Source organism: Pigmentiphaga sp. GD03639 (genome assembly GCF_029845405.1).
Taxonomy (GTDB): domain Bacteria; phylum Pseudomonadota; class Gammaproteobacteria; order Burkholderiales; family Burkholderiaceae_B; genus Pigmentiphaga; species Pigmentiphaga daeguensis.
The window spans coordinates 1-49,185 of the sequence record NZ_JAOCLR010000036.1 but is presented as its reverse complement, the minus strand read 5'-3'; the positions used below and the strand labels follow the sequence as shown (position 1 = coordinate 49,185).

Sequence of the window (49,185 nt, the reverse complement as noted above, 5' to 3'; positions counted from 1 at the left end):
GGGATATCTTAGAGGTGACCTTGTCTCCATCGTCTGAACAAGCCTTTTCGCGTTCGCGCCTCAAGCTGATGGCCCTCGGCTATCGAATGCTTGGTTCCGTCGAAGAGGCTGAAGACTTGGTGCAGGATGTATGGCTGCGTTGGCATGATGAAGCCGAGAATCAGCGTGAAGTGGTGCTCGTTCCAGAGGCTTGGCTTGTCACGGTTACCACACGCATGGCAATTGACCGCTTGCGTGCTGCCAAGCTTCGACGAGAAGCCTATCCTGGCCTCTGGCTTCCCGAGCCACTGATCAGCGACGGTCCAGCCTCCCCGGAGCAAATCCACGAAGTTGCCGATGACGTTTCCATCGCCTTCCTGGTGCTGCTCGATTGCCTGACGCCAGAGGCACGCGCGGCATTCTTGCTTCGGGAGGTCTTCGACGTCGACTACGAGCATATTGCCGCAGCCATAGACAAGAGTGAGGCGGCATCCCGTCAAATCGTGCACCGTGCAAAGCAACGGCTGATGGCAGCGCGCGGCTCAGAGCGACAGCGGTCGCGAACCCCGCCGAAGGAGCAGTACGCGCTTTTGCATCGTCTGATACAGGCCATCATGGACGGTGATTTCAGCGGGATTCGCGCATTGCTGGCCGAAGAGGCAGCTCTGGTAGGCGACTTTGGCAATAAGGGGCCAAGCTTGCGCCACCCCTTGAGCGGCGCCCAGCGTATTGCCCAACTGTATTACGCGCACTACCTGCGGCATGGCAGAAACATGCGACTGGAACTGGCCTTCTTGAACGGTGAATGGGCCCTCTTGCGCTATCTGCAAGACGAACTAGAGTCCGTCCAGGCCTTTGAGTTCGAAGGTGGTCGCATCGCGCATGTGCGGATACAGCGCAATCCGGAGAAGTTGGCCGGCCTCAAACGCTATAGCGACTTGCTGACAGCGCCAAATCCTCACTGATCTAACCCGTCCGGGGCGCAAAACAACGCTCGCAGCGCGCGGTTATTCGCCGCATTTTTCTTCACGGGTGTCACAGAGCCCTCATGTCAAACGTCTTGTGAGCAGGAGGTCGCGGTCGGCCTCCACCCATCAATGACATTGAAGGAATCTGATCTATGAATCGCGCTGTATGGTTTCAAGCCTCCCCTGAAGGTGCCAAGGCTGTTGGAACGCTGCACCACTTCGTCACCAAGAGCACTGGCCTACCGAGCTTGCTGACTCACCTGGTCTTCCTGCGTGTGTCGCAGATCAATGGTTGCGCGCACTGCATCGACATTCATACGCGTGACCTACTTGCTGAAGGCATGTCGGTTGAAAAGCTGGTACTCATCCCTGTCTGGCACGAGGCCCAATATCTTTTCTCAGAACAGGAGCGCGCTGCGTTGGCGTGGTGCGAGGAAGTAACGCTGGTGAACGAGACTCACGCTTCAGATGAGGCCTATTCGGCCGCATTGGCCGTGTTCGGGGAGAAGGATCTGGTGGACCTGACTCTCACGATTGCAGCCATGAATGCTATCAATCGCATGGGTATAAGCTTCCGCATGAAGCCGCGTGCCAAGTCTTAAGGCGGAGGACAGGCCGCGATTACGAGGCTGAACGGCTCGCCCCAGGCGCGCATTTTGGGTGCCAGCGAGCGACCGCTCCTGGCCCCATCGTAGCCGTCGGACGCCGGCCCGAGAAGCGCCCAGAGTGCCACTTACGGCGCTCCACTTGCCTCGCTACCTACGTGGCTCATGGTGTAACATGGCTTCGAACGCCGCTGGTAGCACTACTGGTAGCAAGATTTTGAACCTCGCCACCACCCAAGTGGTTGATTCATAAGACTTTTCGGGCTGAGGCAAGTTTGTCCCACCCTCTCCGCCAGTCATTGCAAGAACCCCTTGATTTCATCGATCAAGGGGTTTTTTGTTGCCGCGGTCAAAATAAATAGCCGTGGCCTCAGGCGGATCGCTACGAACCAAACCGATACCGCCCCTGGTCATCACGCATAATCGCGCGCCGGGCGGCAATATCTTCCAGCTCGCATACAAGCTCCCGCCCATCACGCGTCCCAACAGCCGCCATAAGTTCCGCAAAAAACTTGGGCCCGCTCTCCAGCGCAGCCTCCAGGGATGCATGGCTGGACGCCCCGAACCTCGGGGGATGCGGAACTTCATGCTCGATGGGACGCCTGGCTCCAGGTGCCAGCCATGGCAGCGTCAAGTCGAATCCGGTCTTGTCGGTCGTTCGCGAACCCTCCAACGAAGGATCTAGTGGAACGGTCCTCAAGCCGCTTTGGACAACCAGGTCCCTGCTCGCCTGAAAACGCGTCGCCAACGCCCACTCCATCTGGGCGTCGGAATAGATATCGATGTCCGGGTCGACGACGAACACATTCTTGACATTGCCCAGGCAGCCGAATGCGGCCGCGATGGCATTGCGCGCTTCGCCCGGCACGCGTTGCTGCAAGGCGATACGGACGTTGAACGATCCTCCCGCCGCGGGGGGCGCGTAGACCGCCCGCACTTCGCGCACGGCGGATTCGAGCGCTTTCCAGACCAGGACCTCCGTGCGCAGGGAGCAAAGCTGCGCCGTATCCGTGCAGTGCATGCTCGGCCCGCCGATGGAGGCCGTTTGGAAGATGGCGTCCCGGCGGTGGGTGATCGCGGTCAAGTGGAAGAGCGGATTGCGTTTTACCGCTCCGTAGTAGCCGAGGAACTCGCCGAAAGGACCTTCGGGTTCCACATGGCCGCGCTCGTCGAAATAGCCTTCGAGGATGAACTGGGCATCGGCGGGCACCATCAGATCGTTGGTCACGCACTTGACGACGCCCAAAGGCTGGGCCCGCAAGGCCGCGATAAGCGCCAGTTCGTCGCCGGGAAAGCGGAGCGTGGCGGCGAGTTGATCGATGGGGTGGCTGCCGATGGCGAACGCCACCGGCGTGCGCTCGCCGCGTTCCGCGCGCGCCATGTAGATGGCGCGCAAATCGGAAGGCGCGACCAGATCCACGCCCGCCGACCGGCGGCCGCGCAGCATGAGGCGGCGCATGCCCACGTTCGTATGCCCGGCGAAGGGATCGTGGACGAAGTCGACCGACGCCGATATGTAGGGCGCGCCGTCGAATTCGTGCTGCAGGTGCACCGGCAGGGCGGTCAAGTCGCATTCGTCGCCGGTCAGCACGACCTCCTGGACCGGCGCATGCGCGCGCGGCACTTCCACCAGTTCGCCCGGCTTGCGCAGCCGCGCGAGCACCTCGGACAGCACCTTGTCCGCCGTGGTCCCGAAGGCGGCGGCCAGGCGGGCCCGGCTGCCCGCGACGTTGCCGCACAAGGCGAAGCGGCTCCCTTCGATGTTTTCGAACCATGCCGCGCGCGGATTGCTCTCCAGGCGGGCGGCGATATCGGCAAGCGCGACGGGCGCGGCATGTCGTTCCAGGTCGTCGGCGGGCAGGGACGCAAGAAAGGTACGCAGGCCGAATCGTTGTAGATCGGGACGGCTTTCTGATCGGGGAAGGGGCGCGTTCATGTTTCTCCTCCTTGTTGCGACGAAGTATTTGTAAAGATTGTTTATATAAAATATTCTTATATTAGTCTCGGCAACAGAGAAACGCCACGACCATCCGCAGATGGCGGTGTAAACCACGACGCGCATGAAGCGCCCGCTTTGCCCCTAGGAGGAGACGACATGAAGACACGCTTAGGAACAAGAGCCGGGACCTGGCTGGCCCTGGCAGCAGCGGTGCTGGCACCGGTTGCCGCGCCCGCCCAGGACCAGGCCGGCCGGTACCCGGACCGCATGATCAAGCTCATCGTGCCCTATACGCCCGGCGGCCTGGTGGACACGTTCAGCCGTGCCCTGGCCGAAGACATGGCCAGCCGGCTGGGGCAACCCGTGGTCGTGGAGAACCGCCCCGGCGCCAACCAGGCCATCGGGGCCAATGCCGCCGCCCGTGCCGCGCCCGACGGCTACACCCTGTTCGTCAGCTCGCAAACCGGCATGATCCTGAACCCGCTGACGACCAAGGGGCTGCTCGTCGATCCGGCGAAGGATTTCACGCCTATTGCCACGATGTTCTCCACGCCGTTCTATCTCGTGGTCAACAGTTCCGTTCCGGTGAAATCCGTCCAGGAACTGGTCGCGCTGGCGAAATCCAAACCCGGCAAACTCACCTACGGCTCGTTGGGCCGCGGCGGCACCCACCATCTGGCGGGCGAAATGTTCACGCGCCGTACCGGTACGAATATCCTGCACGTGCCGTACAAGGGCAGCGCCCCGGCCATGAACGATTTGCTGGGCGGCCAGATCGACATGATGTTCGAGGGCGGAACCTCGACGCTTCCCTATGTCCAGTCCGGGCGGCTGCGGGCCCTGGCCTCCACCGGCCAGACGCGCAGCGAAGCCATGCCCGATCTGCCGGCGCTGAACGAAATCATTCCCGGGTTCTCGATGACGGTATGGATCGGCCTGGTCGCGCCGAGCGGCATTCCCCAGCCGATCGCGGACAAGCTGAACGCCGCCGTGCAGGCCATGCTGAAACTGCCTTCCACGCACGAGAAATTCGCGCCTGTCGGCATAGAAATGATGCCCGGCTCGCAAGCGGATTTCGCCAGGTTGATTCAATCCGATCTTCCGACCTGGGCCAAGATCGTCCAGGACGCGGGGATAGAACCGCAGTAGGTCTCTTCCTGACCCGCCATCCGGCCGCCGCATCGGGCCTGCTTCCGGTTCCGATGCGGTAAAGTCCATCGACACTTCGGATGGAGCGTTTGATGAACCCGAGAATGCCCCGCTACGCGTCCGCCTGCGCCGCCTTGCTTGCCTGCGCAAGCATGCTGGCTGTTTCGGCGGCGCAAGCCTGCACCCGCTTTGTCTATCTCGGCGCCGGCGGACAGGTCGTCACGGCGCGCTCGATGGACTGGAAGGTCGACGTCGGCACCAACCTGTGGGTGTTTCCGCGCGGCATGAGGCGATCCGGCGAAGCCGGCCCGAACTCCATCCAATGGACCTCGAAATACGGAAGCGTCATCGCCTCGGGCTATGACATCTCGACAACGGACGGCATGAACGAAGCGGGGCTGGTGGCCAACGTCCTGTGGCTGGTCGAGTCCTCCTATCCCGCCTACGACGGCAAGACGCCCGGCCTGACGCTCGCGGCCTGGGCGCAATACGCGCTCGACAACTTCGCCACCGTCCAGGAGGCGGTCGACACCTTGGCGAAAGAGCCTTTCACCGTCGTCACCGACAACGTTCCCGGCGAAGCCCGCCTGGCGACCCTGCATCTCTCGCTCTCGGATGCCAGCGGCGACAGCGCCATCATCGAATACATCGACGGCAGGCAAGTCATCCACCACAGCCGCGACTACCAGGTCATGACCAACTCGCCAACCTTCGACAAACAGCTGGCGATGGAGGAGTACTGGAAGCAGATCGGCGGGACGGTCATGCTGCCCGGCACGAACCGGGCATCCGACCGGTTTGCCCGGGCGGCTTTCTACGTCAACGCGATTCCCAAGACGGAAGATCCGCTGGAGACGATCGCCAGCGTCTTCAGCGTCATCCGCAACGTCTCGGTGCCCCTGGGCATCACCACGCCGGACCAGCCCAATATTTCGTCGACCCGCTGGCGCACCGTCGCCGACCACAAGCGCAAGCGCTATTTCTTCGAATCGGCGCTGACGCCCAACATCTTCTGGGTCGACCTGGCGAAGCTGGATTTCTCGCGCGAGACCGGACAGGTGATGAAACTCGACCTCGGCCCGAACCAGGCGAACATCTACTCGGGCATGGCCAACGGGGGGTTCAAGCCGGCGGCGCCGTTCAAATTCCTTGGGATCTGAATCGATCGGCCTCATTTCGACCGCCCATAACAAACAAGCCCTCTTGCGAGGGCTTGTCGTTTTTGAACCTACGCCGTTACCAACCGGCGTATGTCAAGCGTTACAGCGGCGTGATCTTGGTCGCCTGGGGACCCTTGGGGCCCTGGCCGGCGATGAAGCTGACGCGTTGGTTTTCCTGCAGCGACTTGTAGCCGTTGCCCTGGATTTCGGAGAAGTGCGCGAACAGGTCCTTGCCGCCGTTGTCCGGCATGATGAAGCCGAAGCCTTTTTCAGCGTTGAACCACTTGACGATACCGGTTTCCATAATTGTTTCCTTGATGAGAGATGGGCACACGCCCGGGAACAGACGATCAAGGAGGGACTAGAACAATTTATGGCGCACTATCGGATCGCACACAACCGCAGGAATCGCAACACTTGAAGATCTGCATACACTATCAGGCATGCGGCCTCCACCGTCAAGGCGTATTGTGTGACAGGACTCGGCGGCTCCGGTGGCGGATATGCAATGATTCTTCCGAAACCGCCACTCCCCACCGTCCCCATGCTCCAGCCACAGGCTCTTCGCTACTTCGCCGAAGTCGTCCGCACAGGCTCCCTGCGCCGGGCGTCCGAGCTCTTTTTCGTTGCCCCCAGCGCCATCAGCCGCCAGATCGTGAACCTGGAGCAGGAACTGGGCGCGTCGCTGTTCGAGCGCTCGCCGCGCGGCATGCTGCCTACCGAGGCGGGGCGGATGCTGTTCGAGTTCGTCCGCGACAGCGACCATCGCATCGAACGCATTCGCTCGGATCTGCACGACCTGACCGATTTGCGGCGCGGCACGGTCCGGCTGGCGGTGATCGAGGCCGTGACCGGGGATTTCCTGCCGGCGCTGATGACGCGCTTCAGCGCCGAGTACCCGGGCATCGATTTCCACGTGGAGGTGTGCGGCACGCATCAGATCGCCGACCGGGTGGTGGGGGAATCGGCCGAGATCGGGCTGGCGTTCGACGTGCTGAGCCGCGAGGACCTGGTGCTGCAAGGGCGGCTGGCGCAGCCGTTGCAGGTGATTTGCCGCCCTTCGCATCCGCTGGCGCGCCGCAAGTCGTTGCGCATGGCGGATCTTGCCGGCGAACGGATGGTGTTGCCGGATGAGACCTTCGGCACCCGCTATCTGATCGACCACGCCGCCATGCGCGCCGGCGTTACGTTGTCCGTCCATTGCGTGGCCAATTCGCTGCAATTGCTCAAGACGCTGGTGGCGGGCTCGGATGTGATCTCGTGCATGCCGCCCCTGACGTTCGCACACGAAGAGGCCGCTGGGCTGCTGGCCGGGGTGCCGGTTTCGGACAAGTCGTGCCGGCAGGCCAGCCTGGACATCATCACGGCTCGTCACCACAAGCTATCGGCCGCGGCCAGGGCTTTTCTCGAGCCGTTGCTGGCGAAGTGCAAGGGGCGGTGATTCCGCCCAGGTGTTCTATTTTTCAGAACGCTGCCATCACTTGTTCCCCGCTTCCGTGGCACAGGCCTGACGCGTTTAATGAAAGTACTTTCATGGAACGCCTGGAGCCCGCGGCATGACTTTAGAGAAAATCCTGTCTCCCTATGACGGCAGTGTGGTGGGCGAAATGCCGGTTGCCGGTCCCGCCGACGTGGAGCAGGCCATCGTCCGGGCGCAGCGCGCCTTCGAGGTCATGCGCAAGCTGCCGCGCTTCGCGCGCGCCGACATCCTGTCGCGAGCGGCGGAATTGCTGAAGGTGCGCCGCGACGAGTTCGTGCGCACCATCGCCGCGGAGGCGGGCAAGCCATTGTTCGATGCGCGCGGCGAGGTGTCGCGGGCGATCTTCAACCTGACCAACGCGGCGGCGGAGGCCCGGCTCCAGCATGGCGACGAGGTGCCGCTGGACGCGGATGCCGGGGTGTTCGAGTACCAGACCACGGACGCCGATGGCCGCCCAGCTTCGCTGGCGGACCTGGACCACGCGGCGCTGGCGTCGATGCGCCGCCGTGTGGGAATCGCGCGTCGCTTCCCGATCGGCACCATCCTGGCCATCGCGCCCTTCAATTTCCCGCTGAATCTGGTGATGCACAAGGTCGCCCCGGCGATCGCGGTCGGCAACAGCGTGGTGCTCAAGCCGGCGCCGCAGACGCCGCTGACCGCGCTGCTGCTGCAAGAGCTGTTGGCCGACGCGGGGCTGCCCGCGGGCGCGCTGGAGGTCGTCCATTGTCCGGTGGACCTGGCCGAGGCCATGGTGCGCGACGAGCGCTTCGCGATGGTGACCTTCACCGGGAGCGCCAAGGTGGGCTGGCACATCAAGGCCATCGCCGGCCGCAAGAAGGTGGCGCTGGAGCTGGGCGGCAACGGCGCGGTGATCGTGGCCGAGGATGCCGACCTGGATCTGGCCGCCGCGCGCTGCGTGCGGGGCGGGGTGGTGTACGGCGGCCAGTACTGCATCGGGGTGCAGCGCATCCTGGTGCAGGAGTCGGTGGCCGATGTCTTCATCGAGAAGCTGGTCGCGAAGGTCGGGGCCTGCCGGGTGGGCAATCCAATGGAAGAGGGCGTCGACGTCGGTCCGGTGATCGACGAGAACTCGGCCAGGCGCATCCAGTCGTGGGTGGACGAGGCCGTGGCGCAGGGCGCGCGCGTGCTGGCGGGAGGTTCGCGCGAGCGTGCGGTGGTGATGCCGACGGTGCTGACAGACACGCGGCCCGGCATGAAGGTAGAGGACGAGGAGATTTTCGGGCCCGTCGTCACCGTGAATCGCTACCAGGATTTCGACCAGGCGGTGCATCGTGCCGCCGATTCTAAGTACGGATTGCAGGGCGGCATCTTCACGCAGGACCTGCGCCGTGCCTTCCGGGCGATCGAGGATTGGGAGGTCGGTGGCCTGATGATCAACGACGTGCCGATCTACCGCATCGACAACATGCCCTTCGGCGGGTGGAAGGAGTCGGGCACCGGCCGTGAAGGCACGCGCTACGCCATGGACGAGATGTCCGAGATCCGCCTGATGGTCATCAACTACGCCTGACTTTTCCTCTGCCGCACTGACGCCAGGAGCCTGCCCATGAAACGCTTGACCGTATTCTGCTGGATCGCTGCCTTTTCCCTGCTGTCGGGCGCCGCCCGCGCCGATACCTATCCCTCCAAGCCCATCAAGATGCTGGTGCCGTTCCCGGCAGGCGGCACGGTGGATTTCTTCGCCCGAACGGTCGGCCCGCGGCTGGCCGAGGCGCTGGGCCAGCCGGTGCTGATCGAGAACCGCTCGGGCGCGGGCGGCAATATCGCCGCCGAGGCGGTGGCCAAGTCGCCAGCCGACGGCTACACGCTGCTGATGGGGTCCGAGATCGTCTCGATCAACATCACGCTGTACGAGAAGCTGGGCTACGACCCGGTGAAGGACCTGGCGCCGGTGATCCTGGTCGGCACCGTGCCCAACATCCTGCTGGTCAGCCCTTCGCTGCCGGTCAAAACCACGCAGGAGCTGATCGCGTATGCCAAGTCGGGCAAGAAGATGTCGTACGCGTCCACGGGCCTGGGCACTTCCAGCCAGTTGTCGTCCGAGTTGTTCAAGTCGGTGGCGGGCATCGACGTGCTGCACGTCCCGTACAAGGGAGGGGCGCCGGCTATCGTGGACCTGGCCGGCGGCCAGGTCGAGATGATGTTCGTCAACATGCCCACCGGGCTGCCCATGGTCAAGGGCGGCAAGGTGCGCATCCTGGCGGTGACCAGCGCACAGCGCGCGCCGCAGGTACCGGACGTGCCCACCATCGCCGAGACCCTGCCGGGCTTCGAGACCGCGGCATGGTCCGCCATCTACGCGCCCGCCGGCACGCCCAAGGCGGTGATCGACAAGCTCAACGCGGCCATGGTGAAGATCCTGCAGATGCCCGACGTGAAGGCGGCGCTGGCCGAGCAGGGCGCCGTGCCGGCGGGCGGCACGCCCCAGGCCCTGGGCGATTTCACGAAGTCCGAGATCGTCAAATGGGAAAAGATCATCAAGGCGTCCGGCGCCAAGATATAGTCCGTCGATCCATTCCCGCCACGAGGTCCCGCATGTCCCAACCCTCCATTCGCATCGCCGTCGGCGACTACGACCGCACTCGTGCCCTGGTCGACGGCAGCGTCGGTGTCGAGGGCTTCGAGACCCGGTTCGCGACCGGCGACCTCGAGGCCATCTTCTCGCAGGCTTTCCAGACCGCCGAGTACGAGGTCACCGAGCTGTCGTTCAGCAACTTCCTGATCGCCAGCGTGCGAGGCGGCTGCCCCTATGTGGCCTTACCCATTTTCCCGTCGCGCTCGTTCCGCCACTCGGCCATCTACGTGCGGGCCGGCAGCGGTATCGCCACGCCGGCCGGCCTGGCGGGCAAGAGGATCGGCCTGCGCGAGTATTCCAACACGGTGGCGCTGGTCGCCCGCGGCATGCTGTCGGACGAATACGGCTTCGATCCGGGCAGTTGCGCGTGGTTTGCCGGCGACGTGGACCACGTGGAGCGGGACACGATCGACCCGCGCAACTGGCCCAAGGGGGTGAATATCCAGGCCGTGCGGGGTCGCACGCTGTCGTCGATGATGGAGGCCGGCCAGCTCGATGCGCTGATCGCCTACACGCCGCCGGCGATTTTCGGCCGCGCCGGCGTGGGCCGGCTGTTTCCCGACTGGCGCGACGTCGAAAAGGACTACTACGCGCGCACGCGGCGCTTTCCGATCATGCATGTGATCGCGCTGCGGCGCGACGTGGCCGAGGCGAACCCCGGCCTGCCCAAGGCGCTGCTGGCCGCATTCAACCAGGCCAAGCAGGTGGCGCAGGACCGCCTGGCCATCCACCAGGCGCTGCCCGTCATGCTGCCATGGATGCAGGCCGAGGCCGAGAGCACGCAGGCGCTGATGGGGCAGGACTTCTGGCCCTACGGTTTCGAGGCCAACCGCGACATGATCGAGACGCAGATCCGCTGGTCGCACGAGCAAGGGCTGATTCCGCGCCGGCCGGCCGCCGAGGAGCTGTTCCCGGGCTGGTAAGCCTGCGCCGGCTCGCATCCCCGCCCACCACTATTCGTTCCCCGCATACAGGGAATGACCGCCTTCTATTGGACGCCGGCCAATAGGAGCGCCTATCTTTCGTCTCCAACAGGCGGCGCATGCCGCCCCCAAAAGAATCCACCGAAGTGGAACAGGAGACGACATGAGCCGGAACCGGCGGCCGATACGCAGCGGCATGGGCCGCAGCACCCCCGAACGCATCTTCGTCCAGGGCCTGGACCTGGCCCGGGACATCATCGGTACCCTCAATTTCGGCGATATGGCGTACCTGGAGCTGACCGGACGCCTGCCCGATGCGCGGCAATCCCGAGTATTCAACGCCATTCTCGTCACCCTGGTCGAGCACGGCATGACGCCCATGTCCATCGTCGCGCGGCTGACCTACCTGGGGGCGCCGGAGTCCCTGCAGTCCGCGGTGGCCGCGGGGCTGTGCGGGATGGGAACCACTTTCGCCGGTACAGCCGAAGGCGCGGCACGGATGCTGGAATCCGCCTGGGCCGCTACGCCGGAGGGCTCGCCAGAAGAGCTTGCGCGCGGCGTGGTCGCGGATTTCCGGAACCGCAGGCAGTCCGTCCCGGGTATCGGCCACAACCTGCACAAACCCGTTGATCCGCGCACGGGCCGCCTGTTTCAGGTCGCGGCAGAAGAAGGTTATTCCGGACGGTATGTCGACCTGATGCGCGCCATCGGCCAGGAAGCCGAGGCGGTTTACGGCAAGAGCCTGCCCGTCAATGCCACCGGCGCCATCGGCGCGCTGTGCTGCGAGCTTGGGATCTCCTGGCGCGCGGCGCGCGGGATCGCGGTCATGGGCCGGGCAGTGGGGCTGGTCGGCCATCTGGTCGAGGAGCAGGCGCATCCGGTGGCCGCCGAGATCTGGCTGCGTACCGAGGAAGAGGCTGGCGAACATGACACGCCGCCCGCGGGCGGACGACAAGGAGGGTGACATGCGGCGACTATCGATGCGATGGCTGGCGGTTGCGGTGGCGGGCCTGGCCTGGTGGGGGCCGTCCACCGCGCATGCGGAGTGGCCCGACAAGCCCATCCGCTTCATCGTGCCTTATCCGGCGGGAGGCGGTACCGACATCGTGGCGCGCGCCGTCGGCAAAAGGATGGCGGAAAACCTGGGCCAGCCCGTCATCATCGAGAACCGGCCCGGGGCCAGCACCATCATCGGGACCGAGGCGGTGGCCCGGGCCGAGGGGGACGGCTACACGATCGGCCTGGTGACGGATTCCCACGCGTTGAACCCGATCTTCTTCGGGCAGAAGCTGTCCTACGACTCGGTCAAGGATTTCGCGCCGGTCAGCCAACTGGTCTTCGTGCCGTTCATCCTGGTGGCCAATCCCAAGGCGCAGGTTTCCACCGTGCACGAACTGATCGCCGCCGCCAAGGCGCGGCCCGGGAAGATCACCTATGCCTCTATCGGGAACGGCACCCCGCACTATCTCGCCATGGAGTGGGTGAAGGCGCTGGCCGACATCGATCTGACCCATGTTCCCTACAAGGGGGTCGCCCCGGCCTTGGCCGATGTGGTGGGCGGGCAGGTGGACGTGATGTTCACCGGCATGTCCTCGGGCGTGCCGCACGTGCGTTCGGGCCGGCTCAAGGGGCTGGCCGTCTCGGGCAAGGAGCGGTCGGCGATCGCGCCGGACATTCCCACGGTGGCCGAGTCGGGCCTGAAGGCGTTCTCTTTCATGACCTGGTACGGGGTGGTCGCGCCGGCATCCACGCCGCCAGCGATCGTGGGGCGCCTGAGCAGGGAGATCCGCAAGGCGCTCGAGAGCCCGGAGGTCAAGGAACAGTTCGTGAAGCTGGGCGTGGAGGGGGCTCCGTCCACGCCGGAGGAGTTCGGCGCTTTCCTGCAACGGGAGTCGGCGCACTACCAGCACATCATCAAGTTGACCGGCGCAAAGGGCGAATAGTGGAATTGACTCAGGAACAACGGCTGATCCGGGACACGGTCCATGCATTGGCGAGCGAACGGTTCGCGCCGGGCGCGGCGGCGGCCGACCGGCAGTATCGGCCTCCGCTCGACAACCTGAAGGTGCTGGCCGGGCATGGCTATACCGGCATTTTCCTGCCCGAGAGCTACGGCGGGACAGGCCTGGGGCTGCTGGAGACGGTGCTGGTGGTGGAGCAACTGGCGCGGTCCTGCGCCAACACGGCCATGCTGTATTCCTGCACCGACGGCGCGACGCCGCGCGCCATCCTGCACATCGGTTCCGAACCGCTCAGGCAGCGCTACCTGCCTGCCTTCGCCAAGGCGGAGCGGTATGCGGCCTGGAGCATGTCGGAAGCGAATGCGGGCTCCGACGTGGGCAATGTGCAGACCCGCGCCGTCGGCGATGGCCAGCATTACGTGATCAATGGCAGCAAGCTCTGGTGCACCGCCGCCCAGGTGGCGGACGTGTTCCTGGTGCTGGTGCGGCTGACCGACGAGCCCGGCATGAAGGGCGTGGGGGCGGTGCTGGTCGAGCGCGGCACGCCCGGGTTTTCGGTGGGCAAGCATCTGGATCTGCTGGGGCTGCGCGGGACGGGCATGGCCGAACTGGTCTTCCAGGACTGCCGCGTGCCGGCCGAGAACCTGCTCCTGCCGGCGGGACGCATGAAGGATTTGCTGCAGGTGCTGGACGCCGATCGCATCACCGGCAACCCGCCCATCTGCCTGGGGCTGGCCCAGGCGGCGCTGGGCCATGCCGTCCAGCATCTGAAGGACCGTGCGCAGTTCGGCCGCCCGCTTGCGGAGAACCAGGGATTGCAGTGGAAGCTGGCCGACATGGCGATGGATATCGAGGCGGCGCGCGCGCTGGTGTACGGGGCCGCGCAGGCCATCGACCAGGGGCGGCAGTCGGTGGCGCAGGTTTCCATCGCCAAGACCTATGCCAACGAGATGGCGGTGCGCGTGACCAACCAGGCCATGCAGCTTGCCGGCGCATACGGGCTGTCGGAGGAATATCCCTTCGAGCGCTACTTCCGCGACGCGCGCGGCATGTCCATCGGCTACGGAACGACCGAGATCCATAGAAATTCCATCGCGCGGGAACTGCTCAAGGGCAGCTACCTCGTCTGACGCCTGATGCGCGGGAGGACCATGATGTCAGAAGCAAAGACCACCATCGACGCCGGCGACGGGCGGGGTTTCGCCGCTTATGTCAGTCGGCCGGGGAAACCGAACGGCCATGCCGTGATCGTGCTGCAGGAGATATTCGGCGTGACCGACGCGATACGCGGCGTCGCCGATCGCTATGCGGCCGAAGGCTATCTCGCGCTGGCGCCCGATCTCTATTGGCGCATCGAGCCGGGCGTCGAGCTGAGCCATTCGAAGGCCGACATCGAGCGCGCGTTCCAGTATCTGGAGCGGTTCGACGAAGAGGCGGGCCTGGCCGACATCGGCAGGGTTGCCGCGCACATCCGCGCCATGCCGGGATTCCGGGGCCGCGTGGCGGTGGTGGGCCTGTGCCTGGGAGGAAAGCTGGCATTCCGCTGCGCCGCCAGACTGGAGGTCGATGCGGCGGCCGTGTTCTATGGCGTGGGGGTGGAGGACCATCTGGACGAGGCGGCCGCCTTGCGCTGCCCGGTGGTGCTGCACTACGGCGACCAGGACCGCTACGCGTCCGCCGAGGCCCAGGCCAGGATAGAAGCTGCGCTGCCGCCCACGGCAGGCGGAGGCTTTCACCGATACCCCGGGGTCGGCCACGGTTTCTATACGCGCGGCGAGCTGGCGGCGGCCGAGCTGGCCCACGAGCGGACCACGGCGTTCCTGCGGACCGCGTTGGGGGCAGGCAATCGATGAAAGTCCTTCAAGGGATCCGGGTGCTCGACCTGGGGAATTTCATTACCGCGCCGCTGGCCGGCATGTCGCTGGCCGAACTGGGGGCGGATGTCGTGAAGATCGAGCGGCCGGGCAGCGGCGACCCGTTCCGCGCATTCAAGGGGGGGCTCTACAGCCCCCAGTTCCAGGCGCACAACAGGAACAAGCGCAGCCTGGCGCTGGACTACACCCGACCCGAGGGGCGGGCCGTGCTGGACAAGCTGGTGGACGACGCCGACGTGCTGCTCCTGAACATGCGTCCGGGCGTGGAGGAGCGGCTGGGCCTGGGCGCCGAGCGTCTGCGTCGGCTCAATCCCCGCCTTGTTTATTGCGCCATCACGGGCTTCGGCGCCAGCGGCCCCTATGCCGGCCGGCCGGCCTACGACAACGTGGGGCAGGCGGTCTCGGGATGGCTGTCCATGTTCCACCGCGGCGAGGACCCGCGGGTGGCCGGCCCCGCGGTATCCGATGCGGTGACGGGCATCTACGCCTGCCTCGGGATCCTGGGCGCCCTGGTGGAGCGGGCATCGACCGGCCTGGGGCGCAAGGTCGAGGTCAACATGCTCGAAGCCATGATCGCCATGGCTTGCGAGCCGCTGGGTTCGATGCTGGCAACCGGCCAGACGCCCACGCTGTATGGGCGGGCGGCCATGTCGCAGTCATACATCCTGACCTGCCGGGACGGGCGCCGCATCGCCCTGCATCTTTCGTCGCCCGACAAGTTCTGGCGCGGCCTGGTCCAGGCGATCGACCGCCCGGATCTGCTCGCGGCCTATCCGGCGCGCCACGACCGCGTGGAACGCTACGACGAACTGGCGCGCACGCTGGCCGAGGTGTTCGCCCAGCGGGAGCGGGAGTACTGGCTGCCCCGGCTCGAGGCCCATGACGTTCCGTTCACCCCGGAGCGGACGTTGGACGAACTGGACGAGGATCCGCAGGTGCGTCACCTGGGCGTCTTCTACACGCAGCAGCATCCGCGCCACGGCACGTTGCGCGCCGCGCATCGCGCGATCCGTTACGACGGCGACCACGACAGCAATTTCCTGCCTCCGCCCGACCTGGGCGAGCACACGGAAGAAGTCTTGCGGGAGGCCGGTTTTTCCGAAGCCGCCATGAGCGAGCTCAGGCAGGCCCGAATCATCTGACGCGGATCTTTCCGCATGAAGGGGATGGCGATGAAGTTGACACGCTTCACGGGAACGCTGTGCGCGCTGGGCCTGGCGGTTGCCGCCGGCCAGGCGGGAGCGGCCGGGTGGCCGGATCGGCCGGTACGCATCGTCGTCTCGTCGGGGGCGGGCGGAACCGCCGACATCGTCGCCCGCCTGCTCGCGCAGAAACTGGAGGCGGCCTTGGGCCAGCCGTTCGTCGTCGAGAACAAGCCGGGGGCGGGCGGACATGTGGGCGCGGCCCAGGTGGCCCGCTCGCCGGCGGACGGCTACGTCTGGCTGATGAGCGGCAGCCCGACGCACTCGGTCGGGCCGCACCTGTACAAGAACCTTCCGTATGACCCGATGCGCGACGTGCCGCCCGCCGCCATGGTCGCCATTGCGCCGAACCTGCTGGTCGTCAATCGCGAGCTACCCGTGCGATCGGTGGCGGAACTCGTCGCGCTGGCGCGCGAGAAGCCCGGCGAGCTGACCTACTCGTCGGCCGGCAACGGCACGTCGGGACATCTGGCGGGGGCCTTGTTGCAGAGCATGGCCGGGATTCGCCTCAAACACGTTCCATACAAGACCGGTCCGGACGCGGTGACAAGTGTCATCGCCGGCGATGTCTCCATGACCTTCTTTACCGTGCCCGCGGTGATGAAGCAGGTGCAGGCGGGCCGGTTGCGGGCGTTGGCCGTGACATCGAGCGCGCGCACCCCGCTCGCTCCCGATTTGCCCACGGTGGCCGAGGCAGGCTATCCGGGATTCGATGTGCTGGGCTGGTACGCCTTGTTCGCGCCCAAGGATACGCCCGCGCAGATCGTCGACCGCTTGAGCGCGCAGGTCGAGCGTATCCTGGCCCAGGCCGACGTGCGCGAAAGACTCCAACAACTCGGCGCGGAACCGCACTACCTCGATGCCAACGACCTGACCGCTTACATCGCGGTCGAATCACCGAAGTGGAAGACGCTGATCGAAGCATCGGGCGCACGGGTGGACTGATGGCCGAAAACAGTCAGATCGAGCGCATCGTGCGCTGGGACGTGTTCGTCCGCAGCCTTGCCTATGGACGCGAGGTCCGCTGGAGCGACATGACCGAGGCGGCCGCGCAGTTCGTGATCCTGCGCATCGAGACCGAGTCCGGCGCGGCGGGGGCGGCCGAGGTCGTCGTCAAGCCGACGTGGGTCGGCGCCACGGCAGCCAGTCTCGTCGCCACGCTGCGCGAGGTGTTCGAGCCCTTGGTCCGGCAAACGGGATTGTCGGGGCCGGGGCAACTACGCGGGGTGCTTGAATCCATCCCGGGCAACACCGTCGCCAAGGCCTTGATCGACAACGCATGCTGGGACTGGGACGCGTCCCGCCGGGGCCAGCCATTGTGGCGGCTGTGGCAAGGGCGGTCCGAGGTCGAAGTGTCCTGGGCTGTCACCCGGCAGGCCCCTGAAGTCATGGCGCGCGAGGCCGCCGACATGGTGGAGGCCCATGGCTTTCGGACCCTGAAGATCAAGGGCGGGCAGGGGCTGCATCTGGACCGGGCCAGCCTGGCGGCGGTACGCCGGGCACTGGGCGATGCCACGCGCCTGTATGTGGATGCCAATGGCGCCTATCCGTTCGAAGAAGCCGCGGACTACGTGCGAGCCATGGCGCAGGAAGGCGTGGAGGTCGTGGAAGATCCTTCGCCTTTGTCCCCGGATGGCGCGTTCCAGGCCCTGCAACGGGATGCGGGCCTGCCGCTGCTGGTCGATTTCGGGATGACCTCGACGCGAGACGCCCGGCTTTTCCTGGAGCGCGGCGCCGGCATCCTGAGCGCGAAGCCGGGGCGCTTCGGCCTTTCCGATGCGCAGGCCATGCGCGATCTTGCCGCCCGGGCACGGGCCGGCACGGTGGCGGGCCTCATGGGCGAGAGCGCCATGGGCACGTGGAGCGGCCTGCAATTCGCCGCGACGCTGCCGGCCGGCTCGCTACCCGCCGAACTGAGCTGGTTCCTGGCCATGCGGGAGCAGTACGTCGGGCACGTGCCGGCGATCGTCGACGGCATGGTGGCCCTGCCCGAGACCCCCTCCGTTGCCGAACTCGTGGACTGGGAAAGCATGAAAGATTTCAAGGTGCCGTCATGAGCAATGTCCGAATGGGCAGGCACGCCATCGCCTATGACGAACTGGTCGTGGGCGAGCGTTACGAGGGAAGCGCCCGAACGTTGACGCAGACCGATCTTTCCCTGGCCTGCATGTTGAGCGGAGACTGGCACCCCATTCACGCCGACGTCGAGTTCTGCCGTGCGGCAGGCATGCCGGGGCCGATGTTCCAGGGCCCCTACGGCATCCTGCTGGCCATGGGCATGGCGACGCAACTGCCTGTATTCGCGGATCCTGTCGTCGGCGCGACCGGCCTGGCGCAGTGGCGATACCGGCGGCCGTTGCGGGTGGGGGACACGGTGCATGTCAGGGCGACGATCAATGGCAAGCGGGTGACATCCGACGGACAGCGAGCCATCGTCGACAGACGCTTCGAACTGCTCGGCCCGGACGGGGAGTCGTTCCAGGAAGGGTATGGAGGAACCATGCTGCGGCTCTCATCCAGGGGGGAACAATCATGATTCTCGGCGACATCGTCGACCACAACGCGCGCTGCCTGCGCGATCATCCGGCCTTTCTTTTCGAAGGCCGCGTCATCACGCACGGAGAGTTCGGGCAAAGGGTGAGACGGCTCGGCAATGCGTTGCTCGCCCAGGGCCTGGCGCGCGGCGACCGCATTGCGATCCTGGCCCAGAATTGTCCCGAATACATGGAGATGTACTGTGTGGCGGGCATGTGCGGGTTCATCGCGGTCGGGATGAATTACCGGCTGTCGGCGGCGGACCAGGTTGCCATCCTGCGTGATTGCGCTCCCGCCCTGCTGGTCTATGACCCGGAGTACGAGGACCGGGTGCGGGAGTTGTGCACCGCCTTGCCTGCGCAGGTCCGGACCATGAAGCTGGGCGGCGATGCGGGCGATTCGGGCTACGAGGCGGCCATCGCCCGCGCGGACGCCGTGCCGCCGCCGATGCGCGCCCGGGACGACGACACCGTTTTCCTGATCTATACCAGCGGCACCACTGGAACCGCCAAGGGTGTCATGCTGGGCAACGCCGGCCAGGTGGAGCAGGCCCGCATGCTGGCGCTGTCGCACGGCGCGCAGCCCACTGACCGCATGCTCATCGTCATGCCCGCCTATCACATAGGGGGTACCACCGAGCTGCTCAGCTACCTGATCTGCGGTGCGACGATCGTACTGCACCGCCGGTTCGACGCGCGGGAGATCCTGGACAGCATGGCGCGCCATCGCGTGACGGCCGCCCACTTCGCGCCGATCATGATCCAGGCCCTGCTGGACGAGCAGGAAAGGCAGGCCGTGGACCTGTCCAGCCTGAAGACGATCTGCTATGCCTCCGCGCCGATGTCGGTGGCGCTGTCCCGGCGGGCGCATCGCGCGCTTGGCCGGATTTTCATGCAGGTCTATGGGATGACCGAGCACGGGCCCGGCACCGCTCTCCTGAAGCACCAGCACGAACCGGAGGGGGACTCGGCCCAGGCCGCCCGCATGGCGTCGGCAGGCCAGCCGATCCCCGGCGTGGAAATCAGGATCCTGGACGAGCAGGGCCGGGAACTGGAACAGGGGCGAATCGGCGAAATCGCCATGCGCTCGGCCGCCATCATGCAGGGCTATTGGGGCAAGCCGGCGGAGACCGCGGCGGCGCTGGACGGCGGGTGGATGAAGACGGGCGATCTGGGCTATTTCGACGAGGACCACTACCTGTTCATCGTCGATCGCAAGAAAGACATGATCATCTCCGGGGGCGAGAACATCTATTCGCGGGAAGTGGAGGAGGCGTTGCTGCTTCATCCCGCGGTCCTGGAAGCAGCGGTGATCGGCGTGCCCGATGAGAAGTGGGGGGAGTCGGTGAAGGCATTCGTCGCCCTGAAGGCGGGCGGGCAGGCCGACGAGCGCACGCTGATCGAACACTGCCGCCAGAGGCTGGCCAGCTACAAGAAGCCGCGCAGCATCGAATTCATGGCTGCGCTGCCGCGCCTGCCCAGCACGAACAAGATAGACAAGAAGGCATTGCGCGCGCCGTACTGGGCAAACAAGGCCAGGCAAGTCGCCTGAGCAGACAGACCAAAAGGAGACGAGCATGAACCTACGCAGGATTCTCGCCGGCGTTGCCGCGCTGGCATGGTTGGCGGCAGCCGGAGCGGCGCACGGCGAGGCGTTTCCCGCCAGGATGGTGCGCATCGTCGTACCCTTCACCGCCGGCGGCCTGGCGGATGTCGTGGCGCGTGGAATCGCCCAGGAGTTGACGAGCCGCTGGTCGCAGCCCGTCATCGTCGAGAACAAGCCCGGGGCCAATACCATCATCGCCGCCGAACACGTGGCCCGTGCGGCGCCGGATGGCTACACGCTGCTGATGGCCAACGACCCGACGCTCTCCTCCAATCAATATCTCTATCGCAAGCTTTCCTACGATCCGGTCAAGGATTTCGTGCCGGTGGTCAATCTCGTACAGACGCGGGAGATTCTGCTGGCGAGCAGGAAGTCAGGTCTGGCGAGCGTGGAGGCGCTCGTGGCGCGCGCGAAGGCGCGTCCCGGAGAGGTGACCTACGGCTCGTATGGCGTGGGAAGCAAGGCTCAACTCGATGCCGAGGCCTTTTCGTCGCTGGCGGGCATCCGGATGAATCACGTTCCCTACAAGGGCGTCGCCGACGTCATGGCCGCCCTGGTGGGCGGCCAGATCGACGTGGCGTGGGTAGGCGTGCCGCCATCCATTCCCATGGTCCAGGGGGACAAGGTCAGGCTGCTGGCGGTTGCGGCGCCGAGGCGGATCACCGCCTTTCCTGCCGCGCCGACGTTCGCGGAGCTGGGGTTTCCGGAGATGGTCTCGCAAGCCTGGTTCGGCCTGGTTGCGCCCAGGGACACGCCGGACGCCATCGTGGGCAGGATCGCCGCCGACGTGTCGGCCGTCGTCTCGCAGCCGGCTTTCCTGGACAAGTACGTGACGGGCGTCGGGCTCGAGCCGTTGAACCAGGGGCCCGAGGAGTTCGGGCGTTTCCTGGTCCGGGACCGGGCGGAGTACGAGGCCAGCATCCGCAATGCCAAGGTGAAGCTGGACTAGCCGGAGAAGAACGATGGATTTCGAGCTGGAACCGGAATTGCGCATGCTGCGCGACGCCGTGCGCCGTTTCGTGGAAAACGAGTTGTTGCCGCTGGAAGGTCGTTACGCCAATGAGCATGACATTCCCGACGATGTCCGGCTGCGGTTGCAGGACAAGGCGAAGGAATTGGGCTTCTGGGCTTTCGATCTGCCGGAGGAGGCGGGCGGAGGGGGCGTCGGCGTTGTCGGCATGTGTGTCGTGTTCGAGGAACTGGCCCGGTGCAACGTCCCTTCGTTCCGTGCCCCCACGGTTCTGACGCCCTATCTGGGGCCGGTATTGTTCCGTGGCAGCCAGAAGCAGAAGGAAACGTACCTGCTGCCCGTCGCCCGGGGCGAGAAGCGCACCTGTTTTGCGCTGACCGAAGCGGGGGCCGGGTCCGATCCGGCCGGCATGCGGACGACCGCGATCGCCGACGGCGATCACTTCGTCATCAACGGCGCCAAGGTCTTCATCACCGGCGCCGACAAGGCGGATTTCGCGCAGGTGTTCGCGCGCACCATCAAGGATGGACAGGAGCTGGGTGTCAGCTGTTTTCTGGTCGACCGAGGCACGCCGGGGATGCGCTTGGGCCAGAGCTTCGAGCTGATGTCGCCGGACCGGCCATGGGAACTGCTGTTCGACAATGTTCGGGTTCCGGCGGACAGCATGGTGGGCGTGGCCGGGCAGGGCTGGGAGCTGGCGCGGGAATTTCTCGACATGGGCCGCCTCATCCACGGCCCGAAGGCGCTGGGGCGCGCGCAGCGGGCCCTGGACATGGCGATCGCCTACGCCAACGAACGCTGTACGTTCGGACAGCCCCTGGCCCGGCGCCAGGCCATCCAGTGGATGATCGCCGATTCCATGGTGGAGCTCCATGCGGCCAGATCCATGGTGCTGCACGCCGCGTGGAAGGCGGACCGCGGACTGGACTATCATCTCGAGGCGTCCGCGGTGAAGCTCTACGCGGACGAAATGTTGATACGCGTCGTCGACCGGGCCATCCAGATCCACGGCGGCGTGGGGGTGTCTCGCGAATTGCCGCTGGAACTCATGTATCGAGATGCGCGCAGCCGCACCATTACCGAAGGTTCTTCCGAAATGCAGCGGATGATCATTGCGTCGGGGGCGCTGTCCGGCCGGTACGGAACCAATCGCTTCGAAACTTGAACAGGCAGTAGGCATTGCCGCCGGCGACCGATCGCATTCCACGGAGGGCGGCAATGAACATCGAGAGCATCGATCTGAATCTGTTGGTGGCTTTCGACGCAATGATGCAGGAGCGCAACGTCACGCGGGCCGGATTGCGCGTAGGCCTGTCCCAGCCTTCGATGAGCCATGCCCTGACCCGCTTGCGCCATCTGTGCGGCGATCCGCTGTTCGTTCGGGTGAAGACGGGAATGGAGCCCACGCCGTTCGCGCAGCGTATCGCTCCCAGCGTGCGGGCCGGGCTGGCCATCATGCGCGCGGGACTGGAGGAAGCCGTGGCGTTCGATCCGGCGCGGTCGGAGCGGATTTTCCAGATACTGCTGAGCGACATCGGCGAAGTGGTCTACCTGCCTCGCCTGATGCAGCACCTGAAGAGCGTGGCGCCGGGCGTCGGGCTGCGCATACTGCAATTGCCGCGCGAAAGCTACCGCGAAGCGCTCGAATGCGGGGACGCCGACCTCGCGGTGGGTTTCCTGCCCGGATTGAGTGCGGGGTTCTACCAGCAGCGTCTGTTCAGCGACCGCCATGTCTGCCTGCTGAGGTCGGATCACCCGCGCATCGGCGCATCGCTCGGCCTCCAGAGCTTCAGCGAGGAATTTCATATCATGATCGAGCCGGCGGGGACGCGGTATAGCCGCGCCTCCCTGCATTCCTCGACCACGACGCTGATCGAGCAGTACCTGGAGAAGAGCGGGTTGCGCCGCCACATCGCGTTGCGTGTGCCGCATTTCACCATCGTGCCCGAGATCCTGGCCGCTACCGAACTGCTGGTGGTCATCCCCGGTACCGTGGCGCGTCTCATGATGCCCTGGCGTCACGTCAAGATGCTGCCGTTGCCTTTCGAGGTGCCGGAATTCGAGGTCAAGCAGTTCTGGCATGAACGCAGCCACCAGGATGCCGGCACTCGCTGGCTGCGCGGCGTCTTCGCGGACTTGTTCCTGGAGCAGGGCGCGCAATTGCGGACGGCAGGCTAGCTCGGAAGCCGTAGTCGTTGCTGGAGGCGGTGGATGCCATCGCCGCCGTCGACGGGGTGGACATGCTGTTCATCGGCACCAACGATCTCTGCGCGGAACTGGGTATCCCCGGGCAACTGGACCATCCGCTGATTCGCCAGGCCTATGCCGCATGCATGCGTGCCTGCGAGGTGAATGGCAAGCACCTGGGCATAGGCGGACTGAACGCGCACCCCGCGCTCGCGGCCGAGTTCGTCGAGCTGGGTGCCCGCTACGTATCGACGGGTACGGACCTGTCGTTCCTGGCCACAGGGGCGGCGTCCAGGGCCAGGCAGATGCGCGAGCGTTTTTCCGCGCCTCCTCACACTTGAAGACGGCCCATGGCCCCGGCCTGGCCGCCGTCGCTGGCGCTTCTAGAACCCCAGCGCCACCGCCAGCCCCCCGCCCACCACGCCGATCCCGACCACGCCCGCCACCAGCACGGCCAGTTCCACCGGCCTGAACGACTTCGCCACCATCGCCAGCGAGGGCAGGCTGATGGGCGGCAGGGTCATGATCAGCGCGGCGGCGGGGCCTGCGGCCATGCCCAGCGACAGCATCGCCTGCACGATGGGAACTTCGCCGGCGGTGGGGATGACGAACAGCATGCCGGCCACGGCCAGGCCGACGATCCAGAGCACGCTGTTGTCCACGCCGGCGCCGACTTCCGGGAACAGCCAGGCGCGCGCGGCGCCCAGCAGCAGGACCAGCACGATGTATTCGGGCAGCAGGCGCAGCGTCATGCGGGCCAGGATGCGCATCCAGCGCCGGAATACGTTCGGGTCTTCCGGGCCCGTCTCGCCCGCGGCCTGCATGGCTTGCATCTGCGCGACGTCGAAGGTGCCGGTGCGGCCCTGGCTCATGCGGTTGAGCAGCCAGCCCAGGCCCAGCACCATCACGAGGCCCAGTCCCAGGCGCAGCCCCATCCAGTGCCAGCCCAGCACGAAGCCCATGAAGATCAGCGTGGCGGGGTTGAGCACCGTGTTGCCCAGCCAGAACGCGGCGGCGCTGCCGGGCGCCGCCTGGCATTTGCGCAGGCCGGCCACGACCGGCGCGGCGCAGCAGGTGCACATCATGCCGGGCAGCGAAAGCAGGCCGCCGGCCACGACGCTGCCCAGGCCGGTGCCGCCCAGCAGGCGCAATATCCATGCGCGCGGCAGCAGGGCCTGCACGCCCGATCCCAGCAACAGGCCCAGCACCATGGCCTTCCAGATGGCCAGGCCGTAGGCCACTGCATAGTCCAGCGCCGCCTGCATCGATGGCGCGGGCGGGGCGGACTGCCCGCCCATCAGGATGGACCGGCCGATGGAGTGCGTGTCGGCCGCGACGAAGGCGCGGTCGTAATAGGGCGACCATTTCACGTAGAACAGGCCGGCGATCGCTATCAGCGCGAACACCGCGATGGCCCAGGCGGGGTGGGGGGCGGAGCGTGGGGAGGCGTGGGTACTCATGAAGGGCTGCGCAAGGTGCCGTCGTTGGCGAGGAGGCACCATTTTAGTGGCTGCGCAGGCCTTTTCTTTCGCGGTGCCACGATTCCCGGCCGAGCTGGCGGCCTACCGTTTTTACAAATAGTCATCTGAACTGCAACTATTGACATTTGGCGCGAACCGATGCAGTCCGGCAGACAAAATCACTTACAATCGCCGGTCATGCGAGCCCGGTGGCGTTTCCGCCATGCCCGGCCCGCAAGCCGTTCCAGCCCGTGATCGCATGGGCTTTTTTATTGGGCGCGGCAGCCCACGCGTAGGAAGCGCGATCAGATGATGACCGTATTGGGATGTATCGTCGACAGCCACAATCCCTGGCTGGTGTTACTTGCCGTCCTGATCGGTTGCGCGGGGTCCTGGGTGGCCATCCGCCTGTTTCTGCGCGCCGCGCGTACGGCCGGCGTCCAGCGCCTGGGCTGGAACGTGTTGACGGTCGTGGCGGCCGGCTCGGCGATCTGGTGCATGCATTTCGTGGCGATGATCGGCTTCGATCCCGGGGTGCCCATCGCGTTCGATCCTACGGTGACCGTGCTGTCGCTGCTGGCCGCCATCGTCGGCGCGGTGCCCGGCTTCGCGCTGGCGAGCAGCCGCCGGTGGCGGTTCGCGCCCGCCCTGGGCGGGGCCGCGGTGGGGCTGGCCATCGTCCTGATGCACTATACCGGCATGATGGCCTATCGGGTCCAGGGCATCGTGTCCTGGCACATGGGCTATCTCGCGGCGTCCATCGCGATCGCCGTCGTATTCTCCGGCCTGGCCCTGCACCTGGTCGTCAGCGATGACCGGCCCGCGTACCGCTATGCCGGCGGCTGCCTGTTGGGACTGGGCATCGCCGGCCTGCATTTCACGGGCATGACGGCTTTCCAGGTGTCCCCCATGTTGGTGGAGGGGGTGTTTTCCCAGCCGCAGGCGCTGCAGGCACTGGCCCTGGCGGTTACCGGCGTGGCGCTGGTCATCGCGGCGGCGGGCGTGGCCAGTTATCTGATCGACGACAGCGTGCGTTCCGAGTCGCTGGAGCAATTGCGCCACATGGCGATGACGGACAGCCTGACGAACCTGCCCAACCGCAGCAGTTTCAACGAGCGCCTGGACAACGAGCTCTATCTTGCCGATCAGATGGGCGGCAAGGTGGCGCTGGTGGGTATCGACCTCAACCGCTTCAAGGAAATCAACGACCTGCACGGCCATGCCGCGGGAGACAGGGTCCTGGTGATCCTTGCCCAGCGCATGAGAAGCCTGCTGCAGGAAGGCGAATTCGTCGCGCGGCTGGGCGGAGACGAGTTCGTCGCCATCCACCGCCTGCGCGAGGGCAGCCTGCTCGACTTCCTGTCGCGGCTGGAAACCTCGCTGTTCGCCCCGATCCAGGTCGACGACTGGGAAGCGGTGCCGGGCGCCAGCCTGGGAGTGGCCATCTATCCGGACGACGCCCGCGACAAGAGCATGCTGATCGGCAACACCGACCTGGCGATGTACCGGGCCAAGTCGGACATGCTGAAGAACGTCTGCTTCTACGAACCGTCGATGGACGAGGCGGTGCGCGCCCGGCGCACCCTGGCCAGCGAGCTGCGCGAGGCGCTCGAGAGCGGCCAGCTCGACATTCACTACCAGGTGCAGACCTCTGTCGAGACGCGCGAGATCCGCGGCTACGAGGCGCTGCTTCGCTGGCAGCATCCCCGGCGCGGCTACGTTCCGCCCGCCGAGTTCATTCCGCTGGCCGAGGAGAACGGCCTCATCCTGCAGCTGGGAGAATGGGTGCTCAGGCATGCATGCGCCCGGGCCGTGTCCTGGGATCCGCCCTACAAGGTCGCGGTCAACCTGTCGCGCGCACAGTTCGCCCATTCGGACCTGCCGGCGCTCATCCAGGACGTGCTGGCGGACACCGGACTACCGCCGGCGCGGCTGGAACTCGAGCTGACCGAGTCCACGCTGTTCGCCGACCGCGAACGTTCGCTGCGCATGCTGCGCGAGATCAAGGCCCTGGGCGTGAGTATCGCGCTGGACGATTTCGGCACCGGCTATTCCTCGCTCGAGACGCTGCGCGCCTTCCCGTTCGACAAGATCAAGCTGGACTGCTCGTTCGTCAGCGAGGTGGAGTCCAGCCCGCAGGCGCGGGCCATCGTGCGCGCGGTCCTGGCCCTGGGCAAGAGCCTGGACATTCCCGTGCTGGCCGAAGGCATCGAGACCCAGGGGCAATTGTCGCTGCTGCGCAAGGAAGGCTGCGACGAAGCGCAGGGTTATCTGCTCGGCCGTCCTGCGCCGCTGGGCCAGATCGTCGACAGCGGCCAGATATCCCTGGCCGCCGTGGCTGATAAGCTGGTGCATCCTTAGGAAAGCACGGACCGACCGGACAGCGGACGGCGGCGCCCGGCGGTTGAGGGTATCCTTGCGGCAGGCCAGGCAGCGCGCCGTGGCGGCTCGAATCAAGGCAAGGGGACACAATTGGCAGGGCAACGCATCGGCAACTGGTATTTCGGCTGGACCATCGTGGCGGCGGCCACGGTGCTGACGCTGCTGACCGTCGGCATGCGCATGGGTATCGGCCCGTTCTTCCTTCCCATCACCGAAGACCTGGGCTTCAGCCGCAGCATGCTGGCCGGCATGGTCGCGATCGGCATGCTGTGCTATGGCCTGGCCATGCCGCTGGCCGGCTATCTCGTGGCCGCGCGCGGCACGCGCTTCGTGTTGCTGACCGGCATGGCGGTGGTCGTGGCTTCGTCCATCGCCACGGTACTGGCACGTCATCCGCTGGCGTTCTTCCTGGCGTTCGGGGTGGGGCAGTCGGTGGGGCTGGGGCTGACCAGTCCGGTGGCGCTCACGCCCATCCTGACCCGCTGGTTCACGCGACAGCGCGGCATGGCGCTGTTTTTTCTTTCCACCGGATCGATGGCCGGCATCGCGCTGATGACGCCGGTGTTCACGTCGTTCATCGCCTGGCTGGGCTGGCGCGCGACCATGCTGGTCTTCGCGGCGGCCTTCGCCCTGTTCACGGTGCCTGCCGCGCTGCTGATCTTCCGCGACAATGCGCCGCCCGAAGCGGACCTGCGTCCCGAGGACCTGGCGGCGCGCGCCGCTGCCAGGTCCTCGCACCCCGGGCCGGCCGCCGCCACCTTGCGCGTGGGCGATGCGCTGCGCTCCGCGCCTTTCTGGCAGATCGCGCTGGGCCTTTTCGCCTGTGGCTTCAGCATGAACCTGCTGGGGTCGCACGGCGTGCCCATGCTGATGGACCACGGCTTCGATGCGATGACCAGCGCGCTGGGCATCGGCCTGATCGGCGCGGTGGCCGTGTTCAGCACACTGGTGCTGGGACGCCTGGCCGACGTGCTGCCCAGGCGCGACATCCTGGCCACCATCTATCTCGTGCGCGGCCTGGGGTTCTTCGCGCTGGTCGTGGTGGGCACGCACTGGGAGCTGTATACCGCCGCCACGCTGGGCGGCATCGTCTGGTCGGGCAGCATCGCCCTGTCGTCGGCCTTGCTGGCCGATGTCTACGGCGTGAAGCTGGTGGGCATCCTGTACGGCTGGGCCTATCTGGGACACCAGTTCGGCGGCATGATCAGTTCGTGGCTGGGAGGCTGGGGCTACGAGACCTTCGGCACGCACTGGGTGTCGTTCGGCGCGGCCGGCACGCTGCTGGTGGCGGCCGCGCTGCTGTCCATGCGCCTGCCCCGGCGCGCGACGCTGATGGTGCCGCGCGCCACGCCGGCGAGCTGACTCGCCGGGCGGCTGGCGGCGTCAGTTCACCGAGACGTTGAACTCCTTGATCAGTTTTTCCCATTCGCCGGCCTCGCGCTTCATCGACTGCCCGAAGGCTTCGGAGCTTTCGAAGGCCGGCTCCAGTCCCTGGTCGCGCAGCCACTTCGTCACGTCGGCCTCTTTCAGGATGGCCTGGACGTCGGTGCGTATCCGGTCGACGATGGGCCTGGGCGTGCCGGCGGGCGCCAGGATGCCGAACCAGCCCCCCGCGCGCAGTCGGGGGAAGCCCAGCTCGATGAAGGTGGGGACGTCGGTCAGGACCCGGGACCGCTTGGGTGCCAGTACGGCCAGGGCGCGCACACGGCCGTCGCGGATATGCGGAAGGGCGGTACCCACCGAGTTGAAGCTGGCTTCCACGTGGCCGCCCATCATGTCGGTCAGGGACAGCGCCTCGCCCTTGTAGGGCACCGGCAGTACGTCGATGCCGGCGCCCTGGCCCATGATCAGGCTGTAGAAGTGGAAGCTCGAACCGTTGCCGAAGTTGCCGACCCCCAGGGGCTTGCCGCGCGTCTTCACGCCTTCGACCAGTTGTGCGAACGTCTTGTAGGGCGAGTCCGAGCGCACGACCAGCACGGTCTCGGTATCGACGAGCTGCACGACGGGCGCGAAGTCGTTGATGGGATCGTAGGGCGTCTCGGGGTAGAGCAGTTTCACCATGCCGTGCGAGACGAAGGTCGACAGCAGCGTATAGCCGTCCGGCGCGGCGCGCGCGACGATTTCGGCGCCGATGCGGGTCGTGCCGCCGGGACGGTTCTCGATCACCACCGGCTGCTTCCACTTCTTGCTCAGATGCTCGGCCAGGAGCCGCGTGATGCGGTCGGGGCTGCTGCCGGGCGGGCCGGGCAGCACGATGCGCACGGATTTTTCCGGCCAGGACTGGGCGGCCGCGGTCGCGCTGGCGGCGGCGAGGGCGCATGCCCACAGCAGAGGGAACAGGCGGGGCTTCATTCGGGTGTCTCCTTGTCGGGGTGTCTTGTACGTATCGGGGAAGCCGGGGGAAAGCAGGGACCGGACAGGCCTCATGCGGGCGCGGCGGCAGTCTCCAGCGCGGGCATGACCTGTTCGGCGAACAGGCGGGTCGAGTGCAGGGATTCGTCGCGGCTCAGGTCGCCGAAGGCCAGGCGGCAGACGAAATAGTTGATGCCGGCCTGGGCCGACTGGTCGGCGATCCAGTCGCGCACCTGGTCGGGGGTGCCGGCAATGCCCAGGCCGGCGCGCTGGGCGTCGTCGAACTCGTCCGGGAAGGCCAGCGTCTGGGGGCGGGTGCCGTGCTTGACCCACAGATGCATCAGGTGGCCGTGCCAGCGCCGGTAGGCGCGCCGGGCCGCGTCCCGCGCCTCGGCCTCGGTATCGGCCACGACCACGTGCCGGCTCATGCCCATGAACGGAATGGCGCTGGCGTCGTGGCCCAGTTCCGCCCAATGCCTGCGGTACTGGTCGGTGATGGCGCGCACCTGGGCGGCCAGTCCGTTGCAGACGATGTTGATGCGCTGGGCGGCGGTCCACTGGGTGGAAGCCGGCGTGCCCGCGCCGTACCAGATCGGCGGGGTGGGGCGCTGCACGCATTGCAGTTCGACCGGTACCTTGCGCAGGTCGAAGTGCTTGCCCTGGAAATCGACGACGGACCCGGTCAGCCCCTGCATGATGATCTGGTAGGACTCGTGGTAGATGTCCTGGGCCTGGGCCGGATCGACGCCGTAGTAGCCCAGCTCGTAGGGCGAGATGCCGCGTCCGAAACCGACCTCCAGGCGGCCGCCGCTCATCTGGTCGAGCATGCAGATTTCTTCCAGCACCCGCAGCGGGTGGTGCATGCCCAATGTGTAGACCAGCGGTCCGAAGCGCAGGCGGCGCGTGCGCTGGGCGACGGCCGACAGGTAGACGCCGGGCGAGGGCGAGATGCCCAGCGGCGTGGAATGATGCTCGGCCACGTGGTAGGCGTGGAAGCCGGCGCGGTCGTAGGCCTGCACCAGCGCGAGCCGGTCCTCGTACTGCTGGGCCAGGGAGACCGTGCCGCGGTCCATGTGGTCGAAGACGGCGAATTTCATGGGCTGCTCTTGCTAGGGAAGTGAAGGGAAACGGGGCGGGCGTTCAGGCTGCGCTGAACAGGCCGCTCTTGTAGAGCAGGGACAGGTCGTCCTTCTGGGCGAGGGCGACGATTTCCCCGATGTAGATGGTGTGTGTGCCGCAGTCGATGGCCTGGGCCACGCGGCATTCGAAGGCCGCGAGCGCCTGGCGCAGCAGGGGCGCGCCGGTGCTGCCCGATGTCCAGTCGCCGGTGCGGAAGCGGTCTTCCGGCGCGCCGGCCGGCGCGGCGAAGGCCTGGGCGATGTCGCCCTGGTCCTGGCTGAGATAGCTCACGCCGAAATGGCCGGCAAGGCGGATGTGGTCGTGCGCGCGCACGCGCTTGTTCACGCAGACCAGCAGTTGCGGCGGTTCGGCGCTGACGCTGCAGACGGCGGTCGCGGTCAGGCCCCGGCGTTCGCCCTGGTGGGCCGCGCCGACGATGGCGACCGCGCTGGGGACGCGGCGCATGGCCGCCTTGAACGAGTCCGCGCTCGGAATCATGCCGATTCGTCTCTTTAATTCAATAATATTGAATTGTTTGATATAGTTTAATTAATCGTAGGGGCAGGCGGCCAGGCTGTCAAGGTGCCCCTGGGTACAATGCGGCACTCTTCCGGCTTCGTGCCCCTGCTCGCGTATCGGCTCCATGACATCAAGCAAGACGGCTAGCGCACCCGTGCCGGGCCCCGGACCGCGCGGCATCCAGTCCATCGAGATCGGCTACCGCATCCTGGTCGCGATCCAGATGGGGCCGGGCGCCGTGGCCCTGAAGGTCGTTGCCGCCCGGGCCGGCATCGCGCCCAGCGCGGCGCACAACTACCTGGCCAGCTTCGTGCGCACCGGCATGGTCAAGAGCGATGGCCGCGGCCTGTACCGGCTGGGTCCCAGCCTGGCCGCGCTCGGCATGACCGCCGCCCGCGACGTCGACCATTTCGAACTGGTGCGCGAGGCGGCCGTCGCGCTGAGCGAGGAAACCGGCCTGGGCGTGGCGGTGGTCATCTGGAGCAACGGGCCCGTCATCCTGGTCAATCAGTCGGCGGTGCGCGGCCGGGTGTTCGAATTGCGTAATGGTCCCGTGGAGATGCTGCACACGGCGGCCGGCCACGTGTTCGCGGCGTATCTGCCGGCCGAAGCGGTGCTGCCCGTGCTCAAGCGGGAGCTGGAGGCGGACGGGCTGGCGCCCACGGCGCAAGATGCCCAGGCCCGGCTGGCGGCCATACGCGCGGCGGTGTTGGAGCGGGGATATTCGGTGGTGGAACTGCGGGCCTTGCCCACCTATCTGGCCGTCAGCGTCCCGGTCTGGAACGTGCATGCCGAGGTGGCCTATGGCTTGACGATCACGTCGCCCATGGCCTTGCTGGATACGAGCGCCGACAGCGCGCAGGTTCGCGCGCTCAGGGAAAAGGGCCGGGCCTTGTCACGCCTGCTGGGCGCGCCGGCCGGTCTTTGGGCCGGGTGAATGCGCGTGCCGGGGGCTCGCCCCGGCACGGTTCACGCGCAGGACTGCTTACATGTTGGCGGGGTATTCGCCGGGGCCGCCGGCGCGGTTGGACGCCTCGTAGTTCCTGACTTCCTGCCGGACTTGCGCGCGGTCGACCGGCTTGCCGGCTTGTTGGAGAGTCTGGTCGGGGAAGCCTTCCTGGCCGTAGACGATGCCGCCGTTGGTCTTGGCCTGCGCCAGTTCCTCAAGGACCTGGGCGCGGGTCAGCTGGGACGTGGTCGAGATGGCGGGAGGCGGGAAGTCGTTACCGTAGTTGTTGCCCTGGTCGGCATGGGCGGCGGCGCCGAACAGAGAGGCGGCGATCACGGCGGTGTAGGCAATGGCTTTCATGGCATATCTCCAAAGTAGGTGTGTCGGGCGGCTGGACATCGTGTCAACCGCCGTGCTTTGAAGATGGGCGCGCAAGAATCCTTTTAAATATCGAAGATCTGGAAATGACTTTTCCAGTTCCGCCAACAATCGGATGGTCCGCAGGCTGGCGAAGCGCAGACTAGAGCGAGAGCATTTCCTCGCCCTCGCGCGCCATGGCGTCGCGGGCGTCGCCCCGTTCCTGTCCGGGGGCACAGGCGATCCGATCGCGTCCCTGCCGCTTGGCGGCATACAGCAGGACGTCGGTGCGGGCGAAAAGCTCGTACAGCGGCTCGTCCACCCGGGACTGGGCGATGCCGAAGCTGGCCGTCACGGCGAAGTCGCCTCTCGGCATTTCCAGGCGCGTCAGGGCCAGTTGCGCGCGTATGCGCTCGGCAACCTGGACCGCGCCGGCCGCCGGCGTGCCGGGCATCAATATCGCGAATTCGTCGCCGCCCAGGCGCCAGGCCATGTCGCCGGTGCGGGTGCAGTCGCGGATGATCCGGCCGATTTCGGCCAGCGTCGCGTCGCCGGCGGCGTGGCCATAGGTGTCGTTGATGGCCTTGAAGGTGTCCAGGTCCAGCAGCACCAGGCTGAACGGATACTCCGGATGCCGCTGCAGGCGCTCGAGACTCAGGTCTTCGAAATTGCGGCGGTTCTTCAACTGGGTGAGCGGGTCGGTGATGCGTTCGTGCTTGAGCGGCGTGATGACGTCGGACAGCGCGCTGGCGAAGAGCGAGCCGCCCAGCACCAGGACGAGGCCGGCGGGCGGAAGCGCCCGCAGCCAGGCATTCGGTTGCACGAATTCCCCGGCCCGGGGCGCGACCGAGCCGGCGGCCCAGGAAATGCCCAGGAACAGGCAGGCGGAAACGAGCGGAAGCACCCAGTACAGGACCTGGTCGGCGGTGCCGCCGCGGCGCAGCGCACCCAGCCGCATCCATGCCAGGAGCAGCAGCGCGCCCAGGCCGACGCCCAGCGTATAGGCGAACGCGGGGACATCGTTCTGCATGATGTGGAAATGCAGCAGCAGGACCAGGACGGCGATGCCCAGCGCGCCCAGCGGCGAGCCTTCGGCATCGATGCCGCAGCGCGAAAGCAGGCCGCGGGCGAGCAGCAGCGCGCTGCCCACGTAGAGGACAGCGGCGGCCAGGTCGTCGCCCGTCACGTCGGCCTGGTCGAAGATGCGCAACAGGGTACCGGCGGCGTAGACGGCGAAAGCGGCCGCGTACAGCAGCAGATAGGCGCGCGCCCGCTCGTGGGCCCACAGGCAGGCGAAGCCCAGCGCGAACAGCAGGCACATGGCGGGATTGCCCAGCGCCAGGGCCTGGCTGGCGGTAAGAGGCAGGGATGAGTCCAATTTGATACTCCTGAACGACCCGGCCATGAAGCCTTGCCGGGAACAGGTAGCCGTATCTTAGAAAGGGCCGCCCAGGAATGAAACTGCTTGTAAAGAATCGTTCACCTTTGCGCGCGCGTCGTGGCCGTGAGGTTCAACCCGCGAAACGGTAGCCGACGCCGACCTCCGTCAGCAGATAGACGGGCTGGGCGGGATCGGCCTCGAGCTTCTGCCTGAGGTGGCCCATGTAGATGCGCAGGTAGTGATTGTTGCCGACGTAGGCCGGTCCCCAGACCTCGCGCAGAAGCTCGCGGTGCGTCATGACCTTGCCGCGGTGCGCCGCCAGGGTGGCGAGCAGGCGGTACTCGCGGTTGGTCAGGTGGACGGCCTTGCCGCCGCGGGTCACGGCACGCCGGGCGAAGTCCAGGGTGATCTCGCCGAAGTGGATTTCCGCGGGCTGGCCGGCTCCCCCCCGGCCATGTCTGCGCAGCAGCACGCGCACCCGTGCCAGGAGCTCGCCCACGCCGAAGGGCTTGCTCAGATAGTCGTCGGCCCCGGCGTCCAGCGCGCCGATCTTGTCGCCTTCGGCGTCGCGGGCGGACAGCACCAGCACCGGCACCTCGGTCCAGCCACGCAGTTCCCGGATCAGGGTCATGCCGTCGGCATCGGGCAGGCCCAGGTCCAGGATGACGAGGTCCGGGTGCCGGGTTCCGGCCTCGATCAGCCCGCGCTGCACCGTCTCGGCCTCGAAGATCGCGGCGCCTTCGCCTTCCAGGGCGGTGCGCACGAAGCGGCGGATGGCCGCATCGTCCTCGATGATCAGGATGTTGGGTCGGTAGTCGAACATGGAACGTCCGGTTCAGGATGGATGTCCGGCGGCGTGCCCAGGGGCAGGGTGAACGCGAAGCGCGCGCCGTGCCCGTCCGGAGCGGCCTCCAGCCGGATGTCGCCGCCATGGGCGCGGACGATGGCCTGGCAGACGGCCAGGCCCAGGCCCACGCCCGGCGTGGATGATTCACGCTCGCCGCGAGCGAATTTGTCGAAGATGCGTCCGGCGGTGTCCGGCGGCACGCCGGGGCCGTCGTCGGTCACCAGGGTGGCAAGCTGGCCACCGCGGATTTCGGTGTCGATGCGGATGATGCTGGACTCGGGGGTGTACTTGATGGCGTTCTCGAGCAGATTGCACAGTACGCGTTCGATCAGGACGCCGTCGCATTCCACCAGCGGCAGGTCGGACAGGCTGCCTACGATCACGCGCCGCTGGCCGAGCGCATCGCGCATGTAGGCCAGCGCCGATCCGACCAGTTCCTCGATGGATTGCCACTCGCGGTGCAGCGGGGCATCGCCGCTTTGCAGCCGGGCCATGTCCAGGATGTTGTCCACCATCGCGTGCATGCGGCGGGCCTGCACCGTCAGCCCGTGCAGCGCTTCGAGCACCGCCTGCGGCAGTTCCGGATGCTGGCGCTGCAAAGTCTGAGAGGTGCCGACCAGGCTGGTCAGGGGCGTGCGCAGATCGTGCGAGACGGCCGCCAGCAGCGAGTTGCGCAGTTTCTCGGACTCGACGCTCAACAGCGCGTGCTGGGCGACTTCCACATAGTGCAGGCGCTCCAGCGCGATGGCCACCAGCGTGCCGTAGGCCGCCATCTGCCGGCGGCTTTCCGCGTCGTCCAGGCCGGGGCGGCCGCCGCAGGCGATCGCCAGCACGCCGCGCGTGCGCATCGATGCCTGCAGGGGCAGGTAGTAGAAGGCGCTGGTGGACAGCGTGGCGGTGCCGGCGCCAGCGGGCTGCCCGTGGTCGTAGGCCCACTGCGCCAGGGCCGGCTCCAGGCCCGTCGGGACATCGGCCGGGGCCGCGGGCCGCAGGTGGTCGGTGGTGTCCAGGACGTACAGCACGCAATGCGTGTCGAAGGCCGCGCGGACATACGAGGACGTGGCCTCGACGATCTGTTCCGGCTGCAGCGCCGACGACAGCTCGCGCGCGAATTCGTACAGCCCGTGGGCCTCGGCCTCGCGGCGGACGGAGGTCTCGGCCTGCAGGCGCAGTCCCGCGGTCAACTGGCCGACCACGAGGCCCGCCGCCAGCAGGACGAGGAAGGTCAGCGCGTACTGGATGTCGGAAATGGCAAAGGACCACAGCGGCTGGACGAACAGGAAGTCGAACAGCGCGACGCTGACCAGCGAGGCCAGGGCGGCCGGCCCGCGGCCGTGGCGAAGCGCCACTCCGATCACCGCCAGCAGGAACAGCATGACGATGTTGGTCTGGTGCAGCACCGGGAAGGCCAGCGAGGACAGCGCGGCCGCGGCGCCGCAATACGCCAGCGCCCAGAGATAGGCGGGCAGGCGGGAAGCGCCGCGCGGCTCGCGCTCGCCTGCAGGCGGCGCCGCCACGCGCGCCTGCGCGGGCAGGGGCGGGGCGGCGATGCGGATCACGTCGATTTCCGGGCAGGCGGCCGCCAGCAGGTCGGCGAAGCTGTGGCGATGCCAGATCCAGCCCGGCGCCAGCAGGCGCGACAGCAGGCCCGACAACGACAGGCGCAGGCGCCGCAAGCCGCCCGGCGCGGAGCGGCCCAGCACGACCTTGGTGATGTTGTGGCGCCGCGCATAGCGCACCACGGCCTCGACCAGGTCGGTGCCGCCCAGGACCTCGGTGCGCGCGCCCAGCGACTCGGCATGCGCCAGCACGCGCCGCAGGTAGTCGTGCCGGGCGGCCGGCTGGGGCTGGACGCTCAGGCTTTCTACGGTGACCACGTGCAGTTCGCAATCGAGCTGCTGGGCGAGCCGATGCGCATTGCGCACCACGTGGCCGGCATCGTCGGCGGCGACGCAGGCCAGGACCGCTTCGCGCGTGCGCCAGATGTCGGTGATGGACCGATCCAGCCGGTAGGCCTGCACGTCGTCGTCCACGTGCTCCGCGGTGCGCCGCAAGGCCAGTTCGCGCAGCGCGATCAGGTTGCCCTTGCGGAAGAAGTGGCTGGCCGCGTGCCGGGCCTGCTCGGGCAGGTAGACCTTGCCCTGGCGCAGGCGGCGCAGCAGTTCGTCGGCCGAGGTGTCGACCAGGATGATCTCGTCGGCGTCGTCGAACACGGCGTCGGGCACGGTCTCCCGTATCCGCACGCCGGTGATGCCGCCCACCGCCTCGTTCAGGCTGTCCAGGTGCTGCACGTTCAGCGTGGTCCAGACGTCGATGCCGGCCGCGAGCAATTCGTGCACGTCCTGCCAGCGCTTGTCGTGGCGCGACCCTGGAACGTTCGAGTGGGCCAGTTCGTCCACCAGCACCAGGGCGGGCCGCCGGGCCAGGGCGCCGTCCAGGTCGAATTCCTTCAGCGCCCGTTCGCGGTAACGGATCTCGGCCTGGGGCAGCGTGGGGATGCCGGCCAGCAGGGCCATGGTTTCCTTGCGCCCGTGCGTTTCGACGACGCCGGCCACCACGTCCGCGCCTTGCTCCATCCGGTGACGCGCGGCTTCCAGCATGGCGTAGGTCTTGCCGACGCCGGCCGAGGCGCCGAAATAGATGCGCAGCCGGCCGCGCGCGGCCGGCTGCCCGGCGGCATCGAGGTTCCTGAGCAGGGTATCGGGATCGGGACGTCCAGGGGCGGCGGATGCCATGTATGGGATCGGGGCGTGATCGGCGGGTCAGGGGCGGGGCAGCCGGTCCAGCGCCAGGTTGAGCTGGAGTACGTTTACCACGGGTTCGCCCAGTATGCCGATGAATGGCCGCTCCGTATGCGCGGCGATCAGTTGCTCTACCTCGTCCGCCGGCAGGCCGCGCTCGCGCGCGACCCGGGGCGCCTGGTAGCGGGCGCCCGCCACGCTGATGTGGGGGTCCAGGCCGCTGCCCGAGGCGGCGACCAGGTCGACCGGGATGGGCGCCGCGTTGCCGGGGTCGGCCTGTCGCAGCGCCACGGCGCGTTCGCCCGCCAGGCGCGCCAGGTCGGGGTTGCGCGGCCCCAGGTTGGAACCGCCCGAGGCTTGCGCGTTGTACGGACGTTCGGCGGTGGCCGAAGGGCGGCCCCAGAAATAGCGGGGCGAGGTGAACGACTGCCCGATCAGCGCCGATCCGACCGTCGTTTCGCCTGACTGGACGGGCGATCCAGCCGCCTGGTGCGCAAAGGCCAGCCGGGCGAGGGCGGTGGTGGCCAGCGGATAGAGCAGGCCGGTGACGAGGGAGAGCGCGGCGAATACCGCCAGCGCGGGCCGCAGCACGCGTTGCCGGGCGAGAGAGGAATCAGGGGGCATGGGAGTCTCCGAAAGCGGGTGGGTCAGGCCAGTCCGGTGGCGGCCAGGATCATGTCGATCAGCTTGATGCCGGCGAAGGGCACCAGCAGGCCGCCCAGTCCGTAGACCAGCAGGTTGCGGCGCAACAGCGCGGCCGCGCCCAGCGGCCGGTAGCGCACGCCCTTCAGGGCCAGCGGGATCAGCACGATGATGATGAGCGCGTTGAAGACCACGGCCGACAGGATGGCCGACGACGGCGAGGCCAGCCGCATGACGTTCAGCGCGGCCAGTTGCGGGTAGACGCCGGCGAAGGCCGCCGGAATGATCGCGAAATACTTGGCCACGTCGTTGGCGATGCTGAAGGTGGTCAGCGCGCCGCGCGTCATCAGCATCTGCTTGCCGGTCTCGACCACCTCGATCAGCTTGGTCGGGTCGGAGTCCAGGTCGACCATGTTGCCGGCTTCCTTGGCGGCCTGGGTGCCGGAATTCATCGCCACCGCCACGTCGGCCTGCGCCAGCGCGGGGGCGTCGTTGGTACCGTCCCCGGTCATGGCCACCAGCCGGCCGTCGGCCTGGTAGCGGCGGATCAGCGCCAGCTTGGCCTCGGGCGTGGCCTGCGCCAGGAAATCGTCCACGCCCGCCTCTGCCGCGATGGCCGCCGCCGTGAGCTTGTTGTCACCGGTGATCATCACCGTCTTGATGCCCATGCGGCGCAGTTCTCCGAACCGTTCCCGCATGCCGGGCTTGACGATGTCCTTGAGCTCGACCACGCCCAGCGCGGCGCGGCCGTCGCACACCACCAGCGGCGTGCTGCCGCGCCGGCCCGCATCGTCCGCCGCGCGCGCGACGGCCTCGGGCAGCATGGCGCCCTGGCCGGCCAGCCAGTCCTGCATCGCGTCGACCGCGCCCTTGCGTATGCGGCGGTCCGCCAGGTCCACGCCGCTCATGCGGGTATGGGCCGAGAACGGTACGAATGCGGCGCCGGCGGCCGCTTCTGGCATGTGCCCCAACTGGCGGGCCGCCAGCGCGGCGATGCTGCGTCCTTCGGGCGTCTCGTCGGCCTGCGATGCCAGGCAGGCGGCGCGCGCCAGCACGTCGGCCGCCACGCCGGGCGCCGGATGGAAGGCGCTGGCCTGGCGGTTGCCGAAGGTGATGGTGCCGGTCTTGTCCAGCAGCAGCACGTCCACGTCGCCGGCCGCCTCCACGGCCCGGCCCGAGGTGGCGATCACGTTGGCGCGCATCATGCGGCTCATGCCGGCCACGCCTATCGCCGAGAGCAGGCCGCCGATGGTGGTCGGGATCAGGCAGACCAGCAGCGCGACCAGCGCGGTGATCGCGATGACCGTTCCCTGGCCGGCGGCGGAAATGGCGAAGAACGAGAAGGGAAGCAGCGTGACGACGACCAGCAGGAAGACCAACGTCAGGCCCACCAGCAGGATGTTCAGCGCGATCTCGTTCGGCGTCTTCTGGCGCCGCGCGCTTTCCACCATCGCGATCATGCGGTCCAGGAAGCTTTCGCCGGGGTTGGCCGCGACCTGCACGATGATCCAGTCAGACAGCACGCGCGTGCCGCCCGTTACCGACGAGAAGTCGCCGCCGGCCTCGCGGATGACCGGCGCCGATTCTCCGGTGATGGCGCTTTCGTCCACCGAGGCGATGCCGGCGATGATCTCGCCGTCGCCCGGGATGGTGCCGCCGGCCTCGACCAGCACGATGTCGCCCTTGCGCAGGCTGCCGGATGGACGTTCCGTCACGTGGCCGCGATAGGCCTGGGCCGTGGCGGGCGTGCCGGCCGGCACGCCCTGCACGACCCGCGCGATCACGGTGGTGCGCAGTCCGCGCAGCGCGGCCGCCTGCTGCTTGCCGCGTCCTTCGGCCAGCGCCTCGGCGAAGTTGGCGAACAGGACGGTGAACCACAGCCAGGCGGAGACGGCGAACATGAAGCCGGTGTCGGCATCCGCGTGGCCGAACAGGCCGGCGATCCACAGCAGGGTGGTCAGCATGCTGCCCACGTACACGGTGAACATCACCGGATTGCGGACCTGGGTCGAGGGCCGCAGCTTGAGCAGGCTCTCTTTCAGGGCGGCGCCGAGCGGGATGCCCGACAGGGCGCGCCGGGCGGGCGCCGCGGCGGCGGGGTGGGGAAGGGAAGGTTCCAGGTGCGTAGACATGAGGATGCCCGTCCAGGCGTTCAGGGTTGCAGGTGTTCCGCCACCGGCCCCAGGGCCAGCGCGGGGATGTAGGTCAGCGCGCCCACCATCAGCACGGCGCCCATGAGCAGCACGACGAACAGCGGCCCCGTGGTGGGCATGGTGCCCGGGCCGGCGGGGATGCGCCGCTTGGCGGCCAGCGATCCGGCCAGGGCCAGGACCGGCACGATGATCCCGAAGCGGCCGCACCACATCGCCAGGGCCAGCAGCACGTTGTAGAAGGGGGTGTTGGCCGACAGGCCGGCGAAGGCGCTGCCGTTGTTGTTGGCGGCCGAGGACAGCGCGTACAGCACTTCCGAGAAGCCGTGGGCGCCCGGATTGAATATCCCCGCCTGTCCGCCCGGCAGCGACACGGCTGCCGCCGTGCCCAGCAGCACCAGCAGCGGCGTGGCCAGCAGCACGATGGCCACCATCTTCATGTCGTGGCTTTCGATCTTCTTGCCCAGGTATTCGGGCGTGCGGCCTATCATCAGGCCGGCGATGAACACGCCGGTGATGGCGAAGACCAGCATGCCGTACAGGCCGGAGCCGACGCCGCCGAACACCACTTCGCCCAGTTGCATCAGCAGCAGGGGCGGGAAGCCGCCCATCGCCGTCAGCGAATCGTGCATGGCGTTGACCGCGCCGCACGAGGCCGCCGTGGTGACCACCGCGAACAGGGCGCTGGCGGCGATGCCGAAGCGGCTTTCCTTGCCCTCCATGTTCCCGCCGGCCGACAGCGCGGAGGGCGCGGCGTCGATGCCCGGCTGCGCCAGCATGGGGTTGGCCTGTTGTTCGAAGTAGCCGGTGGCGAGCACGGACAGCACGAACAGCACCGTCATCGCGGCCAGGATCGCCGCTCCCTGGGCGCGGCTGCCCACCAGTTCCCCGAACGCCATGCACAGCGCGGCGGGAATCAGGAAGATCGCCAGCATCTCCAGGAAGTTGCTGGCCGCCGTGGGGTTCTCGAAAGGGTGCGCCGAATTCGCGTTGAAGAAGCCGCCGCCGTTCGTGCCCAGCAGCTTGATGGCTTCCTGCGAGGCGACCGGCCCCATGGGCAGGGTCTGCGCCGCGCCCTCCAGCGTATGCACGGTCTGGTAGGCGCCGAAGTTCTGGATCACGCCCTGGCTGACCAGGAACAGCGCGAGCAGCAGCGACAGGGGCAGCAGCACGTACAGCGTCGAGCGCACCAGGTCGGCCCAGAAGTTGCCGACCGTGCCCGCGCCGTGCCGCGCCAGTCCGCGCATCAGCGCGAACAGCACGGCGATGCCGGTGGCCGCCGACACGAAGTTCTGCACGCCCAAACCCAGCATCTGGGTCAGGTAGCTCATGGTCGTCTCGCCCGCGTAGCCCTGCCAGTTCGTGTTGGTGACGAAGCTCACCGCCGTGTTCAAGGCCGAGTCCGGCGCCACCGCCCCAAGGCCGGCGGGGTTCAGCGGCAGCCATCCCTGTACGCGTTGCAGCGCATACAGCGCGGCCAGGCCGACCAGATTGAAGGCCACGGCGGCCACCGCATAGGCCTTCCAGCCGGTTTCCAAGGCCGGATCGATGCCGGCAAGCCGGTAGATGACCCGTTCGGCGGGGCGGCCCCAGGCGGTCCACCGCGACGGGCCTGCGTCCATGGCGAGGCGGATGTAGCGGCCCAGGAAGGGGGCGATCGCCAGGAGGACCGCAAGGTAGAGCGCCAGCAGAAGGAGCAGCTTGGTATCCATCAGAATTTCTCCGCCTTGAACAGGGCGACGAGCAGATAGACGAACAGGGCCGCGGCCGCCACCGCCCCGGCCAGGTGCAGCCAGGTCATGGCGTTTCTCCTTGCGACAGCGCCGCGCAGAACTGAATCAGCCCGATGGTCGCGCGCGCGATGACGACCAGGCCCAACAGGTAGATGAGATCCATTTTTTCCCGCCGATGCGGACTCCACGATGGGCGGGGGCGGTTTGTTCGTCCCCATGCCCGACGCCTGCCAGCGTAAGGAGACGGGCGTAAAAACGGGGTATAGCTTGGGCGGACGGGTATAAAAATGGCGTAAAAATCGCGGCGGTCGGCGGCGCGTTAAGCTATCGCCCATGACCAATGCGGGGACCGCCGTGCGCGTTCCCCACGTGCCGAGGAATATCGTGTTTACCGGAATCATCCAGGGCACCGCCCAGATCGCCGCCATGAACGACCGCGAGGGCCTGCGCACCTTCACGATCGAGTTTCCGCCGGGTTTCTGCCAGGACCTGGCCATAGGCGCCAGCGTCTCGGTGGACGGCGTCTGCCTGACGGTCACCGAGATCGCCAGTCCCACCGCCGCCTCGTTCGATGTCATGCTGCAAAGCCTGAACATCACCACGTTGTCCGAGTACGGCGTGGGGTCGCGCATCAACGTCGAACGCGCCGCCAAGGACGGGGCCGAGATCGGCGGCCACCCGTTGTCCGGCCACGTCGACTTCACCACCACCATCGCCAGCATCCGCAGCTCGGACACGAACCGCGTCATGCGCTTCACCATTCCCGAGGCCTTTCGCAAATACGTCTTCGCCAAGGGCTACATCGCCATCAACGGCGCCAGCCTGACGGTGGCCGAGGTCAACCGGGCCGAGGGCTGGTTCGAGGTCTGGCTGATTCCCGAGACGCGGCGCATGACCACGTTCGAGGAAAAGCAGGTGGGCGACCGGCTCAATATCGAGATCGAACGCGGCACGCAGGTGGTGGTCGATACCGTGCGCGAGACCGTGCAGGAAAGCCTGGGCAAGCTCCAGCCCCTGCTGGAGGCCGTGCTGAAAGAACGCGGGATCGAGCTGGAAGACCTGTTCCCCGCGCCCAAGTCGCTGAAGTAGCCGGGGCCGGCTCCGGGTTTGCGAGAGTTGCGGCCTCGCATGCCGCTGGTATTATTTACCTACCGTTCGGTAAGTAAATAAGCCTGCCATGTCCGCACCCGCTTCCCACCCCGCTCCCCGGCGCCGCCAGGGCCGTCCGCCCGTGGTGGCCGACGCGCGCGAACGCATCCTGCTGGAGGCTGCCAAGCTGTTCGCGCAAAGCGGCTACGAAAGCAGCTCCATCGGCGAACTGGCCGCCGCCATCGGCGTTTCCAAGCCGGCCATCTACCACTATTTCGCCACCAAGCAGGACATCTACGACGCCATCATCCTGCAGGCGCTGCAAGGCCTGACCGAAGCCGTCGTGCCGGCGGTCAACGAACAGCCCGCCCCGCTGGACAAGCTGCGCGTCTTCATGACGGCGCATGCGGCCTATCTCGAACGCAACTACTGGAGTTTCGTCGCCATGCTGGTGGGCTTCAGCGGCATGAGCCCCAGCTACCGCGACGACGCCTCGCGGCTGCGCGATGCCTACGAGCGCCTGCTGCGCCAGATCCTGGAGCAGGGCGCGCGCGAAGGCGTATTCCGGCCGGGACAGATCGTGACCTCGGGACGCGCCGTGCTGTCCCTGCTCAACTGGATGGCGCGCTGGTTCAAGCCCGGCCACGGCAGCACGGCCGAACAGATCGCGCTCGACTATTTCGAACTTCTATCCGCCGGCCTGTGCGTCAGGCCGGCGGCCACTTCCTGATGGGGACTGTCATGTCGTTGGATGCCGATACCTTGAATTTGCTGATCGAGGCCACGCGCACGTTCGTGGCCGAGCGCCTGGTTCCGCTCGAGGCCGAAGTGGCCGAAACCGGCGTGATTCCGCCGCAGGTGCGCGAAGAGATGCAGGCGCTGGGCCTGTTCGGCCTGTCCATCGCGCCCGAATACGGCGGGCTGGGCCTGAACATGGAAGAAGAGGTGTTGATCGCGATGGAGCTGGGCCGCACGTCGCCGGCCTTCCGGTCGCTGGCGGGCACCAATATCGGCATCGGTTCGCAGGCCATCGTGCTGGCGGGTACCGACGAGCAGCGCAAGCACTACCTGCCGCGCCTGGCCAGCGGCGAACTGATCGGCTCGTTCGCGCTGACCGAGCCGGACGCGGGGTCGGATGCGCTGTCGCTGCGGACCTCGGCGCGCCGGGACGGCGACCATTACGTCCTGAACGGCACCAAGCGTTTCATCACCAACGCCCCCATCGCCGGCCTGTATACCGTCATGGCCCGCACGGGAGAGGGGCGCGGGGCGGGTGCGATCTCGTGCTTCCTGGTCGAGGCCGGCACGCCCGGCATCACCCTGGGCAAGCCGGATCGCAAGATGGGCCAGGCCGGCTCGCTGACCTGCGACATCGTATTCGACGATTGCCGCGTGCCCGCCAGTGCCCTGCTGGGCGGGGAAGAGGGCAACGGCTTTCGCACCGCCATGCGCGTGCTGGACAAGGGCCGCCTGCACATCTCGGCCGTCTGCGTCGGCATGGCCGAACGGTTGATCGCCGAATCCGTGCGCTACGCCACCGAACGCAAGCAATTCGGCCAGCCCATCGCCGATTTCCAGTTGATCCAGGCCATGATCGCCGACAGCCAGACCGAAGCCTATGCCGCCCGGACCATGGTGCTGGACGCGGCCCGCAAGCGCGACCGGGGCGAACCGACGACCCTGGAGGCTTCCTGCTGCAAGCTGTTCGCCACCGAAATGGTCGGGCGGACAGCCGACCGCGCCGTGCAGATCCACGGCGGATCGGGCTACATTGCCGAATACGCGGTCGAACGCTTCTATCGCGACGTCCGCCTGTTCCGCCTGTACGAGGGAACCTCGCAAATACAGCAACTCGTCATCGCGCGCGAAACCATCAAGGCGCACACGGCCTGAGGGCCGCCAAGGGAGGCAGGAATAAATGGCACGGATCAATAGCGTGGGGATAGTCGGCGCGGGCGCCATGGGACGGGGCATCGCCCAGATCGCGGCCCAGGCCGGGCTGCGCGTCTACCTGTACGACACCGCCCAGGCGGCGCTCGCGTCGGCGCGCGACAGCCTGCGCGACACCTGGGACAAGCTGGTGCAGAAGGGCAAGCTGGAAGCGCCCCGGGCCGAGGCGGCACTGCAGGCGCTCACCCTGTGCGAGGACCTGGGGCGGTTGCGCGACTGCGAGCTCGTGGTCGAGGCCATCGTCGAACGGCTGGATGCCAAGCAGGGGCTGTTCCGGCAGCTCGAGGACATCGTTGCAGAAACGTGCATCCTGGCCTCGAACACCTCGTCCCTGTCCATCACCGCGATCGCCGCGGCATGCCGGCTGCCCGCGCGCGTGGCGGGCTACCATTTCTTCAACCCCGTCCCGCTGATGAAGGTGGTGGAGGTCATCGACGGCCTGCGCAGCGATCCGGAGGTGGGCGACGCGCTGGCCGAACTGGCCCGCCGCATGGGACACACGCCCGTGCGCGCCAAGGACATGCCCGGCTTCATCGTCAACCACGCCGGCCGGGGCCTGAACACCGAGGGGCTGCGGGTGCTGCAGGAGGGCGTGGCTGATTGCGCACAGGTCGATGCCATCATGACCGGGCAGGCGGGATTCCGCATGGGGCCCTTCGAACTGATGGATCTGACCGGCCTGGACGTCTCCCATCCTGTCATGGAGTCCATCTACCGCCAGTTCTTCGACGAGCCGCGTTTCCGCCCCTCGCCGCTGACCACCGTGCGCCTGGCCGGCGGACTGCTGGGCCGCAAGACGGGCCAGGGCTTCTACGCCTATGTCGATGGCAAGAAGCAGGTCGCGCCCGAGGCGCCGCCGCCTTCGGTCGCGCCTATGCCCGAGGTCTGGGTGTCGCCGGCGCGCCCCGAGGGCCGGGCGGTGGTGGTCGAACTGCTGGAGCGCCTGGGCGCGCGGGTGCAGCAGGGCGACCGCCCCGGCGACGATGCCCTGATCGTGGTCACGCCCCTGGGCGAGGACGCCACCACGGCGGCCTGCGACCAGGGTCTGGATGCCCGCCGCACGGTGGCCGTGGACGTCCTGCATGGCCTGCCGGAAGGGCGCCGCCGCACGCTCATGGCCACGCCGCTGACCGCGCAGGCGTGGCGGGATGCCGCCGTGGCCCGCTTCTCCTCCGACGGCGCGCCGGTGACGCTGGTGCAGGATTCGCCCGGCTTCGTCGCCCAGCGCATCGTCGCCACCATCGTCAACATCGCCTGCGAGATCGCCCAGCAGGGCATCGCCACGCCCGAGGACATCGATCGCGCCGTCACGCTGGGCCTGGGCTATCCCAAGGGGCCGCTGGCCATGGGCGACGCGCTGGGCGCTCCGCGCATCGTCGAGATCCTGCGCAACATCGTGCGCGTGACCGGCGACATGCGCTATCGGCCCAGCCTGTGGCTGCAGCGCCGGGCCCAGCTGGGGATGTCGCTGCTCGATCGCTAGCCCCGTGCACCGCGCGCGGGCGCGGTCACGAAAGAGATCGGCGGGGACGGCGCCATATCTTCTAAAATGCGGCGCTGTTTGATGGAGGATGTAATGGGACTCTTCATGGACCCCCGCCGGCAGCCCGAGGACACGCGCAGCAGCTACGCGCGCCGCCGCGCGCCATGGCTGGTGCTGGTGGCGATCGGCTGCAGCGCCTATGTGCTGTCCAGGGGCTACCCCAGCTATACCGGCTGGCTGGCGATGATGGTGACCTGGGTGGCGGCCGTGCTGGCCATCACCACCGCGGACTGGAGCGACTTGCGCAGGAAATGAGACGCCCTTGACTGTCGCCAGCCAACACCCCCTGGCGGCCGAGCTGGTCGCGGTGCTCGTCGCCGCCACCGACGCCGAGCCGCTGGTCCTGACCACGCACGATGGACGCATGCTGCCGTCCGGACCCTTCGAGTCCGGCCACCGCTCGCTGCAGGCTGGCCTGCGGGCCTGGGTGGAGGAGCAGACGCACCATCCGCTAGGCTACGTCGAGCAGCTCTATACCTTCGCCGACCGCGACCGCACCGAACAGAACACCGAGCAGCGCGTCATTTCCATCAGCTATCTGGCCCTGACCCGGCAGGGGCCGGTTTCCGGCGCCGATGCCGCCTGGCACGGGTGGTACCGCTATTTCCCCTGGGAGGACAGGCGCGCGCCGTCGGCCGAACTGGGAGAACTGATCGATGGCGCGCTGCGCGCATGGTGCCGGGCGGGCGCCGATGCCGCGCAGCGCCGGGCCCGGCTGCAACGGGCCGAGGTCTGTTTCGGCCTGGACGGCCGTGCCTGGAACGAGGAACTGGTCCTGCAGCGCTACGAACTCCTGTTCGAGGCGGGGCTGGTGCACGAAGCCATCCGCCGCGCCGGCAGGACCGGGCTGCCCCACCTGGGCGAGCCCATGCGACACGACCACCGCCGCATCCTGGCCACGGGCATCGCGCGCCTGCGGGCCAAGATCAAATACCGCCCGGTGGTGTTCGAGCTGATGCCGCCGTCCTTCACGCTGCTGCAATTGCAGCAGGCCGTCGAGGCGCTGGCCGGGCGGTCGCTGCACAAGCAGAACTTCCGCCGTTTCATCGAGCAGCAGCAGCTGGTCGAGGAAACCGGCGCGCTGTCCACCGAGACGCCGGGGCGCCCGGCCAAGCTCTTCCGCTTCCGCGGCGACGTGATGCTGGAGCGTGCCCTGAGCGGCAGCAAGCTCCCGCTGGTTCGCGGCAACTAGGGCCCATTCCCGGCCTGTGCCCGCCTCCTTTTGGCGGGAACCGGCCCTAAGCCACTGGATCGTCTCTTTCAGGTTTCCACGTATTGACAGCCCTTATGCTCATATCTAGCATAAGGATCACGGCTAGAGCCGCGATTTTTTTCAACGGAAAATACTCATAATGAGCATAAATAACCTCAGCGCCCATGCCCGGGGTGCCCACGAGGCCTGGGACATCGCGCCGCTGCCCTCGGTCATGATCGAGCCCCTGGTGCGCGCCACCCTGTTGGAAGACCTGGGCCGCGCCGGCGACGTCACCACGAATGCCATCGTGCCCGCCGGCCATCGCGGCCGTACGGCCATGGTGGCGCGCCAGCCCGGCGTGGTCGCCGGCATGGACGTGGCGCGCGTGGCGTTCGGCCTGATCGATCCCGACATCCGTGTCGACGTGCGCAAGCCGGACGGCAGCCGTATCCAGCCGGGGGACGTCATCGCGGTGGTGGAGGGCAACTCGCGCGCCATGCTGACGGCCGAGCGCACCGCGCTCAATTTCCTGTGCCACATGAGTGGCATCGCATCGGCGACGGCCTCGGTGGTCGATGCCATCGGCGATGCGCGGTCGCGCGTGGTGTGCACGCGCAAGACCATGCCGGGGATGCGCATCGTGCAGAAATACGCGGTCCGCGTGGGTGGCGGCTCCAACCATCGCTTCGGCCTGGACGACGCGGTGCTGATCAAGGACAACCATGTGGCGATCGCCGGCAGCGTCGCCGAAGCCGTGCGGCGTGCGCGCGCCGGCGTGGGGCACCTGGTGAAGATAGAACTGGAAGTCGATACGCTGGAACAGCTGGACGAGGCGCTGGAATTGAAGGTGGACGCCATCCTGCTGGACAACATGAGCGTCGAGACCATGGCCGAGGCGGTGCGCCGCGTGGACGGCCGCGCGGTGACCGAGGCCTCGGGGCGCATCACCCCCCAGACCGCGCCGGCCGTGGCCCGTACCGGCGTGGACCTGATCTCGATCGGCTGGCTGACGCACAGCGTGGGCGTGCTGGACATCGGGCTGGATCACGCGCCCGCATAGTCGCTATATATAGGGAAGGAAGCTGCGGGAGCGGCTTTCTTCCCCGTTCCCCGGGGCGAGTTGCACGCGCCAGAAAAACCGTGCTATAGTCACTTTCTCGACGCAAACAACGCAACGCGAACAGCGCAGCGGGAAGTGCGAAGAGTGAGGAAGGCAGTTTTGGCAGCGGTTACGCGTTAAGCGGGCGCAGCGAATCAGCCGACCGAAAGAAGGAGCCTTGCGGCAGGGTGGTAGCGCGGCAAGGGTCTGGCGAATCGAAATTGGCAGCGCTAACGACGATTTGACAGACGTAAAAAACTTCTTCATAATCTCGTTTCTCTGCTGATGACGCAGCGCTAGCAAGACAGCGCAGCGAACGGCAGGGAAGTGAAGCAGTAGGCAGTACCGCTCTTTAACAAATAAACAGCCGATAAGTGTGGGCGCTTGGTTGGGCGCGAGACGGTTGGGTCGGGTAACCGGACCAGTCGATCGACGCAAAAGAAATCAAGTGCTCATATGAAGAAGTTTGTAGGTAAATCATTTATCTGCAATTTCTTTGAGTACGCAAGCGATCGTGCCATGGGTTTCGACCCATAGTACGAAC

Annotated in this window: 45 protein-coding genes; 31 read left to right on the top strand and 14 right to left on the bottom strand. The window is 67.1% G+C overall.

The window, feature by feature from the left end:
* Nucleotides 1-5: 5 nt before the first annotated feature.
* The gene (locus N5K27_RS25400; RefSeq protein ID WP_347945571.1) at nt 6-944 is read left to right on the top strand and encodes a sigma-70 family RNA polymerase sigma factor; all 939 of its coding nucleotides are present in this window, start codon (nt 6-8) and stop codon (nt 942-944) included.
* 155 nt (nt 945-1,099) lie between these two features.
* Complete coding sequence (locus tag N5K27_RS25395; protein WP_279820084.1) at nt 1,100-1,549, top strand: carboxymuconolactone decarboxylase family protein; 450 nt, start codon at nt 1,100-1,102, stop codon at nt 1,547-1,549.
* 385 nt (nt 1,550-1,934) lie between these two features.
* On the opposite strand, the gene N5K27_RS25390 is transcribed toward N5K27_RS25395, so the two are convergent.
* Nucleotides 1,935-3,488, bottom strand: coding sequence for a UbiD family decarboxylase (locus N5K27_RS25390; RefSeq protein ID WP_279820082.1), 1,554 nt, complete (start codon nt 3,486-3,488; stop codon nt 1,935-1,937).
* A 159-nt stretch (nt 3,489-3,647) separates the two neighbouring features.
* Between N5K27_RS25390 and N5K27_RS25385 the strand changes: the two genes are divergently transcribed.
* Both N5K27_RS25385 and N5K27_RS25380 read left to right on the top strand, forming a co-directional pair.
* Entirely contained in the window at nt 3,648-4,640 is a 993-nt protein-coding gene (locus tag N5K27_RS25385; protein WP_279820079.1) for a tripartite tricarboxylate transporter substrate binding protein, read from the top strand.
* 92 nt (nt 4,641-4,732) lie between these two features.
* Complete coding sequence (locus N5K27_RS25380) at nt 4,733-5,800, top strand: linear amide C-N hydrolase (protein WP_087836834.1); 1,068 nt, start codon at nt 4,733-4,735, stop codon at nt 5,798-5,800.
* Between the two features lie 100 nt (nt 5,801-5,900).
* Here the strand turns inward: N5K27_RS25380 and N5K27_RS25375 are convergent, their stop codons facing one another.
* Nucleotides 5,901-6,104, bottom strand: coding sequence for a cold-shock protein (locus N5K27_RS25375; RefSeq protein ID WP_087836835.1), 204 nt, complete (start codon nt 6,102-6,104; stop codon nt 5,901-5,903).
* Nucleotides 6,105-6,308: 204 nt separating this feature from the next.
* Between N5K27_RS25375 and N5K27_RS25370 the strand changes: the two genes are divergently transcribed.
* The 17 genes from N5K27_RS25370 (at nt 6,309) to N5K27_RS25290 (ending at nt 23,474) form a co-directional block, all read left to right on the top strand.
* Nucleotides 6,309-7,241, top strand: coding sequence for a LysR family transcriptional regulator (locus N5K27_RS25370; RefSeq protein ID WP_087836836.1), 933 nt, complete (start codon nt 6,309-6,311; stop codon nt 7,239-7,241).
* A 115-nt stretch (nt 7,242-7,356) separates the two neighbouring features.
* Nucleotides 7,357-8,811, top strand: a complete 1,455-nt coding sequence (locus N5K27_RS25365; protein ID WP_087836837.1) for an aldehyde dehydrogenase family protein — start codon at nt 7,357-7,359, stop codon at nt 8,809-8,811.
* A gap of 36 nt (nt 8,812-8,847) precedes the next feature.
* Nucleotides 8,848-9,804, top strand: coding sequence for a tripartite tricarboxylate transporter substrate binding protein (locus N5K27_RS25360; RefSeq protein ID WP_087836838.1), 957 nt, complete (start codon nt 8,848-8,850; stop codon nt 9,802-9,804).
* Nucleotides 9,805-9,836: 32 nt separating this feature from the next.
* Entirely contained in the window at nt 9,837-10,799 is a 963-nt protein-coding gene (locus N5K27_RS25355) for an ABC transporter substrate-binding protein (RefSeq protein WP_087836839.1), read from the top strand.
* Nucleotides 10,800-10,962: 163 nt separating this feature from the next.
* Nucleotides 10,963-11,763 (top strand): citryl-CoA lyase, encoded by an 801-nt coding sequence (locus N5K27_RS25350; RefSeq protein ID WP_087836840.1) that lies wholly within the window; start codon nt 10,963-10,965, stop codon nt 11,761-11,763.
* A 1-nt stretch (nt 11,764) separates the two neighbouring features.
* On the top strand, nt 11,765-12,742 hold the full coding sequence (locus tag N5K27_RS25345) for a tripartite tricarboxylate transporter substrate binding protein (RefSeq protein ID WP_165963369.1): 978 nt from the start codon (nt 11,765-11,767) through the stop codon (nt 12,740-12,742).
* Nucleotides 12,743-12,747: 5 nt separating this feature from the next.
* Nucleotides 12,748-13,890 (top strand): acyl-CoA dehydrogenase family protein, encoded by a 1,143-nt coding sequence (locus tag N5K27_RS25340; RefSeq protein ID WP_279820070.1) that lies wholly within the window; start codon nt 12,748-12,750, stop codon nt 13,888-13,890.
* Nucleotides 13,891-13,911: 21 nt separating this feature from the next.
* Complete coding sequence (locus tag N5K27_RS25335; protein WP_165963371.1) at nt 13,912-14,613, top strand: dienelactone hydrolase family protein; 702 nt, start codon at nt 13,912-13,914, stop codon at nt 14,611-14,613.
* Entirely contained in the window at nt 14,610-15,776 is a 1,167-nt protein-coding gene (locus N5K27_RS25330; protein ID WP_279820067.1) for a CaiB/BaiF CoA-transferase family protein, read from the top strand. The genes N5K27_RS25335 and N5K27_RS25330 overlap by 4 nt, the downstream gene beginning before the upstream one ends.
* Before the next feature lie 30 nt (nt 15,777-15,806).
* On the top strand, nt 15,807-16,781 hold the full coding sequence (locus N5K27_RS25325; protein WP_279820064.1) for a tripartite tricarboxylate transporter substrate binding protein: 975 nt from the start codon (nt 15,807-15,809) through the stop codon (nt 16,779-16,781).
* Nucleotides 16,781-17,893, top strand: a complete 1,113-nt coding sequence (locus tag N5K27_RS25320; RefSeq protein ID WP_279820062.1) for an enolase C-terminal domain-like protein — start codon at nt 16,781-16,783, stop codon at nt 17,891-17,893. The genes N5K27_RS25325 and N5K27_RS25320 overlap by 1 nt, the downstream gene beginning before the upstream one ends.
* Nucleotides 17,890-18,372: a MaoC/PaaZ C-terminal domain-containing protein gene (locus tag N5K27_RS25315; protein ID WP_087836846.1), complete on the top strand. Its 483-nt coding sequence runs from the start codon at nt 17,890-17,892 to the stop codon at nt 18,370-18,372. The genes N5K27_RS25320 and N5K27_RS25315 overlap by 4 nt, the downstream gene beginning before the upstream one ends.
* Nucleotides 18,369-19,922: a long-chain-fatty-acid--CoA ligase gene (locus N5K27_RS25310; RefSeq protein ID WP_279820059.1), complete on the top strand. Its 1,554-nt coding sequence runs from the start codon at nt 18,369-18,371 to the stop codon at nt 19,920-19,922. The genes N5K27_RS25315 and N5K27_RS25310 overlap by 4 nt, the downstream gene beginning before the upstream one ends.
* Before the next feature lie 25 nt (nt 19,923-19,947).
* A complete protein-coding gene (locus N5K27_RS25305) occupies nt 19,948-20,925 on the top strand; it encodes a tripartite tricarboxylate transporter substrate binding protein (protein WP_087836848.1) in 978 nt (325 codons plus the stop codon).
* Nucleotides 20,926-20,938: 13 nt separating this feature from the next.
* On the top strand, nt 20,939-22,111 hold the full coding sequence (locus N5K27_RS25300) for an acyl-CoA dehydrogenase family protein (protein WP_279820057.1): 1,173 nt from the start codon (nt 20,939-20,941) through the stop codon (nt 22,109-22,111).
* A gap of 53 nt (nt 22,112-22,164) precedes the next feature.
* Complete coding sequence (locus tag N5K27_RS25295) at nt 22,165-23,124, top strand: LysR family transcriptional regulator (protein WP_279820054.1); 960 nt, start codon at nt 22,165-22,167, stop codon at nt 23,122-23,124.
* A gap of 29 nt (nt 23,125-23,153) precedes the next feature.
* Nucleotides 23,154-23,474 (top strand): aldolase/citrate lyase family protein, encoded by a 321-nt coding sequence (locus N5K27_RS25290; RefSeq protein ID WP_279820053.1) that lies wholly within the window; start codon nt 23,154-23,156, stop codon nt 23,472-23,474.
* A 42-nt stretch (nt 23,475-23,516) separates the two neighbouring features.
* Here N5K27_RS25290 and N5K27_RS25285 read toward each other — a convergent pair whose 3' ends face one another.
* Nucleotides 23,517-24,593: a permease gene (locus N5K27_RS25285; protein ID WP_087836852.1), complete on the bottom strand. Its 1,077-nt coding sequence runs from the start codon at nt 24,591-24,593 to the stop codon at nt 23,517-23,519.
* A gap of 309 nt (nt 24,594-24,902) precedes the next feature.
* Between N5K27_RS25285 and N5K27_RS25280 the strand changes: the two genes are divergently transcribed.
* Complete coding sequence (locus tag N5K27_RS25280; protein WP_279820051.1) at nt 24,903-26,954, top strand: bifunctional diguanylate cyclase/phosphodiesterase; 2,052 nt, start codon at nt 24,903-24,905, stop codon at nt 26,952-26,954.
* A 111-nt stretch (nt 26,955-27,065) separates the two neighbouring features.
* Nucleotides 27,066-28,337: an MFS transporter gene (locus N5K27_RS25275; RefSeq protein ID WP_279820048.1), complete on the top strand. Its 1,272-nt coding sequence runs from the start codon at nt 27,066-27,068 to the stop codon at nt 28,335-28,337.
* Between the two features lie 21 nt (nt 28,338-28,358).
* Here N5K27_RS25275 and N5K27_RS25270 read toward each other — a convergent pair whose 3' ends face one another.
* The 3 genes from N5K27_RS25270 to N5K27_RS25260 form a co-directional block, all read right to left on the bottom strand.
* On the bottom strand, nt 28,359-29,327 hold the full coding sequence (locus N5K27_RS25270; protein ID WP_279820046.1) for a tripartite tricarboxylate transporter substrate binding protein: 969 nt from the start codon (nt 29,325-29,327) through the stop codon (nt 28,359-28,361).
* Nucleotides 29,328-29,398: 71 nt separating this feature from the next.
* Complete coding sequence (locus N5K27_RS25265; RefSeq protein WP_279820044.1) at nt 29,399-30,424, bottom strand: LLM class flavin-dependent oxidoreductase; 1,026 nt, start codon at nt 30,422-30,424, stop codon at nt 29,399-29,401.
* 43 nt (nt 30,425-30,467) lie between these two features.
* Nucleotides 30,468-30,944, bottom strand: coding sequence for a flavin reductase family protein (locus tag N5K27_RS25260; RefSeq protein ID WP_087836856.1), 477 nt, complete (start codon nt 30,942-30,944; stop codon nt 30,468-30,470).
* Between the two features lie 145 nt (nt 30,945-31,089).
* On the opposite strand from N5K27_RS25260, the gene N5K27_RS25255 reads away from it, so the two are divergent.
* Nucleotides 31,090-31,902, top strand: coding sequence for a helix-turn-helix domain-containing protein (locus N5K27_RS25255; RefSeq protein WP_087836857.1), 813 nt, complete (start codon nt 31,090-31,092; stop codon nt 31,900-31,902).
* Between the two features lie 48 nt (nt 31,903-31,950).
* Here N5K27_RS25255 and N5K27_RS25250 read toward each other — a convergent pair whose 3' ends face one another.
* The 8 genes from N5K27_RS25250 to kdpF form a co-directional block, all read right to left on the bottom strand.
* Nucleotides 31,951-32,274 (bottom strand): DUF4148 domain-containing protein, encoded by a 324-nt coding sequence (locus N5K27_RS25250; protein WP_279820041.1) that lies wholly within the window; start codon nt 32,272-32,274, stop codon nt 31,951-31,953.
* A gap of 160 nt (nt 32,275-32,434) precedes the next feature.
* Nucleotides 32,435-33,649, bottom strand: coding sequence for a GGDEF domain-containing protein (locus tag N5K27_RS25245; RefSeq protein ID WP_279820039.1), 1,215 nt, complete (start codon nt 33,647-33,649; stop codon nt 32,435-32,437).
* Nucleotides 33,650-33,782: 133 nt separating this feature from the next.
* A complete protein-coding gene (kdpE, locus tag N5K27_RS25240; protein ID WP_132980713.1) occupies nt 33,783-34,475 on the bottom strand; it encodes a two-component system response regulator KdpE in 693 nt (230 codons plus the stop codon).
* Nucleotides 34,448-37,234: a sensor histidine kinase KdpD gene (locus N5K27_RS25235; RefSeq protein ID WP_279820036.1), complete on the bottom strand. Its 2,787-nt coding sequence runs from the start codon at nt 37,232-37,234 to the stop codon at nt 34,448-34,450. The genes kdpE and N5K27_RS25235 overlap by 28 nt, the downstream gene beginning before the upstream one ends.
* Nucleotides 37,235-37,261: 27 nt before the next feature.
* Nucleotides 37,262-37,864: a potassium-transporting ATPase subunit KdpC gene (gene kdpC, locus N5K27_RS25230; RefSeq protein WP_087836862.1), complete on the bottom strand. Its 603-nt coding sequence runs from the start codon at nt 37,862-37,864 to the stop codon at nt 37,262-37,264.
* A gap of 23 nt (nt 37,865-37,887) precedes the next feature.
* Nucleotides 37,888-40,014: a potassium-transporting ATPase subunit KdpB gene (gene kdpB / locus N5K27_RS25225; RefSeq protein WP_279820033.1), complete on the bottom strand. Its 2,127-nt coding sequence runs from the start codon at nt 40,012-40,014 to the stop codon at nt 37,888-37,890.
* 20 nt (nt 40,015-40,034) lie between these two features.
* The gene (gene kdpA, locus N5K27_RS25220) at nt 40,035-41,744 is read right to left on the bottom strand and encodes a potassium-transporting ATPase subunit KdpA (protein WP_279820030.1); all 1,710 of its coding nucleotides are present in this window, start codon (nt 41,742-41,744) and stop codon (nt 40,035-40,037) included.
* Nucleotides 41,744-41,833, bottom strand: a complete 90-nt coding sequence (kdpF, locus tag N5K27_RS25215; RefSeq protein ID WP_132980717.1) for a K(+)-transporting ATPase subunit F — start codon at nt 41,831-41,833, stop codon at nt 41,744-41,746. The genes kdpA and kdpF overlap by 1 nt, the downstream gene beginning before the upstream one ends.
* A 316-nt stretch (nt 41,834-42,149) precedes the next feature.
* Between kdpF and N5K27_RS25210 the strand changes: the two genes are divergently transcribed.
* The 7 genes from N5K27_RS25210 (at nt 42,150) to nadC (ending at nt 48,602) form a co-directional block, all read left to right on the top strand.
* Nucleotides 42,150-42,854: a riboflavin synthase subunit alpha gene (locus N5K27_RS25210; RefSeq protein ID WP_087836866.1), complete on the top strand. Its 705-nt coding sequence runs from the start codon at nt 42,150-42,152 to the stop codon at nt 42,852-42,854.
* A gap of 88 nt (nt 42,855-42,942) precedes the next feature.
* Nucleotides 42,943-43,584: a TetR/AcrR family transcriptional regulator gene (locus N5K27_RS25205; RefSeq protein WP_279820023.1), complete on the top strand. Its 642-nt coding sequence runs from the start codon at nt 42,943-42,945 to the stop codon at nt 43,582-43,584.
* Nucleotides 43,585-43,595: 11 nt separating this feature from the next.
* Nucleotides 43,596-44,747 carry an acyl-CoA dehydrogenase family protein gene (locus N5K27_RS25200; protein WP_087836868.1) on the top strand — a complete coding sequence of 384 codons (1,152 nt, stop codon included), beginning with the start codon at nt 43,596-43,598 and terminating at the stop codon, nt 44,745-44,747.
* A gap of 25 nt (nt 44,748-44,772) precedes the next feature.
* Entirely contained in the window at nt 44,773-46,287 is a 1,515-nt protein-coding gene (locus N5K27_RS25195; RefSeq protein ID WP_279820020.1) for a 3-hydroxyacyl-CoA dehydrogenase, read from the top strand.
* Between the two features lie 93 nt (nt 46,288-46,380).
* Nucleotides 46,381-46,602: a hypothetical protein gene (locus tag N5K27_RS25190; RefSeq protein ID WP_087836870.1), complete on the top strand. Its 222-nt coding sequence runs from the start codon at nt 46,381-46,383 to the stop codon at nt 46,600-46,602.
* Between the two features lie 7 nt (nt 46,603-46,609).
* Nucleotides 46,610-47,539 carry a hypothetical protein gene (locus N5K27_RS25185; RefSeq protein ID WP_087836871.1) on the top strand — a complete coding sequence of 310 codons (930 nt, stop codon included), beginning with the start codon at nt 46,610-46,612 and terminating at the stop codon, nt 47,537-47,539.
* Nucleotides 47,540-47,699: 160 nt separating this feature from the next.
* On the top strand, nt 47,700-48,602 hold the full coding sequence (nadC, locus tag N5K27_RS25180; protein WP_132980720.1) for a carboxylating nicotinate-nucleotide diphosphorylase: 903 nt from the start codon (nt 47,700-47,702) through the stop codon (nt 48,600-48,602).
* The last annotated feature ends 583 nt before the right edge of the window (nt 48,603-49,185 follow it).

What these genes read in the sequence shown, in the direction of transcription:
- N5K27_RS25255 (WP_087836857.1), top strand. Translation starts at nt 31,090, where the DNA reads ATGACATCAAGCAAGACGGCTAGCGCACCCGTGCCGGGCCCCGGACCG.
- N5K27_RS25235 (WP_279820036.1), bottom strand. Translation starts at nt 37,234, where the DNA reads ATGGCATCCGCCGCCCCTGGACGTCCCGATCCCGATACCCTGCTCAGG.
- N5K27_RS25250 (WP_279820041.1), bottom strand. Translation starts at nt 32,274, where the DNA reads ATGAAAGCCATTGCCTACACCGCCGTGATCGCCGCCTCTCTGTTCGGC.
- N5K27_RS25325 (WP_279820064.1), top strand. Translation starts at nt 15,807, where the DNA reads ATGAAGTTGACACGCTTCACGGGAACGCTGTGCGCGCTGGGCCTGGCG.
- N5K27_RS25300 (WP_279820057.1), top strand. Translation starts at nt 20,939, where the DNA reads ATGGATTTCGAGCTGGAACCGGAATTGCGCATGCTGCGCGACGCCGTG.
- kdpE (WP_132980713.1), bottom strand. Translation starts at nt 34,475, where the DNA reads ATGTTCGACTACCGACCCAACATCCTGATCATCGAGGACGATGCGGCC.
- N5K27_RS25265 (WP_279820044.1), bottom strand. Translation starts at nt 30,424, where the DNA reads ATGAAATTCGCCGTCTTCGACCACATGGACCGCGGCACGGTCTCCCTG.
- N5K27_RS25345 (WP_165963369.1), top strand. Translation starts at nt 11,765, where the DNA reads ATGCGGCGACTATCGATGCGATGGCTGGCGGTTGCGGTGGCGGGCCTG.
- N5K27_RS25390 (WP_279820082.1), bottom strand. Translation starts at nt 3,488, where the DNA reads ATGAACGCGCCCCTTCCCCGATCAGAAAGCCGTCCCGATCTACAACGA.
- N5K27_RS25380 (WP_087836834.1), top strand. Translation starts at nt 4,733, where the DNA reads ATGAACCCGAGAATGCCCCGCTACGCGTCCGCCTGCGCCGCCTTGCTT.
- kdpF (WP_132980717.1), bottom strand. Translation starts at nt 41,833, where the DNA reads ATGACCTGGCTGCACCTGGCCGGGGCGGTGGCGGCCGCGGCCCTGTTC.
- N5K27_RS25360 (WP_087836838.1), top strand. Translation starts at nt 8,848, where the DNA reads ATGAAACGCTTGACCGTATTCTGCTGGATCGCTGCCTTTTCCCTGCTG.
- N5K27_RS25350 (WP_087836840.1), top strand. Translation starts at nt 10,963, where the DNA reads ATGAGCCGGAACCGGCGGCCGATACGCAGCGGCATGGGCCGCAGCACC.
- N5K27_RS25385 (WP_279820079.1), top strand. Translation starts at nt 3,648, where the DNA reads ATGAAGACACGCTTAGGAACAAGAGCCGGGACCTGGCTGGCCCTGGCA.
- N5K27_RS25295 (WP_279820054.1), top strand. Translation starts at nt 22,165, where the DNA reads ATGAACATCGAGAGCATCGATCTGAATCTGTTGGTGGCTTTCGACGCA.
- N5K27_RS25310 (WP_279820059.1), top strand. Translation starts at nt 18,369, where the DNA reads ATGATTCTCGGCGACATCGTCGACCACAACGCGCGCTGCCTGCGCGAT.
- N5K27_RS25260 (WP_087836856.1), bottom strand. Translation starts at nt 30,944, where the DNA reads ATGATTCCGAGCGCGGACTCGTTCAAGGCGGCCATGCGCCGCGTCCCC.
- N5K27_RS25355 (WP_087836839.1), top strand. Translation starts at nt 9,837, where the DNA reads ATGTCCCAACCCTCCATTCGCATCGCCGTCGGCGACTACGACCGCACT.
- kdpC (WP_087836862.1), bottom strand. Translation starts at nt 37,864, where the DNA reads ATGCCCCCTGATTCCTCTCTCGCCCGGCAACGCGTGCTGCGGCCCGCG.
- N5K27_RS25335 (WP_165963371.1), top strand. Translation starts at nt 13,912, where the DNA reads ATGATGTCAGAAGCAAAGACCACCATCGACGCCGGCGACGGGCGGGGT.
- nadC (WP_132980720.1), top strand. Translation starts at nt 47,700, where the DNA reads ATGAGCATAAATAACCTCAGCGCCCATGCCCGGGGTGCCCACGAGGCC.
- N5K27_RS25315 (WP_087836846.1), top strand. Translation starts at nt 17,890, where the DNA reads ATGAGCAATGTCCGAATGGGCAGGCACGCCATCGCCTATGACGAACTG.
- N5K27_RS25280 (WP_279820051.1), top strand. Translation starts at nt 24,903, where the DNA reads ATGATGACCGTATTGGGATGTATCGTCGACAGCCACAATCCCTGGCTG.
- N5K27_RS25200 (WP_087836868.1), top strand. Translation starts at nt 43,596, where the DNA reads ATGTCGTTGGATGCCGATACCTTGAATTTGCTGATCGAGGCCACGCGC.
- kdpA (WP_279820030.1), bottom strand. Translation starts at nt 41,744, where the DNA reads ATGGATACCAAGCTGCTCCTTCTGCTGGCGCTCTACCTTGCGGTCCTC.
- N5K27_RS25305 (WP_087836848.1), top strand. Translation starts at nt 19,948, where the DNA reads ATGAACCTACGCAGGATTCTCGCCGGCGTTGCCGCGCTGGCATGGTTG.
- N5K27_RS25205 (WP_279820023.1), top strand. Translation starts at nt 42,943, where the DNA reads ATGTCCGCACCCGCTTCCCACCCCGCTCCCCGGCGCCGCCAGGGCCGT.
- N5K27_RS25190 (WP_087836870.1), top strand. Translation starts at nt 46,381, where the DNA reads ATGGGACTCTTCATGGACCCCCGCCGGCAGCCCGAGGACACGCGCAGC.
- N5K27_RS25270 (WP_279820046.1), bottom strand. Translation starts at nt 29,327, where the DNA reads ATGAAGCCCCGCCTGTTCCCTCTGCTGTGGGCATGCGCCCTCGCCGCC.
- N5K27_RS25395 (WP_279820084.1), top strand. Translation starts at nt 1,100, where the DNA reads ATGAATCGCGCTGTATGGTTTCAAGCCTCCCCTGAAGGTGCCAAGGCT.
- N5K27_RS25285 (WP_087836852.1), bottom strand. Translation starts at nt 24,593, where the DNA reads ATGAGTACCCACGCCTCCCCACGCTCCGCCCCCCACCCCGCCTGGGCC.
- kdpB (WP_279820033.1), bottom strand. Translation starts at nt 40,014, where the DNA reads ATGTCTACGCACCTGGAACCTTCCCTTCCCCACCCCGCCGCCGCGGCG.
- N5K27_RS25320 (WP_279820062.1), top strand. Translation starts at nt 16,781, where the DNA reads ATGGCCGAAAACAGTCAGATCGAGCGCATCGTGCGCTGGGACGTGTTC.
- N5K27_RS25370 (WP_087836836.1), top strand. Translation starts at nt 6,309, where the DNA reads ATGATTCTTCCGAAACCGCCACTCCCCACCGTCCCCATGCTCCAGCCA.
- N5K27_RS25330 (WP_279820067.1), top strand. Translation starts at nt 14,610, where the DNA reads ATGAAAGTCCTTCAAGGGATCCGGGTGCTCGACCTGGGGAATTTCATT.
- N5K27_RS25365 (WP_087836837.1), top strand. Translation starts at nt 7,357, where the DNA reads ATGACTTTAGAGAAAATCCTGTCTCCCTATGACGGCAGTGTGGTGGGC.
- N5K27_RS25195 (WP_279820020.1), top strand. Translation starts at nt 44,773, where the DNA reads ATGGCACGGATCAATAGCGTGGGGATAGTCGGCGCGGGCGCCATGGGA.
- N5K27_RS25375 (WP_087836835.1), bottom strand. Translation starts at nt 6,104, where the DNA reads ATGGAAACCGGTATCGTCAAGTGGTTCAACGCTGAAAAAGGCTTCGGC.